Origin of the sequence: Xanthomarina sp. (assembly GCF_035306605.1) — a bacterium.
Classification (GTDB): Bacteria; Bacteroidota; Bacteroidia; order Flavobacteriales; family Flavobacteriaceae; genus Xanthomarina.
Map to the genome: position 1 here is coordinate 1 of NZ_DATGNR010000017.1, position 44,779 is coordinate 44,779.

A 44,779-nucleotide genomic window follows, 5' to 3' on the forward strand; every position below is an offset into this window, starting at 1 on the left:
AAAGGCGTTACCGTAAAGTAACACCTTTTATATATTAACAATTGTTAATCATTATCTTTTATGACTTGGATCAGAAGACACAGATATTTTCTTTCTTCCTTTAGCTCTTCTACGAGCTAATACTTTTCTACCATTGGCAGAAGCCATTCTTTCACGGAAGCCATGTTTATTTTTTCTCTTTCTCTTTGACGGCTGAAATGTTCTTTTACTCATTACTTATATCTTTAAAATCTTCTTTATTATCTAAATAACTTGTTTTGTCCCTATGTCTAAAACTGGGGGCAAATATACGAAGCCTTTTTTATTTCACAAACCTTATTTTAAAAATATTTTTTCAATAAAAATTTAGTTTCTTTGCAGTATCAAAATAACTCGTTTAAAATGAACCTTTTTGTTCTTAGATTATCACTTTGTTTTCTGCTGTTTTCAAAAGTTATATTTGCTCAGGAAACCTTAGAATACAAGCTTAATATTGGTGATAATCTGACAATTACACAAATTGCCACACAAGAAATTGTGCAAAACATGAATGGCTCTAAGCATGAAATGTTTAACAATTTAGAATGTGATTTTAATTTAATTGTCATAGCAAAAACAGACAGTTCATATGTCATTAATTTTAGTTTTAAACGACTAAAAATGAAATCCACATCAAATATTTATGGTGAATTGATGAATGTGGACACAAATACGAAGATAAAAGAAGGCGATTTTGAAGCTAAAATGTTCACTGAGTTAACTAATTCCATTTTGAAAATGGAAATGCTAAAAACAGGACAAATAATCAATGTTACTGGTACAGAGGCCATGATAAAAAAAATGGTTAATAAATCTGGAATTGAAGATGTTTTCACTAAAGAACTTCTGTTTGAATCGATTAAAAAAGAATATGGTAACGAAAGTCTTTCAAGAAGCTTTGAACAAATGACCTATTGTTATCCAAAAAAGAAAGTTTCGGTTGGTGACCAATGGACAAATAGTATTGCTGGAAATGTTAAAGCCAAAAACAATTGGACTTTACAAGAAATGAATAAAAATATTGTTTTAAGTGGCACAAGCAACATCAGCATGAATTCTCAAGAAGAATTATACATCATGAAATTGAAAGGCACACAAGAAACCCAAGTTATTGCTAATAAAAAATCAGGTTTCCCTGAACTAATAATCATTAACTCCAATACCAAAGGAACATCCGTAACGGACCAAATAAACAAACAAGAAATACCAACAACAATTATATCTAAAACAACTTATAAAACTAAAAAACATGTACAATAAAGTATTTAAATTAATTATTGCAGGATTAATAATTGCTTATGCTATTTACCAATTTATAGAAGGATTTATAGGCAATGGTATTATGTACCTTCTTTTATCTACAATTTTTATTTTTCTGTATTTTAAAAACGAAATCATTTTATTGGCCTTTTTGCGTTTACGAAAACAAGATTTTCCAGGTGCGAAAAAGTGGTTGGATAAAATAAAAAATCCTGAAACCGCTTTGGTGAAAAAACAACAAGGTTATTATAATTATCTTAATGGAATTATGGTTTCTCAAGAAAACATGAACGAAGCTGAACGCTACTTTAAAAAAGCCGTAACTCTAGGTCTATCAATGGATCATGATTTAGCAATGGCAAAATTAAATTTAGCAGGAATAGCTTTTAGTAAAAGAAGAAAAACAGAAGCTCAATTACTTTTAAGTGAAGCTCAAAAACTAGACAAACGAAATATGCTTACCGAACAGATTAAAATGATGAAAGACAATATGAAGAAAGCTCAAATGCCTAATCAACATTTTGGTGGACATAGACAACAACGTGCTGGTAAACGCAGATAGTTTATTAATATACTTAAAAAGCCATAAAGCAAAAAGCTTAACTCCAATTAAAAGAGTTAAGCTTTTTTTATGCTAAACATTTAAGCTAATATTAATTTGTTTTATAATATCCTTCCTTAGGAATTTCAATATGATATTCTTTTTGTGTCCGGTTATTTAAATGAGGTTCTCTTAACCAAGGATTATGGATTTTCAAAATTTTGTAGTTAATTCCATGGTCCTTTGCAAAAGAAGCAAAGTCTGAAATAGGCTTATCAACTTTCACTTTATAAGTTGGAATTTCTTTATACAAATCTTTCTCTCTAAAGTTAAAGCCATATTTATCCGGATTCGATAAAATTTCCTTTAAAGCTACAATTCTAAATAAATACCTTCCAGTTTCTTCCCCCAATAACAAATCATAATAATCTGTAACTCCTTGCTCTTTTAAACGTCTTGAAACCCCATAATTGCCAGCATTATAAGCTGCTGCCGCTAAGGTCCAAGATCCTAATTCTTCTTTAGATTTTTTTAAATATTGGCAGGCCACTTCAGTAGATTTTTCTAAATGGTATCGTTCATCAACATTTTCATTAATTTCCATGCCGTACTCCTTCCCTGTTGCCGGCATAATTTGCCAAACACCTCGTGCTCCCGCTGGAGAAACAACGTTAACCAAACCACTTTCTATAACTGCTAGGTATTTAAAATCTTCTGGAACACCATGTTTTTTTAGTATAGGCTCTATAATTGGGAAATACTTATTAGCTCGTTTAAACATTAATAAACCGTTAGATTGCCAATAGGTGTTTACCAAAAGCTCTCTGTCCATACGTTCATAAACATCCGGATCGTGCAACGGAAGTTCCTCGCCAGCAAAATTTAAATCATCTGGAATTTGAAGTGCATAAACATTATAATCGTTTATTAATTTCTTTTCAAAATTTTCATCTGTTGGTGCATCTTGCATCGCATAAACGAAAACCATCATTAAACTAGCTAATCCAATAAAAGCCAATGTATTTCTAACCCAATTCATCCTATGTAGTTTTTATAAATTTACTAAAACTATAGCAATTTTTAAGCCAATTTTTCCTCCAAAATTAACTTTGGTAAATTTTCATTAAACCATTTATATCTATTAATAATCATAACGTGAGTTCCTCCTTTTATTGTAATACAGTTACCAATATGTTTATGTGGAAAAACAGGGTCTTTTTCTCCATGAATATGTATAGTTCCTTGGATTGGTTCTTTCTGGTTCCAACAAACAACTTGTTTAAATGCCCAGCTTAAATAATACTTATCGGTTACTGACAGGTATTTCTTATACAAGGCTAACCGCTTTTTTATGGTAGTAGCGAAGGAATATTTAGCTAGAGTATCAAGATTACTTACCAAACTTGTAGGCATAAACTTATATGCTTTTGTAAATTTAGCTAATCTCATTCGTTTTGGTAACTCATACCTCGATTTTACACTCGAAATAATAATTAACTTTTTAACCCTCAAAAACTTACTCATTTCTTGTACAATAATACCACCAAAAGACACCCCTATTAACACTACATTATCATGTTTAATCAGTTCACTCATTCGCTTAGAATAGCTGTCAATCAACTCATTTTCAATAGGTAACAACCATTCTAACATATGCATTTTAAACTGGGTTTCAGGCAACTTAATATGTTCGAAAATTGAAGAGCTAGCTGCCATTCCAGGAACAAAATAAACATGTACTATATCTTGAGCCATAAGCATTTATGTAGTGAAACAATATTTTATATCGAAAAAATTTCGTAAATTTGCTTTACAAAACTATTGAAAAATAGTGCTTACTCCTAAATTCCTTTTAAATAAACACCTTCTTACTATGATTGAAGCATCTGAACTTATAGATAATGACTTTTTACGTCAATATGAGCTTAAAATTGATGAACATTTAGCTAAAATTGAATATTCACTACAAGAACGCAAAATATTTTTAACGAAGCTCATCATACCTGAAGAGATTAATTCTGAAGATTTTCAAAACAACTTTTTAGAAACTGTATTTAATGATATTCAAGAACGTAATTTAAGCGTAGTTCCTACTAGTCCGGAAATCGCTAAATTTGTTCGTAAAAACAGAAAATACAAACGTATGTTGCCTGTAGGGGTTAGAATATAATTCAAGCTCTAGAGTTAAACAAAAAAAATCCGAAACTTAATAGTTTCGGATTTTTTTTCAATTAACCAGTTCCTTTACAAATTCTATTCTAACTAGACCATCTTGGTCTATTTCTGTTAACTTTACTTCTTGTAAAGTGTTTACTAACTCAGGATTCCATGGATACTTCACCTTGACATAATTTTCGGTAAATCCATGAATATAGCCTTCTTTATTTTCATTTTCAAATAACACAGTTCTATGCTTTCCTAGTTGGCTTTCATAAAAAGCACGACGCTTTTTAACCGATAAGCCTCTCAACATTTTACTTCGTTTAGCTCTTGTTCTTTTAGAAACAACTCCATCCATAGTTGCTGCTACGGTATTATCTCTTTCAGAATAGGTAAAAACATGTAGATACGAGATGTCTAGCTCGTTTAAAAAATTGTATGTTTCTAAAAATAACTCATCTGTTTCACCAGGAAATCCAACAATCACATCAACTCCAATACAAGCATTTGGCATAGTTTCTTTAATCCTTGAAACACGATCAACATAAAGCTCCTTCATATACCTACGACGCATAAGTTTTAAAATGGTATTACTTCCACTTTGTAAAGGAATATGGAAATGAGGAACAAAGGTTTTACTTTTAGAAACAAAATCTATGGTTTCATTTTTTAGTAAATTAGGCTCTATGGAAGATATTCGTAATCTTTCAATTCCTTCTACTTCATCTAATCCTTTTACTAAATCCAAAAAAGTATGTTCGTGTTTTTTGTTTCCGAATTCACCTTTTCCGTAATCGCCAATATTTACACCGGTAAGTACAATTTCCTTGATATTCTTTTTTGAAATTTCTCTAGCGTTGTTAAGAACTCCTTGTAACGTGTCACTTCGTGAAATACCTCTAGCCAATGGAATTGTACAATAAGTACATTTATAATCGCAACCATCTTGTACTTTTAAAAACGCTCGAGTTCTATCTCCAAAAGAATAGCTTCCTACATAAAAATCTGCTTCGTCTATTTCACAGGAATGTACTTCTCCAAAGTCATTTTTAGACAAGTCGTTTAAATAATCTGTTATTTTAAATTTTTCAGTAGCACCTAAAACCAAATCCACTCCATCAACATCTGCCAATTCTTGTGGTTTTAATTGAGCATAACAACCTATAGCGGCTACAAAAGCATTTGGATTGTTTTTTTGAGCTTGTTTAACTATAGTTTTAAAACGTTTATCTGCGTTGTCGGTAACTGAACATGTATTTATAACGTAAATATCTGCAGGATCGTTAAAATCAACACGATCAAAACCTTCATCTTTAAAACTTCTAGCAATCGTTGATGTTTCCGAAAAATTAAGCTTACAGCCTAGTGTATAAAATGCGACTTTTTTTCTCATAAACAATTTGTATTTCCTTCACTTGGAAACGATTTGAAATTATGGACAGCTTTTAATTCAATTTCTTTAAAGCTGTACTGTTTTTGAAATAACATGATATCAACTCTTCATAAAGAGTTTGAATTTGCAAAATTAATGAAAAAGAGCGCTTTAAATTAATAAAGCGCTCCTTTTATTACACTAAACTAAAAAAATCAATTAATTCCTAATTATTTTTTTGGTTAAGCTACCTAAATCTGTAGTAACTTTTAGCAAGTAAACTCCAGACTCAAGATTAGTTAAATCTAAAGTGTTTGTATTGCCAGCCTTAATAACTTGTTTCCCTATAATATTGAAAAGCTCTGCACTTTTAATATTAGTAGAGGTTGAAACTTTTAAATTTATAAAATCATTTGTTGGGTTTGGATAAACAGAAACACTGTTTTCTAATGAATAATCATCTACACTTAATAAAAAGTCTCTAACTTCCATAACCAGGTGCATATCATTAAAGCCTATGGAGGCTAATGTTGAAGGAGTAGTTATACCACAACCAGCTGAGGAAATATAGCCTGGATTAGTTTGCCCATTTGGATTACTTCCAATTTGAAAACCAGTTGTATTATTTGGAGCAGTTCCACCAGACTCATTAGGAGTTTGTACCGCAAAAACCAATTGAGGAGCATTGACTGTAGCTGTAATTGGAACATCTACGATAGTTCCTGTAGCTGTATCATCTAAAGGCACTGAAACTCTAGCAATCTCTGTTAATGTTCCTGCAGGAAAAGCACCTCCAGTATTACTGTAAATAATAACATCAACTGCAAAATTAGGGGATGGATTTGATACTGCCTCTACACCAAAAGAAACTTCTAATACATTAAAAACAGAACCATAAGATGTGATGTCAAAAGCACGATAAAATGTATTATCAGAAACCACTCCACCTGCTGAACAGGAAACAGAGTTTAAACTAACAATTGAATTATCTGTACTTTGAGTCAAAGTGATTTGCCCAAAGGAAACCGTAGTAAGCAAAATAAATAATAATGGTAGAATGTAATTTTTTTTTCATAATTTTAGGGTTTAAATAGGTTAAATTCATCGAAATATAGACTTTTAATTTTATAAATGAAATACTTTCTCATACTTTTCCTACTTTTCTTTAATTGTAATTCAAAGGAAAAGAGCTCATTAAATGTATTCCGATATAACGAACATAAAAACATAGGCTCATTGGATCCAGCGTTTGCCAAGGACAATGCTGATATTTGGGCTGTCAATCAATTATTCAATGGATTAGTCCAAATGGATGAAGATTTGCATGTACAACCAAGCATTGCAAAATATTGGGAAATTTCAGACAATGCGCATACTTATACATTTACTTTAAGAACAGACGTTTATTTTCACAAACACTCATTATTTGGAAAGGATTCTACAAGAACTGTAAATGCTTCAGATTTTGAATATAGTTTTAACAGACTCTTGGATAAACAAGTTGCTTCCCCAGGAAGTTGGGTTTTAAATAAAGTAGTTAAATTTAATGCAATAAACGACACCACCTTTCAAATAAAATTAAAACAACCATTCCCTGCTTTTTTAGGACTTTTAACCATGAAATATTGTTCGGTTGTACCAAAAGAAATAGTAGAACATTATAAATCTGAATTCCGCTCAAATCCTATTGGAACAGGCCCGTTTAAATTTAAGCGTTGGGAAGAAAACATCAAATTGGTGTTTAGAAAGAATAATTTTTATTTTGAAACTGATCAGGAAGGAAATAAGTTACCATATTTAGAAGCTGTAGCTATAACATTTCTACCAGACAAACAGAGTGAATTTCTACAATTTTCTCAAGGAAACTTAGATTATGTATCTGGTTTGGACGCATCGTATAAAGATGAAATCCTTACGGCTAAAGGAGAACTTAGAGATATTTATGTGAACGATGTAAACATGATTAGAGGACCATATTTAAACACTGAATATCTTGCGTTTTATATGGATTCTGATATACCGGAAATCCAATCTTCTTTATTAAGAAAAGCAGTCAACTTAGGCTTTGACAGACATAAAATGATGGTGTACTTACGAAACGGCATTGGAAATCCTGCTTATGGAGGTTTTATTCCAAAAGGTTTGCCGGGCTATAAAGAAACCATAGGTTTTACCTATCAGCCAGTAAAAGCTAAAGACCTAATAGAGGAATTTAAAAAAGAAACAGGAATAATCAATCCTGAAATTACCATAACCACAACTAGTAATTATTTGAGTTTTTGCGAATACATCCAACGGGAATTACAAAAAATAGGGCTAAAAGTAAATGTTGACGTTATGCCTGCGGCAACCCTAAAAGACGCTAAAGCTAATGGAAAAATTGATATGTTTAGAGCTAGTTGGGTAGCCGATTACCCTGATGCAGAAAATTACCTATCCTTATATTACTCTAAGAATTTTGCTCCTAATGGACCAAATTACACTCATTTTAAAAATGAACAATTCGACTTATGGTACGAACAGGCATTTACCGAAACTAATACGATAGAAAGAGAAAAATTATATTCAAAAATGGATAGTTTGGTAATGGATCAAGCACCTATAGTCCCATTATTTTATGACGAAGTTGTCCGCTTTACAAGAAAAAACATAGAAGGCTTAGGTATTAACCCAATAAACTTATTGGATTTAAAACGTGCTTCAAAAACAAGTTCACTAAAATAACCCCTATTATAAAGCTACCATGATTATCTTGGTTAGAAAACTAATCTTCAAAAACACTTAGATTGTCCTTGTTTTCCACTTGAATTTTTTCTGTAACCAAACCTAAAATAATTAGGTAATGAGAAATACTATATAATAGTATCAATATCGCATTTTCTTTAACAAAACCCGTATTATAAAATATATCTAAAATAGCCATTGTTTCTGCTACAATAGATAGTGTAACTCCTATGGCTACAAGCAAATAGCTTCTATAATCTACTTCTGATTTTCTTAAATACACAAACTGCGCTATAATCATAGTCAAGAAAAGAAATAGCAATACAGGGATTAAAAAATAATCTAAATTGTCATAAATTAAATTAAATAACACGAGTATATATAAGAAACAAAAACTTAAAATAGGAAGCAATCTTATTAAATTAAAATCATTCTGATTAGAGAATCTAAATATGTAGAATATTTTAACCATGGTAAAACAAAAAATAGAGAAAGAAAGAAAAGTCACAACCTCCCTATAAACAACAAACATTTCACCAACTAGCAAAAACAACAAAGCCATAATTACATAGAACCGCCTATTCTTAGACTTTTCATTATTATTAATGATATAAAAAAGGAACAATAAAATTAACATTAAAGGTTTTGAAAAAAACCTAAAATTAATATTATCAAAATTGAGTTTTACAATTATATCTAATAAAAGTAGTGAGAAGTATAAAACTGAGAAGTAAAGTTTATTTTTTAAAATAAACATCATGTATGCGGCTATTAGTTTAACTACCTAAATTTAAGTAAATAAATTTTCTTTCTATCAAAAATCAGACAAGAAACTTATATACCAACAATTAAGGTTTAAAGTTAATTTATAAATTAAGGCTTGCCTGTATTCTAAATCATGAATATGAATAAGCCTTTTAAAATATTTTATTTATAAAGTTGTTCCTATTAACTATTACGAAACTTTTTAGTTTCATCAAAAATATGTTCTAAAATAGCAGCATCAACATCCGTAAACTCCACATTTCTTCTAGACATTACAACTTCAGCAACTTCAAAAGCTTTTTTGGTTAAATAAGTTGTAAATCCAGAACTTCCGCCCCAAGAAAAGCTTGGAACAAAATTCCTTGGAAATCCACTTCCAAAAATATTAGCACTAACACCAACTACAGTTCCTGTATTAAACATGGTATTAATACCGCATTTACTATGGTCACCCATCATTAAACCACAAAATTGCAGTCCGGTTCTTGCAAAACTTTCGGTTTCATAATCCCAAAGTCTTACCTCTGCATAATTATTTTTTAAATTAGAATTATTAGTATCGGCTCCCAAATTACACCATTCTCCAATAACAGAGTTTCCTAAAAATCCATCATGACCTTTGTTTGAGTATCCAAAAATAACAGAATTATTAACCTCACCTCCTACTTTACTATATGGTCCAACTGTTGTTGGTCCATAAATTTTTGCAGCTAGCTTTACTGTTGCTCCTTCGCATAAGGCAAAAGGACCACGAATTATACTGCCCTCCATAATTTCAGCATTCTTACCTATATAAATAGGACCATTTGTAGCATTAAGTGTTACAAATTCAAGCTTCGCTCCTTCTTCTATGAAAATAGAATCAGCTTTAATAGTATTTACCGACGTAGGAATAGGTTGAGATTCTCTATTATTAGTAAGCAAATCGAAATCTTCTTGAATGGCTTCTCCATTTTTCGAAAAAATATCCCAAGTATGTTCAATTTTTATTAAATCGTCATTATACTCAATTGCTTCATAATCATCAAAGTCAATATCATCTTGAGTATCTTTGGCGTAAAAAGCTATAACATCTTCATTATAAAATATAGCTTGATTCGCCTCTAAATTCTTAACCATTTCAGCCAAAGTTTGATTTGGTAAAAAGGAAGCATTTATCATGATGTTTTCGTCCATTTCAACCATAGGATATTTATCGGACAAATAATCTTCGGTAACTGTAGTGGTAGTGTAATCCAGATAAGCTTCCCATTTTTCCCTAATAGTTAAAATACCTATTCTTATATCTGCTACTGGACGAGTAAAAGTAAATGGCAATAAATTATTACGGGACGGACCATCAAATAGAATATAATTCATGATAAACTAAGAATTTTAGAGTGACTCCTTGCAATAATTAGAAAGGATTACATCAAAAGTAACTTAAATAAAGAAAACTAAAAAAGCCTTAGAGATAAATCTTAAGGCTTAATTGAAATATGTTGAAACTAAGTTTATTTTTTAAACTTAGCGTATTTAGTTTTAAATTTATCGATACGACCCGCAGTATCAATTAACTTAGATTTTCCAGTGTAAAATGGATGAGACGTTCTAGAAATCTCCATTTTAATTAATGGATATTCTACTCCATCAACTTCGATAGTTTCATTTGTGTTAGCAGTTGATTTTGTTAAAAACACGTCATCATTAGACATATCTTTAAACGCTACTAATCTATAATTTTCTGGATGTATACCTTTTTTCATCGCTAATTGCTTTAATTGTATTCTATTTTCGAGGTGCAAATTTAACCATTTTTTACTAATGGGCAATACTTTTGATTTTATTTTTCAATATTAATTATTTTTTAAAATTTTAGGTGTAACGTTTCACTATATTTGTTTACTAATTAACCGTAAAAATAATAAATTTTTAACCAATATGGAAACTTCAATTAAATCAAATTCAATTAACTATGGCTTATATTTAGGTGCCGCTCTATCTCTATTTACCGTTTTTGCCTACGCAGTAAATTTAGATTTATTTACTAAGTGGTGGTATGGTATAGCACTTATGATTTTAGTAATTGTTTTTGGTATCATTTCTAGCATGACTTCAAAAAAACTTAAAGGCGGGTTTATAAATTTTAAAGAAGCCTTTACTTCATACTTTATTGCTATTGCCTTAGGTATTGTAATAAGTTCAGTTGTAAGTTTCCTTGTATTTAATGTTATAGATCCTGAAGCTGCTAAACTTTTACAAGAAAAAATCTTGGATTCGCAAGTAACTATGATGCGCGGATTTGGTGCTCCTGAAGATGCTATAGCAGAAGTAGTTGAACAATTAGAAAAAGAAGAAAACATGTTTGCCTTATCTAAGGTCTTACAATCTATAGCATTTCAGTTAGTTGGATTTAGTGTTGTTGGACTTATTGTAGCGCTTGTAGTAAAAAAAGAAGATCCTCAAGCTTAAATAAATTCTTTACTTTTGAGCCTAGAATCTTGAAATTATATATATGAACATATCAGTAGTCATACCACTACTTAACGAACAAGAATCCTTAAAAGAATTACATGATTGGATTGCAAAAGTTATGCAATCCAATCATTTTTCTTATGAAATAATTTTTATTGATGATGGTAGTACAGACGACTCATGGAAAACAATAGAAGAATTAGCGCAAAAAAATTCTAACGTAAAAGGAATTCGGTTTTTAAGGAATTTTGGAAAGTCGCAAGCTTTACATGCCGGCTTTGAAAAAGCTCAAGGTGAAGTTATCATTACAATGGATGCAGATCTTCAAGACAACCCTGAAGAAATCCCTGAGCTGTACAACATGATTGTTTCCGAAAATTACGACATGGTTTCAGGATGGAAAAAGAAACGTTACGATTCTGTTCTTTCCAAAAACCTACCTTCCAAATTATTTAATTACGCAGCTCGAAAAACATCTGGTGTAAAACTAAACGACTTTAATTGCGGTTTAAAATCGTACCATAGAGATGTTGTTAAAAACATAGATGTTAATGGTGAAATGCACAGATACATTCCTGTTTTAGCAAAAAATGCTGGCTTTAATAAAATTGGTGAAAAAGTAGTGCAACATCAAGCTAGAAAATATGGCGAAACAAAATTTGGGATAGATAGATTTATTCATGGTTTCTTAGACCTTATTACTATTTGGTTCTTGTCTCGTTTTGGCCGTAGTCCTATGCATCTTTTCGGTGCTTTAGGTGTTCTAATGTTCGCTATAGGCTTTGTTTTTGCTACTTATCTTGGTGTAGATAAACTTTTCTTACATCCAGACGGACGCTTAATCACTCAACGTCCACAGTTTTATATTGCACTAGTAACCATGATTATTGGAACCCAATTTTTTGTAGCTGGTTTTTTAGGTGAAATTATACTTAGAACAAAGCAGGACAAAAAACGTTATCTAATTAAAGACGAACTCAATACCTAGACATTAGGATAATTTAAAGAGCAATTTCAAGTTATCTTTTTTGAAATCCTTATTTTTGCATCACATTTTTTTGAATATGACACAGATAGAACCTGATTTATTAGAAAGAATTAATACATGGTTAACTCCCACTTTCGATAAAGACACTCAAGACAACATAAAAAATCTAATTGCCAATAATCCAACAGAACTTAAAGAGAGTTTTTACAAAAACCTTGAGTTTGGAACAGGTGGTATGCGTGGAATTATGGGTGTTGGAACCAACAGAATTAATAAATACACACTTGGAAAAAACACACAAGGATTAAGCAATTATCTGCATCAGTCGTTTCCAAATGACTCAATAAAAGTAGCTATTGCTTTCGACTGTAGACATAACAGTCAATCTTTAGCAAAGCTAGTAGCGAATGTGTTTTCAGCAAATAACATTCAAGTGTTTTTATTTGAAGACTTACGTCCAACTCCAGAGCTGTCCTTTGCATTAAAACATTTAGGTTGCCATTGTGGTATTGTATTAACTGCCTCTCACAATCCACCTGAATACAATGGTTACAAAGTTTATTGGCAAGATGGTGGTCAACTTGTCCCACCACAAGACGCTGAAATTATAAACGAAATTAACAATCTAGAATATTCCGAAATTAAGTTTGAGGCTAACGAATCCCTTATTAAATATATAGGTAAAGAAGTAGATGACGTATTTATTAAAGCTTCCGTAAAAAACGGTAGTTTTAACACACCTCAAATGGATAAAAATAATTTAAAAGTTGTTTTTACTTCATTACATGGAACATCTATTACTATTATCCCTGAAACTTTAAAACAGGCCGGATATAATAACATTCATATAGTTGAAGAACAAGCTAAACCTAATGGCGATTTCCCAACAGTAAAATCTCCAAACCCAGAAGAACCAGAAGCCTTAAAAATGGCGTTAGAACTAGCGGATAAAGTTCAAGGAGATATTGTTATTGGTACAGATCCAGACAGCGATAGAATTGGCGTAGCTGTTAGAGATTTTAATGGAGACATGATTTTACTTAACGGAAATCAAGCCATGTTAATGATGACCGATTTCTTATTAAAGCAATGGAAATCTGAAAGAAAAATTAGAGGAAAGGAATTTATTGGATCAACAATTGTTTCAACTCCAATGATGTCCGTTTTGGCAGATGCTTACGGAGTAGAATGTAAAATTGGCTTAACCGGTTTTAAATGGATTGCCAAAATGATAAAAGACTTCCCTGAATTAAATTTTGTAGGCGGAGGCGAAGAAAGCTTCGGATTTATGGTTGGCGATTTTGTTAGAGATAAAGATGCGGTAACGGCTTCATTACTTGCCTGCGAAATTGCAGCTCAAGCCAAAGCTAAAGGTTCTTCATTTTACAACGAATTAATTCAATTATACATAACACATGGGTTTTACAAAGAGCGCTTAATTTCAATAACCAAAAAAGGTATTGAGGGTGCTCAGGAAATCAAACAGATGATGATTGATTTTAGAAAAAAACCACTTTCGGTTATTAATAATTCTAAAGTAACGAAAATAGAAGATTACCAAAGTTCAATAGCTACAAATCCAATAAATGGAACCGAAGAAACCATTTCTATTCCAAAGTCTAACGTATTAATATATTATACCGAAGATGGTAGCCAAATAGCTTTACGACCAAGTGGAACTGAACCTAAAATAAAATTCTACATTAGCGTAAACACAAACTTGAAATCTGCTTCAGAATTTATTGAAACAGAAAAACAGTTGGAAACCAAAATTGATGGAATTATTAATGATATGCAATTAGTATAATGAAAAAAATAATACGTCAACTATTACCTTTTGTTAAGAAGTTTAAGATACATGTATTCTTAAATATCTTTTTCAATTTACTTTATGCTTTATTCAGCTCCTTAGCATTCGTATCATTAATTCCTATGTTAAATGTTTTATTTGATAAAACAACCATAGTAACAAAAGCACCAGTTTGGAAAGGGATTGGTGATCTTAAAAATTATGGTCAAGACTTTCTAAATTATAAAGTAAGTGGTTTTTTAGTTGATGGAAACGAACAAATGGCTTTGGTAATTGTTATTGCCATAGTTATTTCAACCTTTTTGTTAAAAAACATGTTCGGTTACTTTGCCATGCAGCATGTTATGTATCTTAAAAATGGAGTTCTAACGGCTTTAAGAAAAGATATGTATCAAAAAATAATTCAATTACCCTTAAGCTTTTATTCCAAAAGACAAAAAGGAGATGTTATGGCTCGTATTTTAGGCGATATTAACGAAATGCAAAACTCCTTTTTTATCATTTTAGAACTTATAGTTCGAGAACCATTAACAATTATTTTCTCACTCGCTCTAATGTTTACAATCAGCTGGGAACTATCCATCTTTGTATTATGTTTTATTCCTATTGCTGGAATTATGATATCAAGAATAGGGAAAAGTTTAAAGGGCAATTCTCTAAAAGCACAACAAGAATCTGGGAAATTAATTTCAATTGTGGAAGAGTCCTTAACAGGGTTGAAAATTGTTAAGAGTTATAATGCCGAACCTCTTTTCACTAAGAGTTTTACAAATTCAGCAGACAAAATTTTAAAATTATCTAACAAGATTGGGTTAAAGAACAACTTAGCAGGTCCGGTTAGCGAAGTACTAGGAATTGCAACTATAGCTGTTTTATTATGGTATGGAGGTAAACTAGTATTAATAGATAAAACCATTGAAGGAACAACTTTTATAGCATTTATGGGGCTAGCTTATGCTATTTTGACTCCTGCAAAAGCCATAAGTAAAGCATCCTACAAAGTGAAAAATGGAATGGCAGCAGCAGATCGTGTATTTGAAATTTTACATGAAGAAGATGGTATGAAAGACAAACCGGATGCTGTAGAATTAAATGATTTCAAAAAGAGTTTAACTGTTCATAACATATCCTTTAAATACGACAACGAGCCTGTACTTAAAAATTTTAGTTTAGAAGTTGAAAAAGGTAAAACTGTAGCTCTTGTGGGGCAATCCGGAAGCGGAAAAAGTACCATTGCCAACTTAGCTACACGTTTCTACGATGTAAATGATGGCCACATTGCTATTGATGGTATAGATATTAAAAACATTACCAAAAAATCTTTACGAGCCCAAATGGGATTAGTTACTCAAGATTCTATTTTATTTAATGACTCCATTAAAAACAATATTTTAATAGGAAAACCAGATGCTACAGATGCCGAAGTAATTGAGGCTTTAAAAATTGCGAACGCTTGGGAATTTATTCAACAACTACCTAATGGCATTGAAACAAATGTTGGTGATGCTGGTAACAACTTTTCTGGAGGACAAAAACAACGTTTAAGTATTGCCAGAGCAGTCCTAAAAAACCCACCAATCATGATTTTAGACGAGGCAACTTCCGCCTTAGACACAGAAAGCGAACGACTTGTACAAGTAGCTTTAGAAAACATGATGAAAAACAGAACGTCCATTGTTATAGCACACAGACTATCAACCATTCAAAATGCCGATAACATTGTAGTTATGCAAAAAGGTGAAATAGCTGAACAAGGAAAACACAACGAACTAATGGAAAGAAATGGTATCTACAAAAAACTAGTAGATATGCAAAGTTTCGAATAATAAGAAACCGAAAAAAGTTAGTATAAAAAAAGGACAATAGGTAAATATTGTCCTTTTTTGGTTAGGTTAGATATGGAAAAATCCAATCTTAATTCGTTGGTTAGTTATTGTAAACATAAAACAAAAAATTATGTTAAACAATCGTTTATTACAATTCCTTAATCAAAACACCTATTTTGTTAACAATAATTTAATTAAAAATTTGATTTACTTAATTTTAGTATTTTATCCGTTTTTAAAATTAAACCATTAGTACCAAATATGGTCTAACAATAAAATTACCAGGTGGCAGACGAATCCAAACTTATAGAGCAACTACAATCCAACCAGGATAAAAATGCTGCTTTCAAAGAACTGATTTCTCTTTATAAAGAGAGATTGTATTGGCATATTCGTCATATAGTCAAGTCGCACGATGATACTGATGACGTACTTCAAAATACTTTCATTAAAGTTTTTAAAAACATTCAAAATTTCAAGGGAGACAGTAAATTGTATTCTTGGATGTATAGAATAGCAACAAACGAAGCCTTAACTTTCATAAAAAAAAGAGCTAAAGAATTCCAAATTTCAACAGAAGAGGCACACCAATTAGCTTTAGACAACTTAAAAACAGATGTTTATTTTGAAGGCGATAAAATTCAACTTAAATTACAAGAAGCCATTGCTACTTTACCAGAAAAACAGCGTTTGGTATTTAATATGAAATATTTTCAAGACATAAAATATAAAGATATGTCTCTTATTTTAGATACTAGCGAAGGTGCTCTAAAGGCTTCCTATCATATTGCTATAAAAAAAATAGAAGACTATTTAACTAACAATTAAACCTTTAGTATAAAAATTAGTCTAAGTAATAACGATGAAAAATAATAAGCTACATAATATTAAGAATTCTGGTTTTAAAACCCCAGAAAATTACTTTTCTAATTTAGAAGATAAAGTTATGTTGCAGGTGCTATTAGAAGAAAAAATAGACCGAACAGCTTTTAAAACTCCAGATAATTATTTCGAATCACTTGATAACAGAATTATCAGTCAAGTATCGAAAAAATCTGAAACAAAAATTATTTCTTTACCTACAAAACGTAAAATTATTGCTCTTACTGGAGTGGCTGCTGCTATTATATTACTTTTTAATCTTAACTTATTTAATAACGAATTTTCTTTTAGCTCAATTGATAATGAAGTACTCGAGAATTATGTATCCAACCAAGAGTTTGAGGAGTTTGATCTGGAGACTGTAATTATTAAAGACATAGATATTTCATCTTTCATTAAAGAAGAATCAATTAGCGATGCTTCTTTAGAAAATTATTTATACAACGTATCAGAATTAGAAGATTTTATTTCTGAATAATATAACAAAAATGAAACATATCAGCATTTTAATTCTATTTATCACTATAAGTTTAAACACTTTTGGACAAGATAGAAATGAGAGAATAAAAGCTCTTAAAACAGCTTATATTACAGAACAATTAGAACTAACAAAGGCTGAAGCCGAAAAATTTTGGCCTATATACAATGCCTTTGAGGAAAATAGGTCTGAATTAAGAGATGAAGCCCATAAGGATATAAGTAATGAAGATTATTCTAAATTAACAGAAACTGAAGCCAAAGCAATACTTGCTGACATGATAACTTTAAACAACCGAAGAAAAGACATTTACAACAACCTTATTTCAGATTTAAAGAAAGTTATCCCTTCTAAAAAGATTGTACTTTTAAAACAATCTGAATACCAATTCAATAAAAAAATGTTCGAGGAATATAGAAAAAGACATCACCAAGAATCTAAAGGAAAATAAAAAAAAGAAGCCAATTGGCTTCTTTTTTTTATTTAAAAATCAACTTACTAATTCTTCCTTGCCCGGCAGCATAAGCAATACTATCATTTAGAAATCTTAAAGTATAAAAACCTTCTTTACTTATATTTTTCCACGACAAGCCACCGTCGTTACTATAATCAATACCCTTAAAACCGATAGTTACTAACTCCTTCCCTGCTCTATTTGGGATGTATTGCACACAACTTCTATAACCTGGATCCTGTCCCTCTGATACAAGTTCCCATGTTTTCCCACCATCTTTAGTCCTCATTTTATTAGCTGAGTTATCATCTGGATTTGTATAATCGCCACCAATAGCAAATCCGTTCATCTCATCATTAAATGCAATGGAATAAATTCCTTCTGTTTCCTTATCATTCACAATTGGAGAGTCCATTATCTCCCAAGACATTCCCTTATCTTCAGAATAATATACTCTTCCAGCAGTTGTACCAATCCAAGTATTATTTCCCACTACAGCAATATTGGTATTACTTGCAGCAAAAGCACCTTCAGTTTCTAATATGGTTGGAAAGGCAGAACAAGGAACCTTCTTCCACGAATTACCTCCATCTCTAGTAATAATTATATTTAAACACCCTTCGGTAGAATCTCCAATTGCAATACCTTCTTGATTATTCCAAAAAGTCATAGCATTATAAAATGCTTTCGGATGCTCATCTAAAAACACTAAATCCATGCTTCCATGATCTCCTGTTTTAAAAAGTAAACCTGGACTTTCTACACTTAACATAAAAAAGTCACTAGTAGTATGTGCTACAGCTCTAAATTGAAGTGGCAAAGAATCATACTCTTGTTTAGATAATTGCCAGCTTTTTTTATTGGAATCATAAAGTCCAAAAGCTCCATTATTAGCCGCAAAGGCAAGACTTTTATCGTCAAGAATTTCAATAGCCCGAATACTTAAAAGTGAATCTTCATAAATGGTTTCAATTTCAACTTTATTGAAATCTCTAGGAATAAAGCTTTCCTTTTCTTCACAAGAAACAATTAACGAAACAATAATAAAACTAAAATATCGAATCATATTTATACAATTAATTAAGTAAATAAAAGTAGTTTATTAAGCGGAACTAAACAACATTTAATGATTAGAACGTCAAGAGAAGCGAGAATCATTTAACAATAAAAAAAACATTCGTGAATTAACGCCAATTAACGTAACTTTGCAAGCTTATAAAACTAGAAATGAGATTACACAGGAATTTATGTTTTGCAACAGTCGACGGTTTGTTACAAATCTTTAACGAAGACTTTTATGCAGATAAAGTTATCCAACAATTATTAAAAAGAGACAAACGATGGGGAGCAAGAGATCGAGCATTTGTTGCTGAAACCACCTATGATATAGTAAGATGGAAGCGTCTTTACGCTGAAATTGCAGACGTCAAAGAACCTTTTAATCGCGACGATATTTGGCGTATTTTTGCTGTTTGGGCAACTCTAAGAGGTATTAAACTACCTGATTGGAGCTATTTTGAAAAAACACCTACAAGGAAAATTAAAGGACGTTTTGATGAACTTTCTAAAATTAGAAAATTCAAAGAATCCATTCCAGATTGGTTAGATGAATTAGGAGAGAAAGAACTTGGAAAGGAAGTTTGGACAAAAGAAATAGCTGCACTTAACGAGCAAGCAGATGTTATTTTAAGAGTAAATACGCTTAATACTACAAAAGAAAAATTACAAGCAGAGTTATTTGATTTGGATATAGAAACCGAATCAATTAAAGATTATCCAAATGCTTTAAAACTAAAAGAACGTGCAAACGTATTTACAACAGAAGCTTTTCAAAAAGGACATTTTGAAGTTCAAGACGCATCTTCACAATTGGTTGCTGAATTTTTAAATGTAGAACCAGGTATGCGTGTTGTTGATGCTTGCGCTGGCGCAGGAGGAAAAGCCTTACACATTGCTTCTCTTATGGAGAATAAAGGTCAAATTATTGCCTTAGATATCTACGATCATAAATTAAAAGAATTAAAACGTAGAGCTAAACGAAACGGCGCCTTTAATATAGAACCTAGACATATAGATTCAACCAAAGTCATAAAAAAACTTTACGATAAAGCTGATCGGGTTTTAATAGATGCTCCGTGCTCTGGATTAGGCGTGTTACGTAGAAATCCAGATGCAAAATGGAAATTACAACCAGAGTTTATTGAAACAATCAAAAAAACCCAGCAGGAAATTCTTCAACAGTATTCTAGAATGGTTAAAGCAGGAGGACAACTTGTTTACGCTACTTGTTCTATTTTACCTTCAGAAAACAAAAACCAAGTAGATTTATTTTTAACATCTGAAATGGGAAAAGATTTTACCTTTGTAAAAGATCAAAGTATTTTAGCACATAAATCTGGTTTTGACGGGTTTTACATGGCTTTATTAGAAAAGAAGAAATAAAACAATATGAGACACATCTACCTTATTTTAACACTTATATTTTCATTAAGTGTTTCCGCTCAAATTCCTGCTGATTATTATAACTCAGCAACTGGAACAGGTTTTACCTTAAAAACTCAATTAAAAAATATTATAGCGAATGGCCACGTAGCTCGTTCTTACGATCAATTATACGATGGTGCAGGAATTTCTAATTCCCAAGGTTACGTTGACACACATTCTGATATTAATGTAACTGGAGGAGCTAATTATGAAAATGACGGAACGGTTTTAGATTTTTATTCTGAAAACCCTAATGGACCAGACCCATATAACTTCACACATAATGTAGATGAAGGTGGAAACCAAACGGCTGAAGGAGACTGCTATAATAGAGAACATATTGTTCCACAATCTTCTTTCAACAGTAATTCACCAATGCAAAGTGATATTCATCATGTAATCCCTACGGATTGTCGTGTAAATAATTACAGAAGTAATTATGCATTTGGAATTGTTGGTAACGCAACACGAACTTCTCTAAACGGATCTAAAGTTGGAACCAGTGCTATGCCTGGATATTCTAGTGTTGTTTTTGAACCTATAGATGAATTTAAAGGAGATATAGCAAGAGCTATCTTATACTTTGCAACTCGTTATGAGGATAACATTCATAACTATACTAGTTTTGATATGTTTAATGGTAGTAATGACCAAGTATTTCACACTTGGGCTATTGATGTACTTTTAGATTGGCACTATAACGTAGATCCGGTTGACCAAAGAGAAAGAGAAAGAAATAAAGCTGCTTACAGATTCCAAGGAAATGCAAACCCGTTTGTTGACCATCCAGAATATGCAAACATGATATGGAATCCAAGTCCAGATACTGAAGCTCCAACAACCCCACTTAACCTTGTTGCTTCAAACCCAACAGACAATTCCATTGTTTTAACCTGGACGGCTTCTACAGATAATATTGGTGTAACCTCATACGACATCTATGTAAATAACGGACAGACAAGCTCTTACAATACAAACAATATAACTTTTACAGTAACAGGATTAACAGCTGCAACGCAGTATTGTTTTACTATTAAAGCAAAAGATGCTGCTGGAAACGAATCTAGTTTTAGCAATCAAGCCTGTGAGACAACTACAGATAATGGTTCTACAGGTGGGTCTGAATGTTTAGCTGAAACTTTTGAAAACATTCCTGCCAACACAAATAATTATACTTCAAAAAATTGGACTGGCGATAATGGCGGATCATGGACAGCAACAGATGCTCGTACAGATCAAACCCTAAATAACAGAGCAATTACTATAAGAAATGGTGCCCTTACTGCACCAACTATACCTGGAGGAATTGGAGAACTAACTGTTTCAACCAAACGTGTTTTTGGTGGTACTAGTGGAAGTTTTAATCTAAAAGTAAACGGTACTGTGGTTGGAACGATCCCTTATGGCGATCAAGATGTTGTACAAACAACAACAATCCCAAATATAAATGTAAGTGGAGATGTTTCTATTGTAATTGACGGAAATAGCTCAACAAACAGAGTTGTTTTTGACGATTTATCTTGGACATGCTACACTCCTACTATAGGAATTGACGATTTCACACTAATCGATTTGGCTATTTATCCAAATCCAGTTGACAACAACCTCAATATTCAATTTAAAGGTTCTGATAAAATCCAAGTTGAAATATTTGATATCCTTGGAAAAAAAGTATTTAATAGAACTCTACAGCAATCTCAAAATATACCGCTTGAAAATTTAAAGTCAGGTATTTATATTATGAAATTAACCCAAGGCAATTCAACTATTACAAAGAAATTAATAAAAAAATAAGCAATAAAGCGACTTTAACGAGTCGCTTTTTTTTTGTTCAAAACCTAATATACAACCCTAAATATTCAACAAATTAAATAGTAATTATTACGTTGAAAAAGGGTAAATTTGCATTTTAAACACAACTCTAATTTATACATAATGATTCATTTCTTCGGAAACCAAAACAGTAAAGTATTTGCTGTTCAAGCAACAAAAGAATTATCAACTGAAACCATCTCTAAATTGACATGGTTATTTGGCAACCAACCTAAAATAGAACAAGCATCGCTAGATGCTTTTTTTGTTGGTCCACGTGCTGCCATGATTACCCCTTGGAGTACAAATGCAGTAGAAATTACCCAAAACATGGGAATTGAAGGCATAATCCGTATAGAGGAATTCCTAATGGTATCTGAGGATTTTAAGGAATTCGATCCTATGATTTCAGAAAAATACCAAGGCTTGAATCAATCGTCTTTTGATATTAATATAAAACCTGAAAACATTCTTTATATTGAAGATATTTCAGCATACAATCAAAAGGAAGGTTTAGCTTTAAACGATGAAGAGATTGAATATCTTGAGGGTGTTTCTAAAAAGATAGGCAGATCATTAACCGATTCGGAAGTGTTTGGGTTTTCTCAAGTAAATTCTGAACACTGTCGTCATAAAATCTTTAACGGAACATTTATAATTGATGGCGAAGAAAAACCAACTTCCCTTTTCAAATTAATTAAAGAAACATCCAAGCAACATCCTAACGATATTGTTTCAGCATATAAAGACAACGTCGCTTTTGTTAAAGGTCCAAGAGTAGAACAATTTGCGCCTAAATCTGCAGATAAACCAGATTACTACCAAACAAAAGATTTCGATTCTGTTATTTCTTTAAAAGCAGAAACTCACAACTTTCCTACAACTGTAGAACCTTTTAATGGTGCTGCTACAGGTACTGGTGGCGAAATTAGAGACAGGCTAGCTGGAGGAAAAGGTTCATTACCATTAGCAGGAACTGCTGTTTATATGACATCTTATTCAAGATTGGAAGAGTCACGTCCTTGGGAGCAAAAAATGGAAGCCCGTCCATGGTTATACCAAACCCCAATGGATATCTTAATAAAAGCTAGTAATGGTGCATCAGACTTCGGAAACAAATTCGGTCAACCTCTTATCTGTGGTTCTGTTTTAACTTTTGAACACGATGAAACTGAAAGTACTATCATAAATGGAGAAAAACGATCTAACAGAAAACTTGGTTACGACAAAGTAATCATGCAAGCCGGAGGAATTGGTTACGGTAAAGCAGATCAAGCCATAAAAGAAACCCCAAAACCAGGGGATAAAATTGTAATTCTTGGTGGTGAAAACTACCGAATTGGAATGGGTGGAGCTGCTGTTTCCTCTGCAGATACTGGAGAATTTTCTTCTGGAATCGAATTAAACGCCGTACAACGTTCTAACCCTGAAATGCAAAAACGAGCTGCAAATGCTGTTCGTGGAATGGTTGAAAGCGATGAGAATCATATTGTTTCTATTCATGATCATGGAGCTGGTGGGCACTTAAATTGCTTATCAGAATTAGTAGAAGATACAGGTGGAGACATCAACCTAGATAAATTACCTGTTGGAGACCCTACCCTATCTGCAAAAGAAATTATTGGAAACGAATCTCAAGAAAGAATGGGATTAGTAATTTCTGAAGAACATATAGATAAACTACAAAAAATTGCCGACCGTGAACGTTCACCAATGTACACTGTTGGTGATGTTACTGATAACGACAGATTTACTTTTGAATCTAAAACCAAAGGAGATAAACCTATGGATTTAGCTTTAGAAGATATGTTTGGAAGTTCTCCAAAAACTATCATGACAGACAATTCTGTTGATAGAAATTATGGAGGAATTTCTTATAATACTGATAAATTTCACGATTATCTTGAGCAATTATTACAATTAGAAGCTGTTGCTTGTAAAGATTGGCTTACCAATAAAGTAGACCGTTGTGTTGGTGGAAAAGTTGCCAAACAACAATGTGCTGGTCCGTTACAATTACCTTTAAACAACGTAGGTGTTATGGCACTTGATTATAAAGGCAAAGAAGGAGTAGCAACAACTATTGGTCACGCACCTATTTCCGGGTTAATTAATCCTGCGGCTGGAAGCAGAAATGCCATTACAGAATCCTTAACCAATATGGTTTGGGCTCCTTTAAAAGATGGTTTACAAAGTGTTTCCTTATCTGCTAACTGGATGTGGCCTTGTAAAAACGAAGGTGAAGATGCCAGACTTTACGAAGCAGTTGAAGCTGTTTCAGAATTTGCAATCGGATTAGGAATCAATGTTCCAACAGGCAAAGATTCACTTTCTATGAAGCAAAAATACCCTAATGAAGAAGTTATTTCTCCTGGTACAGTAATTATTTCTGCAGCTGGAAACTGTAACGATATCAATAAAGTAGTAGAACCTGTTTTTCAGAAAAACGGAGGAGACATCTATTATATCAACATTTCTCAAGACGATTTTAAATTAGGAGGAAGCTCTTTCGCTCAAATTTTAAATAAAGTTGGTAACGAAACACCAAATGTAAAAAGTGCCGATTACGTAAAAACCGTATTTAATACGATACAAAAACTAATTAAAGAAGATAAAATTCTTGCTGGCCACGATGTTGCTTCAGGAGGATTAGTCACTACCTTACTAGAAATGTGTTTTGCCGACAATAATCTTGGCGCAGAACTCGATTTAAGTGCAATAAACCAAAAGGATTCATTTAAAGTTTTATTTGCTGAAAATTCCGGAATTGTTTTTCAAGCAACAGACAACTCTATTGAAAAAGTTTTAGCTGATGCGAACATTGAATTCTTTAACATAGGAAAAGTTCAAGAAAGTGATGTTTTAAGTATAATTAACAACAACCACGTATTCCTTTTAACTGTTTCTAGGTTACGTGACGTTTGGTATAAAACTTCATTTTTATTAGACCAAAAACAAACTGCAAACGGTTTATCTCAAGATCGTTTTGATAATTATAAAAACCAACCATTAAAATATATTTTCCCTAACCATTTTACAGGAAAATTAAAAGATACTGTAGGTTTAAAAAATTCACAACCAAGACCAAAAGCTGCAATCATTCGGGAAAAAGGTTCAAACTCTGAACGCGAAATGGCAAACGCTATGTACTTAGCTGGATTTGATGTAAAAGATGTGCACATGACCGATTTAATTTCGGGCCGTGAAACGCTAGAAGACATTCAGTTTATTGGAGCTGTTGGTGGTTTCTCTAACTCCGATGTTTTAGGTTCTGCAAAAGGTTGGGCTGGTGCTTTCTTATATAATGAAAAAGCAAATACTGCTTTAAAGAAATTCTTTGAAAGAGAAGACACACTTTCTGTTGGTATTTGTAACGGTGCTCAACTTTGGATGGAACTAGGTTTAGTAAATCCAGAGCATGATACGCACGGAAAACTAACTTATAATAATTCTAAAAAACACGAAAGTTCTTTTACTTCTGTAGAAATTCAAAAAAACAACTCTGTAATGCTTTCTAGTTTAGAAGGCTCTAAATTAGGTGTTTGGATTTCCCACGGAGAAGGTAAATTCAGCTTACCAAAAGAAGAAAGTGCATATAATATTGTAGCTAAATATGGTTACGAAGGATATCCTGCAAACCCTAATGGTTCAGACTTTAACACAGCAATGATGTGTGATAAAACAGGAAGACACTTAGTAACTATGCCACATATCGAGCGTTCTACCTTCCAATGGAACTGGGCAAACTATCCAACAGGAAGAAAAGATGAAGTTTCTCCATGGCTAGAAGCTTTTGTTAATGCTAGAAAATGGATTGAAAATAAAAACTAACAATTCAATCAACTATAAATCAAGGAGCTTTAATAATTTAGCTCCTTTTTTTATGCTGTCATTTGAATATCATTTTTATTTTCATAATTTGCAAGACTTCAAACCATATAATAATGACTGAAATTACCAGACTTTTTGATTTCCCGTATCACCAGTTGGAAACTTATAACTTAGATAAAGCTCTAACATCAAAATACGATGGTGAGTGGAAATCCATTTCAACTCAAGAATATATTAATCAAGCAAATGCCATTAGTCGTGGCCTACTCCGTTTAGGAATAAAGCCTAACGATAAAATAGCAGTCATTTCTACCACTAATAGAACAGAATGGAATGTGTTAGATATTGGTATTTTACAAATAGGAGCGCAAAACGTGCCTATTTATCCTACTATTTCTAAAGAAGATTACGAGTATATTCTGAATCATTCCGAGGCTACCTACTGTTTTGTATCGGATGCTAGTATCCTAGAAAAACTAAATCTAATTAAAGGAGAAACAAAATTAAAAGATGTATACACTTTTGATGATGTTGCAAATGAAAAAAATTGGAAAGAAGTTTTAGAATTAGGTAAAGATACTAGCAACCAAAATGAAGTGGACGAACGTAAATTGGCTGTAACTTCAGACGATTTAGCAACCCTAATTTACACTTCTGGAACTACTGGAAAACCAAAAGGAGTAATGTTAAGCCACAACAATATAGTATCGAATGTTTTAAGTAGTAAGTTAAGAGTTCCGTTTGATTATGGCCAAACTAAAGCTTTAAGTTTTCTTCCTGTTTGCCATGTTTTTGAACGTATGATTCTCTATTTATACCAATATTGTGGTGTAGAAATTTATTTTGCCGAATCCATTGAAAAAATGAGCGACAACTTAAAAGAAGTCAAACCAAATGTAATGACCGCCGTTCCACGTTTGTACGAAAAAGTTTTCGATAAAATTGTTGCAAAAGGAAGCGAACTTTCAGGAATTAAAAAAACGCTTTTCTTTTGGGCTGTAGAATTAGGCTTAAAGTACGAACCATACGGTGCAAACGGTTGGTGGTATGAAACTCAACTTAAATTAGCAAGAAAACTTATTTTTAGTAAATGGAAAGAAGGTTTAGGTGGAAACTTAGACTTAATGGTTTCAGGAAGCGCTGCCTTACAACCAAGACTTACAAGAGTTTTTGCTGCAGCCGAGCTACCGATTATGGAAGGTTATGGTTTAACCGAAACCTCTCCCGTAATCTCAGTAAACGATCAGAGAGACGGAGGATTTAAAATTGGAACTGTAGGAAAAATTTTAGACGGTGTAGATGTTAAAATAGCTGAAGATGGAGAAATATTGGTAAAAGGTCCAAACATTATGAAAGGCTATTTTAAAGATCTGGAAAAAACGGCCGAAGTAATGACTGATGATTATTTTCACACAGGAGATATTGGAGAAATTGACAAAGATGGTTTCTTAAAAATAACCGATAGAAAAAAGGAAATGTTTAAAACCTCTGGTGGAAAATATGTAGCTCCTGCCCTTCTGGAAAATGAGCTAAAACAATCACGTTTTATAGAACAGATTATGGTTATTGGCGAAGGCGAAAAAATGCCTGCTGCATTAATTCAAGTTAATTATGATTTTGTAGATGAATGGGCTAAGAGACGTGATCTTACTTTCAAATCGAAAGCAGACATAGCTTCTAATCAAATTTTAAGAGATAGAATTCAAGAAGAAGTAAACGAAGCTAATGAAAAATTCGGTCACTGGGAACAAATTAAAAAGTTTGAAATTACACCAGATGAATGGACCATTGATGCTGGACACCTAACTCCAACCATGAAAATGAAAAGAAAGGTCATTAAAGAAATATATAAAGACCTGATAGAAAAAATTTATCGGCCTTAAAAACACAAACTCCTTAATTTACTAAGGAGTTTTTTTTTACCCTTTCCTTAAATATTTTTTTTTAATTTATTATGCATGCATAACATTTTTTTATTATCTTTGAGTTTACAAGAGTAATAATGAAAGAAAAAACTATCGATTACGTTCTAAGAACCACTTGGTTAGCAGTTCAAAAAATGTATAACGAAGAAGCAGCTAAATTTGAAACCACAATGGCAATCGGCTTTACACTATTAAGTATCGATCCTGAAGGAGGAACACCTTCAACCTCTTTAGGACCTAAAATGGGAGTGGAAGCTACTAGCCTGTCTAGAATTCTAAAAACCTTAGAGACTCGTGGTTTAATAGAAAGAAAACCAAATCCAGAAGATGGACGAGGTGTACTAATTTACCTCACCGATTTTGGGAAAGAAAAAAGAGAATATTCTAAAGACCGAGTTTTAAAATTTAATGAAGCTATAAGAAAAAATGTTCCTTTAGATAAATTAATGACATTTTATGAAGTAGCAGATACCATAAACGATTTAATTTCAAATAAGAAAATCTACACCAACGAAATAAACACCAAAAAATATTAATAGATAAATCATTTAGAATAAAATGAGTAAAAGACGTATAAAAAAAATAGCAATTATTGGTTCCGGAATTATGGGAAGTGGTATTGCATGTCATTTCGCCAATATTGGCGTAGATGTGCTATTACTAGATATAGTACCTAGAGAACTTAACGACGCAGAAAAAGCTAAAGGATTAACTTTAGAAAACAAAGCTGTTAGAAATAGAATTGTAAACGATTCTTTAACAGCTTCTTTAAAATCTAAACCATCTCCTATTTACCATCCATCATTTGCTAACCGAATCACTACTGGAAATCTGGAAGATGATATCGCTAAAGTAAAAGATGTTGATTGGATTATGGAAGTTGTTGTTGAACGTTTAGACATTAAACAACAAGTTTTTGAAAAGTTAGAAAAGTACAGAACTCCTGGAACTTTAATTACTTCAAACACGTCTGGTATTCCTATTAAGTTTATGAGCGAAGGTCGCAGTGAAGATTTCCAGAAACATTTCTGTGGAACACACTTCTTCAACCCTGCTCGTTACTTAAAATTATTCGAAATTATTCCTGGACCAAAAACGGATCAAGCTGTTTTAGATTTCTTAAATGAATATGGTGAGAAATTCTTAGGAAAAACTTCGGTGGTTGCTAAAGATACACCTGCGTTTATTGGAAACAGAATTGGAATTTTCAGTATTCAAAGTTTATTCCACGCTGTTAAGGATTTAGATTTAACTATTGAAGAAGTAGATAAATTATCTGGTCCAGTAATTGGTCGTCCAAAATCGGCAACCTTCCGTACCGTTGATGTTGTAGGTTTAGATACTTTAGTTCACGTGGCTAACGGAATTAGAGAAAACTGTCCTAAAGATGAACGTTTAGAGTTATTTGAATTGCCAGACTTCATCAAAACTATGGTGGACAATAAATGGCTAGGTAGTAAAACAGGACAAGGCTTTTACAAAAAAGTAAGAAAAGATGATGGATCTTCAGAGATTCTTTCTCTCGATTTAAATACTTTAGAATACCGTTCAGCTAAAAAAGCAAAATTTCAGACTTTAGAATTAACTAAAACAGTTGATAAAGTTATCGATCGTTTTAAAATTCTTGTTAAAGGAAAAGATAAAGCAGGTGAATTCTACAGAAAGAGTTTCGCTGCATTATTCGCTTATGTTTCAAATCGTATTCCTGAAATTACGGATGACCTATACAAAATCGATGATGCTATGAAAGCTGGATTTGGTTGGGAACATGGTCCTTTCCAAATTTGGGATGCTATTGGTGTTGAAAAAGGAATTGAAATGATGAAAGCTGAAGGTTTAGAGCCTAATGCTTGGGTAAACGACATGTTAGCATCTGGAAACACTTCTTTCTACACTGTTAAAGATGGAGCGACTTACGCCTATGATATTCCTAAGAAATCTCAAGAGAAGATTCCTGGACAAGATAGTTTTATCATCTTAGATAATATTAGAAAAACTTCTGAAGTCTTTAAAAATTCAGGTGTTGTTGTTGAAGATTTAGGCGACGGCATTTTAAATGTTGAATTCCAATCTAAAATGAACACTATTGGTGGAGACGTTCTAGCAGGTTTAAATAAAGCGATTGATATAGCTGAAAAGGATTTCGCAGGATTGGTTGTTGGTAACCAAGGACCAAACTTCTCGGTTGGAGCTAACATTGGAATGATTTTCATGATGGCTGCAGAACAAGAGTATGACGAGCTAAACATGGCTATCAAATACTTCCAAGATACAATGATGCGTATGCGCTACTCTGCTATTCCAACTATTGCAGCGCCTCACGGCATGTCTCTTGGTGGTGGATGTGAATTATCTATGCACGCCGATAAAGTAGTTGCAGCAGCAGAAACTTATATCGGATTGGTTGAGTTTGGTGTTGGTGTGATTCCTGGTGGTGGAGGTTCTAAAGAAATGGCTTTAAGAGCATCAGATACTTTCAGAAAAGGAGATGTACAATTAAATACACTTCAAGAATATTTCTTAACAATTGGAATGGCAAAAGTAGCAACTTCGGCTTATGAAGCTTTCGACTTAGGCATTCTTCAAAAAGGAAAAGACGTTGTCGTTGTAAATAAAGACCGTCAAATAGCAGTTGCAAAACAACACGCTATGTTAATGGCTGATATGGGTTATACACAACCTGTAAGACGTACAGATGTTAAAGTTCTTGGTAAGCAAGCTTTAGGAATGTTCTTAGTAGGAACAGACTCTATGGAAGACTCTAACTACATCAGCGAACACGATAAAAAAATAGCTAATAAACTAGCTTATGTAATGGCTGGTGGTGATTTATCAGAGCCTACTTTAGTTAGCGAGCAATACTTATTAGACCTAGAGCGTGAAGCGTTCCTATCTCTATGTACTGAGCGTAAGACTTTGGAAAGAATTCAACACATGTTAACTAAAGGGAAACCACTTCGCAACTAGTTGCGAATAGTAATAAGGAATTAGAAATTAGGGATTAGAAAATCACTAAATACTAATTACTAACAACTAAATACTAAATACAAATGAAACAAGCATATATAGTAAAAGCATACAGAACCGCAGTTGGTAAAGCACCAAAAGGCGTGTTCCGTTTTAAGAGAACCGACGAATTAGCTGCTGAAACCATTCAGTATATGATGAAGGAGCTCCCAAATTTAGACAAAAAGCGTATTGACGATGTTATCGTTGGTAACGCAATGCCAGAAGGTGCACAAGGCTTAAACATGGCACGTTTTATTTCCTTAATTGGATTAGACAGTGTTGATGTTCCTGGTGTAACTGTGAACCGTTTTTGTGCTTCAGGTATTGAAACTATCGGAATTGCCACTGCAAAAATTCAAGCAGGAATGGCCGATTGTATCATTGCTGGTGGGGCAGAAAGCATGAGTGCTGTACCAATGACAGGTTTTAAACCAGAATTAAATTACGAAACCGTAAAAGCTGGTCACGAAGATTATTATTGGGGAATGGGTAATACCGCTGAAGCTGTGGCTAAGCAATTCAACGTATCACGAGAAGATCAAGATGAATTCGCTTATAACTCACATGTAAAAGCATTGAGAGCACAAGCTGAAAATCGTTTTCAAGATCAGATTGTTCCTATTGAAGTTGAGCAAACTTATATTGATGAGAACGGTAAAAAAGCCACTAAAAAATATACCGTAACTAAAGACGAAGGTCCTCGTGCAGGAACAAGTGTAGAGGTTTTAGGAAAACTACGTCCTGTATTCGCTGCCAATGGTAGTGTTACAGCTGGTAACTCATCACAAATGAGTGATGGTGCTGCATTCGTAATGATTATGAGTGAAGAGATGGTAAAAGAATTAAATCTAGAACCAATCGCTCGTTTAGTTAATTATGCTGCTGCAGGTGTTGAGCCTCGTATTATGGGAATTGGACCAGTAAAAGCTATTCCAAAGGCATTAAAACAAGCAGGTTTAAAACAATCTGACTTAGAGTTAATTGAATTGAACGAAGCATTCGCTTCTCAATCTTTAGCGGTAATTAGAGAGTTAAACTTAAATCCAGACATCATAAACGTAAACGGTGGAGCTATTGCTTTAGGTCACCCACTTGGATGTACAGGATCAAAACTTTCAGTACAGTTATTCGATGAAATGAGAAAAAGAAATATGGTAGGTAAATATGGAGCTGTAACTATGTGTGTAGGAACTGGTCAAGGTGCTTGTGGTATTTTTGAATTCTTAAAATAGAAAATAGACTTAATAACATAATAAACAAATACAAACAGTCTAGAATCTAGTTTCTAACTGTCTAGAACTTTAAAGAATATGGAAACAAAAGAAAAAGATTTACTAAGAGGAGGTCAATTTTTAGTAAAAGAAACTAAATGTGAGGATGTATTTACTCCTGAAGATTTTTCAGAAGAGCAAACTATGATGAAAGAATCGGTAAAGGAATTTAACGATCGTGAAATCATTCCTCATAAAGCACGTTTTGAAGCGAAAGATTATGCTTTAACAGAAGAAGTAATGCGTAAAGCTGGTGACATGGGCTTCTTAAGTGTTGCTGTACCTGAAGCCTATGGCGGAATGGGAATGGGATTTGTTTCTACAGTACTAACTTGTGATTATATTTCATCTGGAACAGGTTCTTTTAGTACTGCTTTTGGTGCACATACAGGAATTGGAACTATGCCAATCACCCTTTATGGAACAGAAGAACAAAAACAAAAATACGTGCCTAAGTTAGCTTCAGGTGAATGGTTTGGTGCTTACTGTTTAACAGAACCAGGCGCTGGATCTGATGCCAACTCTGGTAAAACGACTGCTACTCTATCAGCAGATGGAAAAAGCTATAAAATTAACGGACAAAAAATGTGGATCTCAAATGCAGGTTTCTGTAGCTTGATGATCGTATTTGCTCGTATTGAAGACGATAAAAACATTACTGGATTTATTGTTGAATATGATAAAGACAATCCGAACGGAATTACATTAGGTGAAGAAGAACATAAATTAGGTATTCGTGCAAGTTCTACACGTCAAGTCTTCTTTAACGACACAGTTGTTCCTGCAGAAAATATGTTAGCTGGTCGTGGCGAAGGATTCAAAATCGCTATGAATGCTCTTAACGTTGGACGTATCAAATTAGCAGCAGCTTGTTTAGATTCTCAAAGAAGAATTTTAACTACAGCTGTACAATATGCTAACGAGCGTAAACAATTTAACACTCCAATTGCCGACTTTGGTGCAATTAAGAAGAAGTTAGCTGAAATGGCTGCAAGTGCTTACGCTGGAGAATCGGCAACATATAGAGCTGCTAAAAACATTGAAGACAGAATTGCATTGCGTCAAGCTGCTGGAAATTCTCATCAAGAAGCAGAACTTAAAGGTGTTGAAGAATATGCTATTGAATGTTCTATTTTAAAAGTAGCTGTTTCTGAAGATGTTCAAAATGCAGCTGATGAAGGTATCCAAATTTTTGGTGGAATGGGGTTCTCAGAAGAAACTCCGATGGAAGCTGCTTGGAGAGACGCTAGAATTGCACGTATTTACGAAGGAACAAACGAAATAAACCGTATGCTTTCAGTAGGAATGCTTGTTAAAAAAGCAATGAAAGGACACGTAGATTTATTAGGCCCTGCTCAAAAAGTTCAAGAAGAACTTATGGGAATTCCTTCTTTTGATACACCTGACTACTCTGAATTATTTTCAGAAGAAAAAGAAATGGTTGCCAAATTGAAAAAAGTATTCTTAATGGTTGCTGGAGCTGCAGTTCAAAAATTTGGACCAGATTTAGAAAAACATCAACAATTACTAATTGCTGCATCAGATATATTAATTGAAATTTATATGGCTGAATCTGCAATTCTTAGAGCAGAGAAAAATGCGAAGCGTTTTGGCGAAGAATCACAAGCTATACAAATTGCAATGGCTAAATTATACTTATACAATGCAGTTTCAATAGTTGAGAAAAACGGAAAAGAAAGTATTATCTCTTTTGCTGAAGGCGATGAACAACGTATGTTACTTATGGGACTAAAGCGTTTTGTGAAATATGCAAACTACCCAGATATTGTAGATTTACGTCTTGCTATTGCTGAAAAAGTAAAAGCAGAAAATAAATATTGTTTTTAAATTAAGTTTGGTTAGAAGTAAGAAAGTCGGTTCAGAAATGAACCGGCTTTTTTTTTTAATTCTATAAACTTGAAAGCAAACTATCTTATAATTTAATTAACACTGTAAACGGGACATTCCATCAGAATTGAACATTATTTTCAGTAATTTTACCCAAAATAATATTAGATGAGAATTTTAGCCTTAGCAACCTGTTTTATTTTAGGAATTCAACTTCAATCATACTCACAAGGGTTATTTCAAGAAAAACCAGACTTCACGCATCAAGACACTTTAAGAGGAAGTATTACTCCAGAACGTGAGTGGTGGGATTTAACTTATTATCATTTAGACGTAAAAATAAATCCAGAGAAGAAATCTATTTCAGGCAAAAATACTATTCAATATAAAGTTTTACAACCTTATACGGTAATGCAAGTAGATTTGCAAGAACCGTTAAAAATAACTAAAGTCATTCAAAATGAACAAGAACTAGAAGTAAAACGAGATGGAAATGCACATTTTATCACTTTAGTAGATGAACAAAAAAAAGGCACAATACAGTCAGTTGATGTTTATTATGAAGGTATTCCACAGGAGGCGAAGCGTGCACCTTGGGATGGAGGTTTTACTTGGGCTGAAGACAAAAACGGTATTCCATTTATAGCTACGTCCTGCCAAGGTTTAGGAGCTAGTGTTTGGTGGCCAAACAAAGATCATATGTATGATGAAGTGGATAGCATGCTAATAAGCGTAAACGTTCCTAAAAACCTAACTAATGTTTCAAATGGTCGTTTAAGAAGTACTGAAAGACAAGATGATGACACCGTTACAACCACTTGGTTTGTTAGCAACCCAATAAACAACTATGGGGTAAATGTCAACTTGGGAGACTACGTTCACTTCTCCGAAGTATATGAAGGTGAAAATGGACCTTTAGATATGGATTACTACGTACAACGTAATAATTTAATTAGAGCTAAAAACCACTTTAAAGAAGCACCACGAATGATGAAAGCATTTGAACATTGGTTTGGCCCTTATCCTTTTTACGAAGATGGTTTTAAACTTGTAGAAGTACCTTATTTAGGTATGGAGCATCAAAGTTCGGTTACCTATGGAAACCAATTTAAAAATGGATATTTAGGAAGAGATATTTCTGGGTCTGGTTGGGGGTTAAAATTCGACTTTATTATCATTCACGAAGCTGCACACGAGTGGTTTGCTAATAATATTACATATAAAGACATAGCTGACATGTGGATTCATGAAGGCTTCACCTCTTATGCAGAAAATTTATTTGTAGATTTTTATTACGGAAAAGAAGCTGCTTCGGAATATGTAATTGGTGTCAGAAAAAATATTAAAAACGACAGTCCGATTATTGGCCCTTACAATGTTAATAAAGAAGGATCTGGAGATATGTATAACAAAGGTGCAAACATGTTACACACCTTAAGGCAGTTAATTGATAATGATGAAAAATGGCGTGGTATATTACGTGGTTTAAATAAAACATTCTATCACCAAACGGTTACAACAGAGCAAATTGAAAACTACCTCACCGAACAATCTGGAATAGATTTAACCTCATTTTTTAATCAATATTTAAGAGATTTTAGAATTCCTCTTCTTGAATATTCTGTTGAAGAAAATGTATTAAAATACAGATGGACAAATGTTGTTGAGGATTTCAAAATGCCCCTTAAAATTATAATTGAAGGGAAAGAACAGTGGATCTACCCAACAACTGAATGGAAAACAGTAGCTATTGAAAAAGGAGAATTAAAAATAGACTCAAATTTTTATGTGGAAAGTAAATTGCTAGAAGAATAACAGCTTATTCTATCCTCTTTAAACCTTCTAAATCGTTAATTTTTATCTTCTTTCCTGAAGTAGTAATTAATTTCTCTTTTTTAAATTGAGATAAGACTCTAATGGCAGATTCTGTTGCTGTTCCAACTACACTAGCATAATCTTCTCTAGAAAGAATAACATTTAAAAAACCATCTTTATCCTCACCAAAGCTACTTTGTACATACATAAGTGCTTCGGCTAAACGTTGTTTTACCGATTTTTGAGCCATATTAACAATAACGTTGTCAGCTTGTTTTAAATCGTGAGCCATTTGCTTTAGTAAGTCCAATGAGAAATTTGAGTTATTCTTTAAGTTTAAGAAAATTTCATCCTTTGGAATAAAGCACACCTCCATATTACTTAAAGCTACGGCACTTAAATTTACAGTTTCATTAACTATGAGAGAGCGTTGACCGAGTAAATCTCCTTTAACTACCAATTTTACAATTTGGTCTTTTCCGTTAGCACTTAATTTAGTGAGTTTACAAACACCGTCTTTCACACAATAAACACCGTGCAAAGATTCTCCTTCTTCAAAAATAGTTTCACCTTTTTTTATAAATTTAGATGTTTTACATCCAGAGATACCTAATAATTCTTCTTTAGATAATGATTTTAAAGAATTAAACTGCCTAACTATACACTGATCACACTTCCTCATACCTAATTATTATCTTTGGTAAATTTAACCAAAACATGACAAATATCATATCTATATTCTTAGTATCTTTTCAACTTTGCATGGGGTTTAAAGAGTATATTATTTATGATAAAGAATGATTTATGTTTCCACTGTGGCGATTCCTGTGGCACAAATACAATTACCTTTAAAGAAAAGTCTTTCTGTTGTAATGGTTGCAAAACTGTTTTCGAAATTTTCTCTGAAAACGATTTAACGTGTTACTACGATTTACAAGATTCACCTGGAGCCATTCCAAAGGAAATCCAAGGAAAATACGACTTCTTAGACCAGCAAAACATTATAGATAAATTACTTGAATTTAGCGATGGTAACACCCAGGTTGTAACTCTATACATTCCACATATACACTGCAGTTCCTGTATTTGGATTCTAGAAAACCTCAACAAATTAAATCCAGGCATCTCATCATCGCAAGTTAATTTTGGAAAGAAAAACGTTCGAATAAGCTTTAATTCAAGCCTTTGCTCCCTAAAAGATGTTGTACTGTTAGTTAGCTCCATTGGTTATGAACCTTATATTAGTTTAGAGGATTTTAAAGCAGGAAAAGACAACGTGAATAGATCTTTAATCTATAAACTTGGAGTTGCCGGCTTTGCTTTTGGCAATGTTATGTTTTTGTCATTTCCAGAATATTTTGATGTTGGAGAGTTTTGGCTAGAACGATACAAACATGTATTCCGTTGGGTAATGTTTTCTTTTTCAGTGCCTGTTATATTTTATTCGGCACAAGATTATTTTATTTCAGCTTATAAAGGACTTCGTTCTAGAATCTTAAATATTGATGTCCCAATTGCCTTAGGAGCTGCCGTTTTATTTATTAGAAGTACCATTGAAATCATATTCGACTATGGTTCTGGGTTCTTCGATAGTTTAACAGGATTGATATTTTTCTTGTTGTTAGGAAGATTTTTTCAACAGAAAACCTATTCATTTTTATCTTTTGAACGCGATTATAAGTCGTATTTCCCAATTGCCGTCACTAAAATTTCACCAGAAGGAAAAGAAACACCCATTCAAGTTTACGATATAAAAAAAGGAGATAGGCTTTTAATTAGGAATGAAGAACTTATTCCTGTAGACGGTATTTTAATAAATGGAAATGCATCCATAGACTACAGCTTTGTTACAGGCGAATCTGAAACCGTATCAAAGCAATCTGGCGATAAACTTTTTGCAGGTGGAAAACAAACTTCTGGAATGATAGAAATGGAAGTGTTAAAATCTGTAGAACAAAGTTATTTAACCCAACTTTGGAGTAACGACGTGTTTAATAAAAATAAACAGGATGGGTTTACAACCTTAACAAACACCATTAGTAAAAGGTTTACTATTGCCGTTTTAAGTATTGCCTTTATTGCTACGGCATATTGGTTGGCAGTTGATTCCTCTAAAGCTATAAACGTATTTACAGCTGTTTTAATTATTGCCTGTCCGTGTGCAATTGCTCTCTCCGCTCCTTTTACTTTAGGAAATATGTTGCGTATTTATGGTAGATTAAAGTTTTACGTAAAAAACGCCTCTGTAGTAGAACAATTAGCCGAAATAGATACCATAATATTTGATAAAACTGGAACTATTACCACAAATCAGAAAAGCCATGCCACGTATGAAGGTGATACTTTATCTACTTCTGAAGAAAAGCTATTGAAAAACACTCTACGTGGTTCGAATCATCCATTAAGCAGATCGTTATATAATCTTTTAGATGAACATGATATCATATCATTAAATTATTTTGAAGAACATGTTGGAAAAGGGATTGAAGCCTCTCATAATGACAACAATATTAAAGTTGGGTCCGCAGTTTTCGTTGGAAAAACCACAGACACTAATGTTTTAACAACTTCAGTACACATTAGTAGTAACAACGTTTATAAAGGAAAATTTACTTTTCATAATAATTACAGAAAAGGCTTGTCTAAACTTTTTAACAACTTAAAAAAACATTATGATTTGGCCATTTTATCTGGAGATAACGAAGGTGAACAAGAAAATCTAAAAAAATTACTACCTTCAAAAACTAAGCTTATTTTCAATCAGAAGCCAGACGACAAGTTGGAGTATATTAAATATCATCAATCCGAAGGAGCAAAAGTATTAATGATAGGCGACGGTCTTAATGATGCGGGTGCACTTGCACAAAGTGATGTAGGAATTTCAGTTTCAGAAAACGTAAATGTGTTCTCCCCTGCTTGTGATGCTATTTTAGATGCATCAAAATTCGATCAATTATATAAGTACATTCAAGCTTCAAAGGGAGCTATTAAAATAATTAAGTGGAGTTTTGCTTTATCCTTTTTCTATAATGTAATTGGATTATACTTTGCGGTTACCGGACAGTTAGCACCAGTAATTGCTGCTATTTTAATGCCATTAAGTTCTATTAGTATTGTGGTATTTACTACGGTTTCAACTAACTTATTGGGTCGAAGATTAGAATGATTAAAAATAAACAAATATGATAAAAATCATATTTTAAAATAGGTTACAAAAGTAATTTTGAACCACAATTTTATATAAAAATGAGCGCTATTTACATATTATTGAGTATCAGTATTTTAGTGGCAGTTTTCTTTTTTATAATCTTTATTCTGGCAGTCAGAAGTGGGCAATTCGACGATAGCTATACACCTTCGGTACGAATGCTTTTTGAAGATGAATTAGTGAAAGAACAATCACAATCAACAAATAAAAAAACCAAAAAAGACTAATTAAACTATTATGGAAGTACAACAATTTTATTACGATAACAAAATCGTTAGAAATTTCCTCTACGCAACCATATTTTGGGGAGTTGTTGGAATGTTAGTGGGGTTACTACTAGCATTTATGTTTTTATTCCCAAATTTAACCGACGGAATTTCATGGTTAAGTTTTGGTCGTTTAAGACCATTACACACTAATGCTGTTATTTTTGCCTTTGTAGGAAACGCTATATTTGCGGGAGTCTATTACTCCTCACAACGTTTACTTAAAGCTAGAATGTATAGCGACCTTTTAAGTAAAATAAACTTTTGGGGTTGGCAACTTATTATTGTGGCAGCAGCCATTACACTTCCATTGGGTTATACCTCATCTAAAGAATATGCTGAATTAGAATGGCCTATTGATATTGCAATTGCCGTAGTTTGGATTGCTTTTGGTATTAACCTAATTGGTACTATGATAAAAAGAAGACAACGCCACTTATATGTAGCCCTTTGGTTTTACCTGGCTACATTTGTAACGGTAGCAGTTCTTCATATATTTAATAGTTTAGAACTTCCTGTTAGTGCTTTTAAAAGTTACTCAGTATATGCTGGAGTTCAAGATGCCCTTGTACAATGGTGGTACGGACATAACGCGGTTGCATTCTTCTTAACCACCCCGTTTTTAGGGCTTATGTACTACTTTGTACCTAAAGCCGCTAACAGACCTGTATATTCATATAGATTATCTATTATTCACTTCTGGTCTTTAATCTTTATATACATCTGGGCAGGACCACATCACTTATTATATTCAGCATTACCAGAATGGGCTCAAAACTTAGGTGTTGCTTTCTCTGTTATGTTATTAATGCCTTCATGGGGAGGAATGATCAACGGATTATTAACCCTTCGTGGAGCTTGGGATAAAGTACGTACAGACCCGGTTTTAAAATTTATGGTTGTAGCGATTACCGGATACGGAATGGCCACTTTTGAAGGTCCGATGTTGTCACTTAAAAACGTAAACGCTATTGGTCACTTTACAGACTGGATTATTGCCCACGTACACGTTGGAGCATTAGCCTGGAACGGATTCCTTGCTTTTGGTATGATTTATTGGTTAGCACCAAGATTGGTTAAATCAAAATTATATTCTATTAGCTTAGCAAACCTCCATTTCTGGATTGGTACCTTAGGTATTATCATGTATGCTTTACCACTTTACGTAGCTGGATTTACTCAAGCAAGTATGTGGAAACAATTTAACCCAGATGGCACTTTAGTATACGGTAACTTTTTAGAAACTGTTACTGAAATTATGCCAATGTACTGGATGAGGGCTATCGGTGGTACTTTATATATAACAGGAATGTTAGTATTGGTTTATAACGTTTTTATGACAATTAAAAATGGTGCTGCAGTTACTGATGAACTAGCAGAAGCCCCTGCATTACAAAACGTTTCTAAAAGACGAATTGCGGGTGAAGGATGGCATACTTGGTTAGAACGTAAACCAATTAAACTTACAATTTTCGCAACTATTGCTATCTTAATTGGTGGTATTGTTCAAATTGTACCAACTATCATGGTAAAATCCAACATTCCAACAATTAGTAACGTAAAACCTTATACTCCGTTAGAATTAGAGGGAAGGGACATCTATATTCGTGAAGGTTGTGTTGGTTGCCATTCTCAACAAGTTCGTCCGTTTAGAAGTGAGGTAGAACGTTATGGTGAATACTCTAAAGCAGGAGAGTATGTGTATGACCATCCATTCCTATGGGGAAGTAAACGTACGGGACCAGATTTACATCGTATTGGAGGAAAGTATTCAGATAACTGGCATTTAAATCACATGTACGATCCACAAAGTACTTCTTCTGGTTCTATTATGCCGGCATACCAATGGTTAATCAAGAATGAATTGGATAAGTCGGATACGGAAACCAAGATGAAAGTTATGGTTAAATTAGGAGTTCCTTATTCTGAAGAAGAAATAGCCAACGCCCAACAACACATGCTGGAACAAGGAACTCAAATTGAGAAAAACTTGTATTCTGATCCAGATTTTGCTGAATCATATGAATCCGACAAAAAAGCTGGAGGGGAGGATTTCGTAGAAATGCGTAATCGTGAAATTGTAGCACTAATAGCTTATTTACAACGACTAGGAACTGATATTAAAGTACAAGATTTAGAGGAAACAACAAGCACCTTAAACTAAAACATCATGTTAAAATTTGCAAAAAATTATATGGATAGTATAGAGGGTATTGAAATTTTTCCCATCATATCCTTACTGATATTTTTCACCTTCTTTGTAGGCTTATTTTGGTGGGTTATTACTGCTAAAAAAGACTATATCAAAGAAGTAAGCGACATGCCATTAGATAACCAAAAAGACCAAACATTATGAGACAATCAATCCCATCATGGGTAAGGGTACCCGTTATTTTCTTTACAGTTTTTGCATTAGTAGAGTACTTTGTTAATTCAGGAAAACAACCTGCGTTTATAGAGTATCCAGTTGTACTCCTGTTTTTGGCCTTTATTTTATTTGTGTTAGTTGCTATAGAAGCTATTATAAGTTCTTTGGAGAATATACTATATCAAAGTTTAGATGAAGAAGCAAAAGCAAGATACGACGCTAAAAAATCAACACCCTCTAAGTGGGCGGAAAAAATTAAGGTACTTTACAAAAAATCTCTTGGTTCTAAACCTATAGAAAAAGAGCATGAAATTGTTTTAGACCATAATTACGACGGAATTAGAGAATTAGATAACGACCTTCCGCCATGGTGGTTATATGGTTTCTACGCTTCCATAGTTTTTGCCGCCATTTATTTAATAAAGTATGAAGTTTTCGATGGAGAAAACCAATACGATGAATTGAAAACAGAATACGCCCAAGCCCAAATAGCTATTGAAGAGTATAAAAAAACCGCTAAAAACTTAGTAGATTTCAATACTGTTGAAGTTTTAACCAGTGCAGCAGACTTAAGTAATGGTAAAGCAATATACGAGACCAACTGTGTTGCTTGTCATCAATCAGATGGTGGCGGAGGAATTGGACCAAACCTTACTGATGAATATTGGATTTTAGGAGGCGGAATTAAGAATGTATTTAAAACAATTTCGGAAGGTGGTAGAAACGGAAAAGGTATGATTGCCTGGAAACAAAGTTTAAAACCATTAGAAATTGCTCAAGTGGCAAGTTATGTACTACAACTCCAAGGTAACACCCCTGAAAAACCAAAAGAGGCAGAAGGTGAAATCTGGAAAGAAGAATAAAAGTAAATAAAAACTCAATATTTGAATCAAGAATTAAGACCACATCTTCCATCCAAATGTCTTAATTCTTGATTCTTTAAAAATAAACCATGGAAACCCCAGAAAACGAAACATTTAGAGACTCCATTGGCACAGTAACTGAAGATGGAAAACGTGCTTGGGTTTACCCTAAACAACCAAGTGGCAGGTTTTATGAATATCGTAAAGTAGTTAGTTACGTTCTATTACTATTTTTAATTGCTGCTCCATTTATAAAAATTAATGGAAATCAGTTTTTATTATTTAATATTTTAGAAAGGCGCTTTAACATATTCGGACTCCCGTTTTGGCCTCAAGATTTTCATCTCTTTGTAATTTCCATGATAATTGGGGTTATTTTCATTGCCCTATTTACAGTGAGTTTTGGTAGAATATTCTGTGGTTGGATCTGTCCTCAAACTATATTTATGGAAATGGTTTTCCGTAGAATAGAATATTGGATAGATGGAGATAGAAATAAACAACGCCGTTTAGACAACCAACCATGGAATGCTGAAAAAATAAGAAAACGCAGTTTAAAATGGTTCATTTTTATCATCATTTCATTTCTTATTGCCAATGTGTTTTTAGCCTATTTGATAGGAAGCGATAAATTAATTCAATATATAAAAGAAGGTCCATTAGAGCATACTGGTACGCTATTTCCATTAATTATTTTTACCGCTATATTCTATTTCGTTTTTGCCTGGTTTAGAGAACAAGTATGTATTATAGCTTGTCCTTACGGAAGATTACAAGGGGTTCTTTTAGATAACAAATCTATAGTTGTAGCCTACGACCATAAACGAGGTGAAGGGGAAAATGGTAGAAAAAAATTCAGAAAAGGAGAAGATCGAGAAGCTTTAGGCCATGGAGACTGTATAGACTGTATGCAATGTGTTCATGTTTGTCCTACGGGAATAGATATTAGAAACGGAACGCAATTAGAATGTGTTAACTGCACTGCTTGTATAGATGAGTGCGACCATATTATGGAAAGCATCAACCTTCCCAAAGGTTTGATTAGATATGCAAGTGAAGATGAAATTGAAAAGAAAGAAAAGTTTAAAATAACTGCAAGAATGAAAGGCTATATAGCTGTTCTTGTTATTTTAACAGGGGCTCTTTTGGGTATGCTGTCGTTAAGAAACGATGTCGAAGCACGTATTTTAAGGTTACCAGGACAATTATACGAACATAAGGAAGGAGACATAATTAGTAATGTATTTACTTACAAACTAATTAATAAAACCACTAAATCTGTAGACAATATTACCTTCAAACTTAAAAAATATAAAGGTGAAATTAAATTAGTTTCAAATTCTGACACTTTTAATGTTCCTGAACAAGGAATGGCAGAAGGAACTTTATTTATTGAAATAAATAAAAAAGAACTAGAAGGAGATAAAAACAAGCTTACTATTGAAGTTTATAGTGGAGACAAATTGGTTGAAACAACAACGGTTAGGTTTTTAGCACCAAGAAGTTATTATTAAAATCAGAACAACTGATTTTAAAATTGAAAAACATTAACTAAACAATATTCCTGCACATACAGGAACTTAGATATGAAAATAAATTGGGGAACAGGTCTTGTAATTGCCATGTTATGCTTTATTAGCTTTATTATGTATTTTATAATAAAAGTAAATACAGATAGTACTTACGATCATGATTTAGTTATCGAAGAATATTACAAAGCTGAATTAAAATTTCAAGGAGAACTTAACAGAGAGAAAAAATCTAGAGAACTAGCTGAAGATATTTCTTGGAAAAAAACAGAAGAAGGTCTGTTAATCAGCTTTCCAGATAACTTAAATACAGAAGAAATTACTGGAAGTGTATTTTTATACAGAACATCCAATAAAAAATTTGATTTTGAAATGCCTATTTCTATTTCAAACAATATTATGCTTATTCCTTCCGATCGCCTACTAGAAGGCAGATGGAACCTAAAAGTAGATTGGAAATATAAAAATGGCGAATATTTATATAAAAAGGAAATTATGTACTAATACCTACCTAAGGTAATAAAATAACTCATTTTCAAAACTCAACTTACATTATGCTTTGGTCTGCCCTTGCATTAGGATTATTAGGTAGCTTCCACTGTGTTGGTATGTGTGGACCTATTGCCTTTATGTTACCTGTGGACAGAAGCCATTCGGTAAAAAAAATAGCACAAATATCCACCTATCATTTTGGACGATTACTGGCTTACAGCATTATAGGACTTGTATTTGGTCTTGTTGGGAAAGGTCTATATCTATTTGGAATCCAGCAGCAACTATCTATCGCAATTGGAGTTTTAATGATTGTAGTTATTCTA

At 32.9% G+C, this 44,779-nt stretch carries 38 protein-coding genes; 28 read left to right on the forward strand and 10 right to left on the reverse strand.

The window, feature by feature from the left end; all coding sequences use genetic code 11:
• Positions 1-51: 51 nt before the first annotated feature.
• Entirely contained in the window at positions 52-213 is a 162-nt protein-coding gene (gene rpmH, locus VKY41_RS02215) for a 50S ribosomal protein L34 (protein WP_324312679.1), read from the reverse strand.
• Positions 214-381: 168 nt separating this feature from the next.
• Here rpmH and VKY41_RS02220 point away from each other — a divergent pair, with 168 nt between their 5' ends.
• Both VKY41_RS02220 and VKY41_RS02225 read left to right on the forward strand, forming a co-directional pair.
• On the forward strand, positions 382-1,278 hold the full coding sequence (locus tag VKY41_RS02220) for a DUF6263 family protein (protein WP_500812803.1): 897 nt from the start codon (positions 382-384) through the stop codon (positions 1,276-1,278).
• Entirely contained in the window at positions 1,268-1,840 is a 573-nt protein-coding gene (locus VKY41_RS02225; RefSeq protein ID WP_500812804.1) for a tetratricopeptide repeat protein, read from the forward strand. The genes VKY41_RS02220 and VKY41_RS02225 overlap by 11 nt, the downstream gene beginning before the upstream one ends.
• Before the next feature lie 91 nt (positions 1,841-1,931).
• On the opposite strand, the gene VKY41_RS02230 is transcribed toward VKY41_RS02225, so the two are convergent.
• On the reverse strand, positions 1,932-2,858 hold the full coding sequence (locus VKY41_RS02230; RefSeq protein WP_500812805.1) for a lytic transglycosylase domain-containing protein: 927 nt from the start codon (positions 2,856-2,858) through the stop codon (positions 1,932-1,934).
• A 41-nt stretch (positions 2,859-2,899) separates the two neighbouring features.
• Positions 2,900-3,574 (reverse strand): alpha/beta fold hydrolase, encoded by a 675-nt coding sequence (locus VKY41_RS02235; protein WP_500812806.1) that lies wholly within the window; start codon positions 3,572-3,574, stop codon positions 2,900-2,902.
• A 118-nt stretch (positions 3,575-3,692) separates the two neighbouring features.
• Here VKY41_RS02235 and VKY41_RS02240 point away from each other — a divergent pair, with 118 nt between their 5' ends.
• On the forward strand, positions 3,693-3,989 hold the full coding sequence (locus VKY41_RS02240; RefSeq protein ID WP_500812807.1) for an N-acetyltransferase: 297 nt from the start codon (positions 3,693-3,695) through the stop codon (positions 3,987-3,989).
• A gap of 57 nt (positions 3,990-4,046) precedes the next feature.
• On the opposite strand, the gene mtaB is transcribed toward VKY41_RS02240, so the two are convergent.
• Both mtaB and VKY41_RS02250 read right to left on the reverse strand, forming a co-directional pair.
• Positions 4,047-5,372: a tRNA (N(6)-L-threonylcarbamoyladenosine(37)-C(2))-methylthiotransferase MtaB gene (gene mtaB / locus VKY41_RS02245; protein WP_500812808.1), complete on the reverse strand. Its 1,326-nt coding sequence runs from the start codon at positions 5,370-5,372 to the stop codon at positions 4,047-4,049.
• A gap of 198 nt (positions 5,373-5,570) precedes the next feature.
• On the reverse strand, positions 5,571-6,356 hold the full coding sequence (locus tag VKY41_RS02250) for a T9SS type A sorting domain-containing protein (RefSeq protein WP_500812809.1): 786 nt from the start codon (positions 6,354-6,356) through the stop codon (positions 5,571-5,573).
• A gap of 126 nt (positions 6,357-6,482) precedes the next feature.
• Between VKY41_RS02250 and VKY41_RS02255 the strand changes: the two genes are divergently transcribed.
• Positions 6,483-8,075, forward strand: a complete 1,593-nt coding sequence (locus VKY41_RS02255) for an ABC transporter substrate-binding protein (RefSeq protein WP_500812810.1) — start codon at positions 6,483-6,485, stop codon at positions 8,073-8,075.
• A gap of 40 nt (positions 8,076-8,115) precedes the next feature.
• Here the strand turns inward: VKY41_RS02255 and VKY41_RS02260 are convergent, their stop codons facing one another.
• The 3 genes from VKY41_RS02260 to VKY41_RS02270 form a co-directional block, all read right to left on the reverse strand.
• Positions 8,116-8,835, reverse strand: a complete 720-nt coding sequence (locus VKY41_RS02260; protein ID WP_500812811.1) for a lysoplasmalogenase family protein — start codon at positions 8,833-8,835, stop codon at positions 8,116-8,118.
• A 188-nt stretch (positions 8,836-9,023) separates the two neighbouring features.
• On the reverse strand, positions 9,024-10,199 hold the full coding sequence (locus VKY41_RS02265; protein WP_500812812.1) for a GlmU family protein: 1,176 nt from the start codon (positions 10,197-10,199) through the stop codon (positions 9,024-9,026).
• A gap of 134 nt (positions 10,200-10,333) precedes the next feature.
• The gene (locus tag VKY41_RS02270) at positions 10,334-10,585 is read right to left on the reverse strand and encodes a type B 50S ribosomal protein L31 (RefSeq protein ID WP_500812813.1); all 252 of its coding nucleotides are present in this window, start codon (positions 10,583-10,585) and stop codon (positions 10,334-10,336) included.
• 175 nt (positions 10,586-10,760) lie between these two features.
• Between VKY41_RS02270 and VKY41_RS02275 the strand changes: the two genes are divergently transcribed.
• The 7 genes from VKY41_RS02275 (at position 10,761) to VKY41_RS02305 (ending at position 17,729) form a co-directional block, all read left to right on the forward strand.
• A complete protein-coding gene (locus VKY41_RS02275; protein WP_500812814.1) occupies positions 10,761-11,291 on the forward strand; it encodes a DUF4199 domain-containing protein in 531 nt (176 codons plus the stop codon).
• Positions 11,292-11,334: 43 nt separating this feature from the next.
• Entirely contained in the window at positions 11,335-12,282 is a 948-nt protein-coding gene (locus tag VKY41_RS02280) for a glycosyltransferase family 2 protein (RefSeq protein WP_500812815.1), read from the forward strand.
• 76 nt (positions 12,283-12,358) lie between these two features.
• Positions 12,359-14,089 carry a phospho-sugar mutase gene (locus VKY41_RS02285; protein WP_500812816.1) on the forward strand — a complete coding sequence of 577 codons (1,731 nt, stop codon included), beginning with the start codon at positions 12,359-12,361 and terminating at the stop codon, positions 14,087-14,089.
• The gene (locus VKY41_RS02290; RefSeq protein WP_500812817.1) at positions 14,089-15,918 is read left to right on the forward strand and encodes an ABC transporter ATP-binding protein; all 1,830 of its coding nucleotides are present in this window, start codon (positions 14,089-14,091) and stop codon (positions 15,916-15,918) included. The genes VKY41_RS02285 and VKY41_RS02290 overlap by 1 nt, the downstream gene beginning before the upstream one ends.
• Before the next feature lie 285 nt (positions 15,919-16,203).
• On the forward strand, positions 16,204-16,746 hold the full coding sequence (locus VKY41_RS02295; RefSeq protein WP_500812818.1) for an RNA polymerase sigma factor: 543 nt from the start codon (positions 16,204-16,206) through the stop codon (positions 16,744-16,746).
• Between the two features lie 34 nt (positions 16,747-16,780).
• Positions 16,781-17,278, forward strand: a complete 498-nt coding sequence (locus VKY41_RS02300) for a hypothetical protein (RefSeq protein WP_500812819.1) — start codon at positions 16,781-16,783, stop codon at positions 17,276-17,278.
• Positions 17,279-17,288: 10 nt separating this feature from the next.
• Entirely contained in the window at positions 17,289-17,729 is a 441-nt protein-coding gene (locus tag VKY41_RS02305; RefSeq protein WP_500812820.1) for a sensor of ECF-type sigma factor, read from the forward strand.
• A 28-nt stretch (positions 17,730-17,757) separates the two neighbouring features.
• Here VKY41_RS02305 and VKY41_RS02310 read toward each other — a convergent pair whose 3' ends face one another.
• Entirely contained in the window at positions 17,758-18,798 is a 1,041-nt protein-coding gene (locus tag VKY41_RS02310; RefSeq protein ID WP_500812821.1) for a WD40/YVTN/BNR-like repeat-containing protein, read from the reverse strand.
• 161 nt (positions 18,799-18,959) lie between these two features.
• On the opposite strand from VKY41_RS02310, the gene VKY41_RS02315 reads away from it, so the two are divergent.
• The 9 genes from VKY41_RS02315 to VKY41_RS02355 all read left to right on the forward strand — a co-directional run bounded on the left by VKY41_RS02315 (position 18,960) and on the right by VKY41_RS02355 (position 35,727).
• The gene (locus VKY41_RS02315; RefSeq protein WP_500812822.1) at positions 18,960-20,174 is read left to right on the forward strand and encodes an RsmB/NOP family class I SAM-dependent RNA methyltransferase; all 1,215 of its coding nucleotides are present in this window, start codon (positions 18,960-18,962) and stop codon (positions 20,172-20,174) included.
• Between the two features lie 6 nt (positions 20,175-20,180).
• On the forward strand, positions 20,181-22,010 hold the full coding sequence (locus VKY41_RS02320; RefSeq protein WP_500812823.1) for an endonuclease: 1,830 nt from the start codon (positions 20,181-20,183) through the stop codon (positions 22,008-22,010).
• A 141-nt stretch (positions 22,011-22,151) separates the two neighbouring features.
• Positions 22,152-25,859, forward strand: coding sequence for a phosphoribosylformylglycinamidine synthase (gene purL, locus VKY41_RS02325; RefSeq protein ID WP_500812824.1), 3,708 nt, complete (start codon positions 22,152-22,154; stop codon positions 25,857-25,859).
• A gap of 113 nt (positions 25,860-25,972) precedes the next feature.
• Positions 25,973-27,742 (forward strand): AMP-dependent synthetase/ligase, encoded by a 1,770-nt coding sequence (locus VKY41_RS02330; protein WP_500812825.1) that lies wholly within the window; start codon positions 25,973-25,975, stop codon positions 27,740-27,742.
• Positions 27,743-27,861: 119 nt separating this feature from the next.
• Entirely contained in the window at positions 27,862-28,320 is a 459-nt protein-coding gene (locus VKY41_RS02335; RefSeq protein WP_500812826.1) for a MarR family winged helix-turn-helix transcriptional regulator, read from the forward strand.
• A gap of 22 nt (positions 28,321-28,342) precedes the next feature.
• Positions 28,343-30,751 carry a 3-hydroxyacyl-CoA dehydrogenase/enoyl-CoA hydratase family protein gene (locus VKY41_RS02340; RefSeq protein WP_500812827.1) on the forward strand — a complete coding sequence of 803 codons (2,409 nt, stop codon included), beginning with the start codon at positions 28,343-28,345 and terminating at the stop codon, positions 30,749-30,751.
• 83 nt (positions 30,752-30,834) lie between these two features.
• Positions 30,835-32,025 carry an acetyl-CoA C-acyltransferase gene (locus tag VKY41_RS02345; RefSeq protein WP_500812828.1) on the forward strand — a complete coding sequence of 397 codons (1,191 nt, stop codon included), beginning with the start codon at positions 30,835-30,837 and terminating at the stop codon, positions 32,023-32,025.
• Positions 32,026-32,103: 78 nt separating this feature from the next.
• The gene (locus VKY41_RS02350; protein ID WP_500812829.1) at positions 32,104-33,912 is read left to right on the forward strand and encodes an acyl-CoA dehydrogenase FadE; all 1,809 of its coding nucleotides are present in this window, start codon (positions 32,104-32,106) and stop codon (positions 33,910-33,912) included.
• 168 nt (positions 33,913-34,080) lie between these two features.
• Complete coding sequence (locus VKY41_RS02355; protein ID WP_500812830.1) at positions 34,081-35,727, forward strand: M1 family metallopeptidase; 1,647 nt, start codon at positions 34,081-34,083, stop codon at positions 35,725-35,727.
• A 4-nt stretch (positions 35,728-35,731) separates the two neighbouring features.
• On the opposite strand, the gene VKY41_RS02360 is transcribed toward VKY41_RS02355, so the two are convergent.
• A complete protein-coding gene (locus VKY41_RS02360; RefSeq protein ID WP_500812831.1) occupies positions 35,732-36,409 on the reverse strand; it encodes a Crp/Fnr family transcriptional regulator in 678 nt (225 codons plus the stop codon).
• Between the two features lie 105 nt (positions 36,410-36,514).
• Here VKY41_RS02360 and VKY41_RS02365 point away from each other — a divergent pair, with 105 nt between their 5' ends.
• From VKY41_RS02365 to VKY41_RS02400, 8 genes are all read left to right on the forward strand, one after another.
• The gene (locus VKY41_RS02365) at positions 36,515-38,893 is read left to right on the forward strand and encodes a heavy metal translocating P-type ATPase (protein ID WP_500812832.1); all 2,379 of its coding nucleotides are present in this window, start codon (positions 36,515-36,517) and stop codon (positions 38,891-38,893) included.
• Between the two features lie 80 nt (positions 38,894-38,973).
• Positions 38,974-39,162, forward strand: a complete 189-nt coding sequence (ccoS, locus tag VKY41_RS02370) for a cbb3-type cytochrome oxidase assembly protein CcoS (protein ID WP_500812833.1) — start codon at positions 38,974-38,976, stop codon at positions 39,160-39,162.
• A gap of 10 nt (positions 39,163-39,172) precedes the next feature.
• A complete protein-coding gene (gene ccoN, locus VKY41_RS02375) occupies positions 39,173-41,365 on the forward strand; it encodes a cytochrome-c oxidase, cbb3-type subunit I (protein ID WP_500812834.1) in 2,193 nt (730 codons plus the stop codon).
• A 6-nt stretch (positions 41,366-41,371) separates the two neighbouring features.
• Positions 41,372-41,557: a CcoQ/FixQ family Cbb3-type cytochrome c oxidase assembly chaperone gene (locus tag VKY41_RS02380; RefSeq protein ID WP_500812835.1), complete on the forward strand. Its 186-nt coding sequence runs from the start codon at positions 41,372-41,374 to the stop codon at positions 41,555-41,557.
• On the forward strand, positions 41,554-42,432 hold the full coding sequence (locus VKY41_RS02385) for a cbb3-type cytochrome c oxidase N-terminal domain-containing protein (protein WP_500812836.1): 879 nt from the start codon (positions 41,554-41,556) through the stop codon (positions 42,430-42,432). The genes VKY41_RS02380 and VKY41_RS02385 overlap by 4 nt, the downstream gene beginning before the upstream one ends.
• 89 nt (positions 42,433-42,521) lie before the next feature.
• The gene (ccoG, locus tag VKY41_RS02390) at positions 42,522-43,946 is read left to right on the forward strand and encodes a cytochrome c oxidase accessory protein CcoG (RefSeq protein WP_500812837.1); all 1,425 of its coding nucleotides are present in this window, start codon (positions 42,522-42,524) and stop codon (positions 43,944-43,946) included.
• Positions 43,947-44,018: 72 nt separating this feature from the next.
• Positions 44,019-44,465 carry a FixH family protein gene (locus VKY41_RS02395; protein ID WP_500812838.1) on the forward strand — a complete coding sequence of 149 codons (447 nt, stop codon included), beginning with the start codon at positions 44,019-44,021 and terminating at the stop codon, positions 44,463-44,465.
• Between the two features lie 50 nt (positions 44,466-44,515).
• A partial coding sequence (locus VKY41_RS02400) for a sulfite exporter TauE/SafE family protein (RefSeq protein WP_500812839.1) occupies positions 44,516-44,779 on the forward strand: 264 nt, incomplete at its 3' end.

Bases quoted from the DNA above. Each gene is read 5' to 3' on its own strand.
- rpmH (WP_324312679.1), bottom strand. From the start codon at position 213: ATGAGTAAAAGAACATTTCAGCCGTCAAAGAGAAAGAGAAAAAATAAA.
- VKY41_RS02220 (WP_500812803.1), top strand. From the start codon at position 382: ATGAACCTTTTTGTTCTTAGATTATCACTTTGTTTTCTGCTGTTTTCA.
- VKY41_RS02225 (WP_500812804.1), top strand. From the start codon at position 1,268: ATGTACAATAAAGTATTTAAATTAATTATTGCAGGATTAATAATTGCT.
- VKY41_RS02230 (WP_500812805.1), bottom strand. From the start codon at position 2,858: ATGAATTGGGTTAGAAATACATTGGCTTTTATTGGATTAGCTAGTTTA.
- VKY41_RS02235 (WP_500812806.1), bottom strand. From the start codon at position 3,574: ATGGCTCAAGATATAGTACATGTTTATTTTGTTCCTGGAATGGCAGCT.
- VKY41_RS02240 (WP_500812807.1), top strand. From the start codon at position 3,693: ATGATTGAAGCATCTGAACTTATAGATAATGACTTTTTACGTCAATAT.
- mtaB (WP_500812808.1), bottom strand. From the start codon at position 5,372: ATGAGAAAAAAAGTCGCATTTTATACACTAGGCTGTAAGCTTAATTTT.
- VKY41_RS02255 (WP_500812810.1), top strand. From the start codon at position 6,483: ATGAAATACTTTCTCATACTTTTCCTACTTTTCTTTAATTGTAATTCA.
- VKY41_RS02260 (WP_500812811.1), bottom strand. From the start codon at position 8,835: ATGATGTTTATTTTAAAAAATAAACTTTACTTCTCAGTTTTATACTTC.
- VKY41_RS02265 (WP_500812812.1), bottom strand. From the start codon at position 10,199: ATGAATTATATTCTATTTGATGGTCCGTCCCGTAATAATTTATTGCCA.
- VKY41_RS02270 (WP_500812813.1), bottom strand. From the start codon at position 10,585: ATGAAAAAAGGTATACATCCAGAAAATTATAGATTAGTAGCGTTTAAA.
- VKY41_RS02275 (WP_500812814.1), top strand. From the start codon at position 10,761: ATGGAAACTTCAATTAAATCAAATTCAATTAACTATGGCTTATATTTA.
- VKY41_RS02280 (WP_500812815.1), top strand. From the start codon at position 11,335: ATGAACATATCAGTAGTCATACCACTACTTAACGAACAAGAATCCTTA.
- VKY41_RS02285 (WP_500812816.1), top strand. From the start codon at position 12,359: ATGACACAGATAGAACCTGATTTATTAGAAAGAATTAATACATGGTTA.
- VKY41_RS02290 (WP_500812817.1), top strand. From the start codon at position 14,089: ATGAAAAAAATAATACGTCAACTATTACCTTTTGTTAAGAAGTTTAAG.
- VKY41_RS02300 (WP_500812819.1), top strand. From the start codon at position 16,781: ATGAAAAATAATAAGCTACATAATATTAAGAATTCTGGTTTTAAAACC.
- VKY41_RS02305 (WP_500812820.1), top strand. From the start codon at position 17,289: ATGAAACATATCAGCATTTTAATTCTATTTATCACTATAAGTTTAAAC.
- VKY41_RS02310 (WP_500812821.1), bottom strand. From the start codon at position 18,798: ATGATTCGATATTTTAGTTTTATTATTGTTTCGTTAATTGTTTCTTGT.
- VKY41_RS02315 (WP_500812822.1), top strand. From the start codon at position 18,960: ATGAGATTACACAGGAATTTATGTTTTGCAACAGTCGACGGTTTGTTA.
- VKY41_RS02320 (WP_500812823.1), top strand. From the start codon at position 20,181: ATGAGACACATCTACCTTATTTTAACACTTATATTTTCATTAAGTGTT.
- purL (WP_500812824.1), top strand. From the start codon at position 22,152: ATGATTCATTTCTTCGGAAACCAAAACAGTAAAGTATTTGCTGTTCAA.
- VKY41_RS02330 (WP_500812825.1), top strand. From the start codon at position 25,973: ATGACTGAAATTACCAGACTTTTTGATTTCCCGTATCACCAGTTGGAA.
- VKY41_RS02335 (WP_500812826.1), top strand. From the start codon at position 27,862: ATGAAAGAAAAAACTATCGATTACGTTCTAAGAACCACTTGGTTAGCA.
- VKY41_RS02340 (WP_500812827.1), top strand. From the start codon at position 28,343: ATGAGTAAAAGACGTATAAAAAAAATAGCAATTATTGGTTCCGGAATT.
- VKY41_RS02345 (WP_500812828.1), top strand. From the start codon at position 30,835: ATGAAACAAGCATATATAGTAAAAGCATACAGAACCGCAGTTGGTAAA.
- VKY41_RS02350 (WP_500812829.1), top strand. From the start codon at position 32,104: ATGGAAACAAAAGAAAAAGATTTACTAAGAGGAGGTCAATTTTTAGTA.
- VKY41_RS02355 (WP_500812830.1), top strand. From the start codon at position 34,081: ATGAGAATTTTAGCCTTAGCAACCTGTTTTATTTTAGGAATTCAACTT.
- VKY41_RS02360 (WP_500812831.1), bottom strand. From the start codon at position 36,409: ATGAGGAAGTGTGATCAGTGTATAGTTAGGCAGTTTAATTCTTTAAAA.
- VKY41_RS02365 (WP_500812832.1), top strand. From the start codon at position 36,515: ATGATAAAGAATGATTTATGTTTCCACTGTGGCGATTCCTGTGGCACA.
- ccoS (WP_500812833.1), top strand. From the start codon at position 38,974: ATGAGCGCTATTTACATATTATTGAGTATCAGTATTTTAGTGGCAGTT.
- ccoN (WP_500812834.1), top strand. From the start codon at position 39,173: ATGGAAGTACAACAATTTTATTACGATAACAAAATCGTTAGAAATTTC.
- VKY41_RS02380 (WP_500812835.1), top strand. From the start codon at position 41,372: ATGTTAAAATTTGCAAAAAATTATATGGATAGTATAGAGGGTATTGAA.
- VKY41_RS02385 (WP_500812836.1), top strand. From the start codon at position 41,554: ATGAGACAATCAATCCCATCATGGGTAAGGGTACCCGTTATTTTCTTT.
- ccoG (WP_500812837.1), top strand. From the start codon at position 42,522: ATGGAAACCCCAGAAAACGAAACATTTAGAGACTCCATTGGCACAGTA.
- VKY41_RS02395 (WP_500812838.1), top strand. From the start codon at position 44,019: ATGAAAATAAATTGGGGAACAGGTCTTGTAATTGCCATGTTATGCTTT.